General features: G+C 40.8%; 51 protein-coding genes and 1 pseudogene. 10 read left to right on the top strand and 42 right to left on the bottom strand.

Annotated elements, in window-relative coordinates; translation table 11 throughout:
* The coding region (locus tag MOZ64_RS08910) for a PTS glucitol/sorbitol transporter subunit IIC (RefSeq protein WP_320326215.1) at positions 1-331 on the bottom strand (331 nt) is incomplete at its 3' end.
* A 330-nt stretch (positions 332-661) separates the two neighbouring features.
* On the opposite strand from MOZ64_RS08910, the gene MOZ64_RS08915 reads away from it, so the two are divergent.
* Positions 662-832, top strand: coding sequence for a hypothetical protein (locus tag MOZ64_RS08915; protein WP_277633868.1), 171 nt, complete (start codon positions 662-664; stop codon positions 830-832).
* A gap of 653 nt (positions 833-1485) precedes the next feature.
* Here MOZ64_RS08915 and srlE read toward each other — a convergent pair.
* From srlE to MOZ64_RS08960, 9 genes are all read right to left on the bottom strand, one after another.
* Complete coding sequence (srlE, locus tag MOZ64_RS08920; protein WP_320326216.1) at positions 1486-2490, bottom strand: PTS glucitol/sorbitol transporter subunit IIB; 1005 nt, start codon at positions 2488-2490, stop codon at positions 1486-1488.
* A 13-nt stretch (positions 2491-2503) separates the two neighbouring features.
* The gene (gene srlA, locus MOZ64_RS08925) at positions 2504-3022 is read right to left on the bottom strand and encodes a PTS glucitol/sorbitol transporter subunit IIC (protein WP_320326217.1); all 519 of its coding nucleotides are present in this window, start codon (positions 3020-3022) and stop codon (positions 2504-2506) included.
* A gap of 721 nt (positions 3023-3743) precedes the next feature.
* Entirely contained in the window at positions 3744-5036 is a 1293-nt protein-coding gene (locus MOZ64_RS08930) for an NAD(P)H-dependent oxidoreductase (protein ID WP_320326218.1), read from the bottom strand.
* A gap of 106 nt (positions 5037-5142) precedes the next feature.
* Entirely contained in the window at positions 5143-5508 is a 366-nt protein-coding gene (locus MOZ64_RS08935; protein WP_320326219.1) for a PTS glucitol/sorbitol transporter subunit IIA, read from the bottom strand.
* Positions 5509-5566: 58 nt separating this feature from the next.
* Complete coding sequence (locus MOZ64_RS08940) at positions 5567-5998, bottom strand: transcriptional regulator GutM (RefSeq protein ID WP_320326220.1); 432 nt, start codon at positions 5996-5998, stop codon at positions 5567-5569.
* A gap of 2 nt (positions 5999-6000) precedes the next feature.
* Positions 6001-6984, bottom strand: coding sequence for a sugar-binding transcriptional regulator (locus tag MOZ64_RS08945; RefSeq protein ID WP_320326221.1), 984 nt, complete (start codon positions 6982-6984; stop codon positions 6001-6003).
* Positions 6985-7223: 239 nt separating this feature from the next.
* Positions 7224-8504: an O-acetylhomoserine aminocarboxypropyltransferase/cysteine synthase family protein gene (locus MOZ64_RS08950; protein WP_320326222.1), complete on the bottom strand. Its 1281-nt coding sequence runs from the start codon at positions 8502-8504 to the stop codon at positions 7224-7226.
* Positions 8505-8617: 113 nt separating this feature from the next.
* Positions 8618-9532: a LysR family transcriptional regulator gene (locus MOZ64_RS08955; protein ID WP_320326223.1), complete on the bottom strand. Its 915-nt coding sequence runs from the start codon at positions 9530-9532 to the stop codon at positions 8618-8620.
* A gap of 14 nt (positions 9533-9546) precedes the next feature.
* Positions 9547-10188, bottom strand: a complete 642-nt coding sequence (locus tag MOZ64_RS08960; protein ID WP_320326224.1) for a GDSL-type esterase/lipase family protein — start codon at positions 10186-10188, stop codon at positions 9547-9549.
* Between the two features lie 145 nt (positions 10189-10333).
* Between MOZ64_RS08960 and MOZ64_RS08965 the strand changes: the two genes are divergently transcribed.
* Positions 10334-11185 (top strand): DegV family protein, encoded by an 852-nt coding sequence (locus MOZ64_RS08965; protein ID WP_320326225.1) that lies wholly within the window; start codon positions 10334-10336, stop codon positions 11183-11185.
* Between the two features lie 10 nt (positions 11186-11195).
* Positions 11196-11567, top strand: a complete 372-nt coding sequence (locus MOZ64_RS08970; RefSeq protein ID WP_320326226.1) for an SHOCT domain-containing protein — start codon at positions 11196-11198, stop codon at positions 11565-11567.
* A 16-nt stretch (positions 11568-11583) separates the two neighbouring features.
* On the opposite strand, the gene epsC is transcribed toward MOZ64_RS08970, so the two are convergent.
* The 10 genes from epsC to MOZ64_RS09020 form a co-directional block, all read right to left on the bottom strand.
* Entirely contained in the window at positions 11584-12534 is a 951-nt protein-coding gene (gene epsC, locus MOZ64_RS08975) for a serine O-acetyltransferase EpsC (RefSeq protein ID WP_320326227.1), read from the bottom strand.
* Between the two features lie 60 nt (positions 12535-12594).
* Positions 12595-13767 (bottom strand): NAD(P)-dependent malic enzyme, encoded by a 1173-nt coding sequence (locus MOZ64_RS08980; RefSeq protein ID WP_320326228.1) that lies wholly within the window; start codon positions 13765-13767, stop codon positions 12595-12597.
* Positions 13768-13777: 10 nt separating this feature from the next.
* Positions 13778-15145: a class II fumarate hydratase gene (gene fumC / locus MOZ64_RS08985; RefSeq protein WP_320326229.1), complete on the bottom strand. Its 1368-nt coding sequence runs from the start codon at positions 15143-15145 to the stop codon at positions 13778-13780.
* 2 nt (positions 15146-15147) lie between these two features.
* On the bottom strand, positions 15148-16506 hold the full coding sequence (locus tag MOZ64_RS08990) for an MATE family efflux transporter (protein WP_320326230.1): 1359 nt from the start codon (positions 16504-16506) through the stop codon (positions 15148-15150).
* Between the two features lie 9 nt (positions 16507-16515).
* On the bottom strand, positions 16516-17163 hold the full coding sequence (locus MOZ64_RS08995; RefSeq protein WP_320326231.1) for an HAD hydrolase-like protein: 648 nt from the start codon (positions 17161-17163) through the stop codon (positions 16516-16518).
* A gap of 1 nt (position 17164) precedes the next feature.
* The gene (locus MOZ64_RS09000) at positions 17165-17440 is read right to left on the bottom strand and encodes an acylphosphatase (RefSeq protein WP_320326232.1); all 276 of its coding nucleotides are present in this window, start codon (positions 17438-17440) and stop codon (positions 17165-17167) included.
* Positions 17441-17548: 108 nt separating this feature from the next.
* Entirely contained in the window at positions 17549-18496 is a 948-nt protein-coding gene (locus tag MOZ64_RS09005) for an L-lactate dehydrogenase (protein WP_320326233.1), read from the bottom strand.
* Positions 18497-18498: 2 nt separating this feature from the next.
* Entirely contained in the window at positions 18499-19107 is a 609-nt protein-coding gene (locus MOZ64_RS09010; protein ID WP_320326234.1) for a cupin domain-containing protein, read from the bottom strand.
* Positions 19108-19172: 65 nt separating this feature from the next.
* A complete protein-coding gene (ndk, locus tag MOZ64_RS09015) occupies positions 19173-19577 on the bottom strand; it encodes a nucleoside-diphosphate kinase (RefSeq protein WP_320326235.1) in 405 nt (134 codons plus the stop codon).
* Between the two features lie 3 nt (positions 19578-19580).
* A complete protein-coding gene (locus MOZ64_RS09020) occupies positions 19581-20129 on the bottom strand; it encodes a glycerol-3-phosphate acyltransferase (RefSeq protein ID WP_320326236.1) in 549 nt (182 codons plus the stop codon).
* Between the two features lie 23 nt (positions 20130-20152).
* On the opposite strand from MOZ64_RS09020, the gene MOZ64_RS09025 reads away from it, so the two are divergent.
* Positions 20153-20449, top strand: coding sequence for a GIY-YIG nuclease family protein (locus MOZ64_RS09025; protein ID WP_320326237.1), 297 nt, complete (start codon positions 20153-20155; stop codon positions 20447-20449).
* Here the strand turns inward: MOZ64_RS09025 and MOZ64_RS09030 are convergent.
* Positions 20388-21056 (bottom strand): lysoplasmalogenase family protein, encoded by a 669-nt coding sequence (locus MOZ64_RS09030; RefSeq protein WP_320326238.1) that lies wholly within the window; start codon positions 21054-21056, stop codon positions 20388-20390. The two genes, MOZ64_RS09025 and MOZ64_RS09030, sit on opposite strands and share 62 nt — an antisense overlap.
* Positions 21057-21123: 67 nt before the next feature.
* Here MOZ64_RS09030 and MOZ64_RS09035 point away from each other — a divergent pair, with 67 nt between their 5' ends.
* Entirely contained in the window at positions 21124-22122 is a 999-nt protein-coding gene (locus MOZ64_RS09035) for a helix-turn-helix transcriptional regulator (RefSeq protein WP_320326239.1), read from the top strand.
* Between the two features lie 34 nt (positions 22123-22156).
* On the opposite strand, the gene MOZ64_RS09040 is transcribed toward MOZ64_RS09035, so the two are convergent.
* From MOZ64_RS09040 to malQ, 3 genes are all read right to left on the bottom strand, one after another.
* The gene (locus tag MOZ64_RS09040) at positions 22157-22573 is read right to left on the bottom strand and encodes a universal stress protein (RefSeq protein ID WP_320326240.1); all 417 of its coding nucleotides are present in this window, start codon (positions 22571-22573) and stop codon (positions 22157-22159) included.
* 62 nt (positions 22574-22635) lie between these two features.
* Positions 22636-23178, bottom strand: coding sequence for a hemerythrin domain-containing protein (locus tag MOZ64_RS09045; RefSeq protein WP_320326241.1), 543 nt, complete (start codon positions 23176-23178; stop codon positions 22636-22638).
* 66 nt (positions 23179-23244) lie between these two features.
* Positions 23245-24828: a 4-alpha-glucanotransferase gene (gene malQ, locus MOZ64_RS09050; RefSeq protein ID WP_320326242.1), complete on the bottom strand. Its 1584-nt coding sequence runs from the start codon at positions 24826-24828 to the stop codon at positions 23245-23247.
* On the opposite strand from malQ, the gene MOZ64_RS09055 reads away from it, so the two are divergent.
* The gene (locus MOZ64_RS09055) at positions 24790-27261 is read left to right on the top strand and encodes an NYN domain-containing protein (RefSeq protein ID WP_320326243.1); all 2472 of its coding nucleotides are present in this window, start codon (positions 24790-24792) and stop codon (positions 27259-27261) included. The two genes, malQ and MOZ64_RS09055, sit on opposite strands and share 39 nt — an antisense overlap.
* Here MOZ64_RS09055 and MOZ64_RS09060 read toward each other — a convergent pair.
* From MOZ64_RS09060 to MOZ64_RS09070, 3 genes are all read right to left on the bottom strand, one after another.
* A complete protein-coding gene (locus MOZ64_RS09060; RefSeq protein WP_320326244.1) occupies positions 27180-27755 on the bottom strand; it encodes a hypothetical protein in 576 nt (191 codons plus the stop codon). The two genes, MOZ64_RS09055 and MOZ64_RS09060, sit on opposite strands and share 82 nt — an antisense overlap.
* Before the next feature lie 122 nt (positions 27756-27877).
* Positions 27878-28390: a ferritin gene (locus MOZ64_RS09065; RefSeq protein WP_320326245.1), complete on the bottom strand. Its 513-nt coding sequence runs from the start codon at positions 28388-28390 to the stop codon at positions 27878-27880.
* A gap of 23 nt (positions 28391-28413) precedes the next feature.
* Positions 28414-28656 (bottom strand): glutaredoxin family protein, encoded by a 243-nt coding sequence (locus MOZ64_RS09070; RefSeq protein WP_320326246.1) that lies wholly within the window; start codon positions 28654-28656, stop codon positions 28414-28416.
* An 82-nt stretch (positions 28657-28738) separates the two neighbouring features.
* On the opposite strand from MOZ64_RS09070, the gene bsh reads away from it, so the two are divergent.
* Entirely contained in the window at positions 28739-29713 is a 975-nt protein-coding gene (bsh, locus tag MOZ64_RS09075) for a choloylglycine hydrolase (protein ID WP_320326247.1), read from the top strand.
* A gap of 2 nt (positions 29714-29715) precedes the next feature.
* Positions 29716-30429, top strand: coding sequence for a peroxide stress protein YaaA (gene yaaA, locus MOZ64_RS09080; protein WP_320326248.1), 714 nt, complete (start codon positions 29716-29718; stop codon positions 30427-30429).
* Here yaaA and MOZ64_RS09085 read toward each other — a convergent pair.
* The 5 genes from MOZ64_RS09085 to MOZ64_RS09105 all read right to left on the bottom strand — a co-directional run bounded on the left by MOZ64_RS09085 (position 30426) and on the right by MOZ64_RS09105 (position 37942).
* Positions 30426-31901 carry a nicotinate phosphoribosyltransferase gene (locus tag MOZ64_RS09085; RefSeq protein ID WP_320326249.1) on the bottom strand — a complete coding sequence of 492 codons (1476 nt, stop codon included), beginning with the start codon at positions 31899-31901 and terminating at the stop codon, positions 30426-30428. The genes yaaA and MOZ64_RS09085 overlap by 4 nt on opposite strands.
* A 58-nt stretch (positions 31902-31959) precedes the next feature.
* A complete protein-coding gene (locus MOZ64_RS09090; protein ID WP_320326250.1) occupies positions 31960-33513 on the bottom strand; it encodes an alpha-amylase family glycosyl hydrolase in 1554 nt (517 codons plus the stop codon).
* Positions 33514-33582: 69 nt separating this feature from the next.
* Positions 33583-34998, bottom strand: a complete 1416-nt coding sequence (gene pyk, locus MOZ64_RS09095) for a pyruvate kinase (RefSeq protein ID WP_320326251.1) — start codon at positions 34996-34998, stop codon at positions 33583-33585.
* Between the two features lie 105 nt (positions 34999-35103).
* Complete coding sequence (tgt, locus tag MOZ64_RS09100) at positions 35104-36297, bottom strand: tRNA guanosine(34) transglycosylase Tgt (RefSeq protein ID WP_320326252.1); 1194 nt, start codon at positions 36295-36297, stop codon at positions 35104-35106.
* Between the two features lie 64 nt (positions 36298-36361).
* Positions 36362-37942, bottom strand: a complete 1581-nt coding sequence (locus MOZ64_RS09105) for a glucose-6-phosphate isomerase (protein WP_320326253.1) — start codon at positions 37940-37942, stop codon at positions 36362-36364.
* 180 nt (positions 37943-38122) lie between these two features.
* Between MOZ64_RS09105 and MOZ64_RS09110 the strand changes: the two genes are divergently transcribed.
* Positions 38123-39640, top strand: coding sequence for an ATP-binding cassette domain-containing protein (locus tag MOZ64_RS09110; protein ID WP_273345101.1), 1518 nt, complete (start codon positions 38123-38125; stop codon positions 39638-39640).
* Here the strand turns inward: MOZ64_RS09110 and MOZ64_RS09115 are convergent.
* The 9 genes from MOZ64_RS09115 to MOZ64_RS09155 all read right to left on the bottom strand — a co-directional run bounded on the left by MOZ64_RS09115 (position 39630) and on the right by MOZ64_RS09155 (position 48317).
* The gene (locus tag MOZ64_RS09115) at positions 39630-40907 is read right to left on the bottom strand and encodes an amidohydrolase family protein (RefSeq protein ID WP_320326254.1); all 1278 of its coding nucleotides are present in this window, start codon (positions 40905-40907) and stop codon (positions 39630-39632) included. The two genes, MOZ64_RS09110 and MOZ64_RS09115, sit on opposite strands and share 11 nt — an antisense overlap.
* Positions 40904-42232 carry a uracil-xanthine permease family protein gene (locus tag MOZ64_RS09120; protein ID WP_320326255.1) on the bottom strand — a complete coding sequence of 443 codons (1329 nt, stop codon included), beginning with the start codon at positions 42230-42232 and terminating at the stop codon, positions 40904-40906. The genes MOZ64_RS09115 and MOZ64_RS09120 overlap by 4 nt, the downstream gene beginning before the upstream one ends.
* 229 nt (positions 42233-42461) lie before the next feature.
* Positions 42462-42875 (bottom strand): FoF1 ATP synthase subunit delta/epsilon, encoded by a 414-nt coding sequence (locus MOZ64_RS09125; protein ID WP_273345092.1) that lies wholly within the window; start codon positions 42873-42875, stop codon positions 42462-42464.
* 1 nt (position 42876) lies between these two features.
* Complete coding sequence (gene atpD / locus MOZ64_RS09130; protein ID WP_273345146.1) at positions 42877-44265, bottom strand: F0F1 ATP synthase subunit beta; 1389 nt, start codon at positions 44263-44265, stop codon at positions 42877-42879.
* Positions 44256-45173 carry an ATP synthase F1 subunit gamma gene (atpG, locus tag MOZ64_RS09135; RefSeq protein WP_320326256.1) on the bottom strand — a complete coding sequence of 306 codons (918 nt, stop codon included), beginning with the start codon at positions 45171-45173 and terminating at the stop codon, positions 44256-44258. The genes atpD and atpG overlap by 10 nt, the downstream gene beginning before the upstream one ends.
* Positions 45157-46923 (bottom strand): F0F1 ATP synthase subunit alpha, encoded by a 1767-nt coding sequence (gene atpA / locus MOZ64_RS09140; RefSeq protein ID WP_320326257.1) that lies wholly within the window; start codon positions 46921-46923, stop codon positions 45157-45159. Before atpA ends, atpG begins: the two co-directional genes overlap by 17 nt.
* A 5-nt stretch (positions 46924-46928) precedes the next feature.
* Positions 46929-47399, bottom strand: a complete 471-nt coding sequence (locus tag MOZ64_RS09145) for a F0F1 ATP synthase subunit B (RefSeq protein ID WP_320326258.1) — start codon at positions 47397-47399, stop codon at positions 46929-46931.
* A 1-nt stretch (position 47400) separates the two neighbouring features.
* Positions 47401-47622 carry an ATP synthase F0 subunit C gene (gene atpE / locus MOZ64_RS09150; protein WP_320326259.1) on the bottom strand — a complete coding sequence of 74 codons (222 nt, stop codon included), beginning with the start codon at positions 47620-47622 and terminating at the stop codon, positions 47401-47403.
* Positions 47623-47639: 17 nt separating this feature from the next.
* Complete coding sequence (locus tag MOZ64_RS09155; RefSeq protein WP_320326260.1) at positions 47640-48317, bottom strand: F0F1 ATP synthase subunit A; 678 nt, start codon at positions 48315-48317, stop codon at positions 47640-47642.
* Positions 48318-48592: 275 nt separating this feature from the next.
* On the opposite strand from MOZ64_RS09155, the gene msrC reads away from it, so the two are divergent.
* The gene (msrC, locus tag MOZ64_RS09160; protein ID WP_320326261.1) at positions 48593-49057 is read left to right on the top strand and encodes a free L-methionine (R)-S-oxide reductase MsrC; all 465 of its coding nucleotides are present in this window, start codon (positions 48593-48595) and stop codon (positions 49055-49057) included.
* 63 nt (positions 49058-49120) lie between these two features.
* On the opposite strand, the pseudogene MOZ64_RS09165 reads toward msrC, so the two are convergent.
* Positions 49121-49329 (bottom strand): annotated as a pseudogene (locus tag MOZ64_RS09165) (transposase); the annotation flags it as partial.

Raw genomic sequence — 49329 nt, forward strand, 5'->3', positions numbered from 1 at the left:
CTGTGATTGGGTGACAGAAGGAAACCGCCGAATCATAGAAGGCTGGTTTGTATTTTTCATCCAAGAAACGTCCAAACGAATAAGCCATTGGGTTTCCTAAGAACATATCCGCAATCAATGGGAACAAGGTATAACGTAAAATAGCAATACTTGTTAGCTTTCTAGCGAATTTTTCAACTTTTTCTTCTCCGACCAATTTGATGATCGAGTTCATAAACGTAAGCAAACAAACAACTTGTGGAATGATACCAGTGACCCAACCTGTAAAGGTTTGACCACCAGCTGTAAACAGCCCAATGAAGCCTTGGGCTACACTAGCAATCGCATTCATATTTTTTCCTCTTCTCCTTTTATGAATTGAGTAGTAGTAAAATGTTGGCCGACATTTTTTACAATTTCATTATATGTGGCGATGTTTATAAAAGTCAATAAAAAAGCACTTTTATATTTACATTTAATTATTTATTTCATATTTATATTGTCTTTAATAGATTTTTTATATCTTTTATAATTACTTTTGTAAATTTTGAGCGATTTTTTATACTTAATAATTCATACAAGTTAATAAAGAGGCTTAGTTGCGCTTTTGTGTCAAACTATTCAATTTATTTGTTGTATGGTGTTTTACATTTCTCATATAACGGTTATGGAGGAACTCATCATGAAATGGAACAATGATCACAAATCAAAGGATTCCACCTATTTTATTCAGGTCGATATTCGCAACGGCAGAAAAGTGACTATCAAGAATGTTACACGTATTGGAAAGCATTCTCAATTATGGAAGATTACCAATGATTTCCTGGACTACGCCAAACAGAAGGTCAAATAAACCATGAAAAAACGTAATATACGATCGCCCGCAATTTCGATGAAAAGATCGTAAGTCATGGAAACAAAATTCCTAGATCTATTTGTCGAAACGTCGGCTACTTTTGTCTCAATAAAATCTACTTGGCTCTCAATCTCTATCTTTCTTTGATCAAGTCTGCAACGGGCATAAGATTGTCTATGATCCAAACATGATCAATAGGGTATTGACCATCTCCCGGAAAAGCTGCGCATCCTGAGAAATATCGACGGTTTGTACAGGACCTTTGATTTCTCTCTTTAGATATACTCGGTGAGCCCTATGATCCTTATCTTAAGTATCTGTTCCAGTCCACCATCAAACACGATACATTCGTTCGCTATTTCGATTGCAAGAACTTCGATTTTGAAAAGGATAATGAATTCCATACAATATTTGGATCAACAAAAAATGAGCATTCAGCCCTTCATCACAGACTATATGCTCATCTTTTTTTAACTGTTGAAAACAAGATTATTACGAGCAGTCAAATGCTATTCATGCACATATGTATAAGCAAAAAAATCATCTTTTTCATTTACACATTTGTTCACTTTTATGCGACATAAGTGATTATACTTCACATTTTTGATTGTTTCTATAAAAAAAAGAGGTCGAAGACCTCCAAACATATCTTATAGACCTGGATACATACCAATACTGAAGATAAACGCAATGATGACAGCAACAGGACCTGTGATCAAACGCGAATACAACACAGCTGGCACACCATATTCAATGGTTTCTGGTTCCGCTTCGCCCAAAGACAATCCAACCGGAACGAAGTCACATCCAACTTGTGCATCAATCGCAAATAAAGCTGGCAATGCATATTGCAGAGGAATAGCTCGTTGTGCAAATTGTTCACCCAACAAGACACCAACGGTCTGTGCAATGACAGCACCTGGTCCTAGGATAGGTGATAAGAATGGTACACCACAAACAATCGAGATGACCAACAATCCTGGCAATGTCGAACACATTGGACTGATGGTATGCGCAATGATATTTCCCAATCCACTGGCAGAAATGATACCCAACAAAGTCGATGTGAAGGCCATGAATGGCAATACATTTCGAATGATCATGTCGATCGAATCACGACCAGCTGCAAAGAACTTGTTGACGACATGTCCTACGCCGATACCAATTCGAGTAATGATGCCTGGTTTCTTTTCGTCTTGAGCAGCGGCAATTTCGGCTTTGGCTTGGTCTTTGGTCTTTGGACCATCCTTCTTTTCTGGTTTTGTTTCGGTAACGGTTGTTTTTTCATCCGTATAAGAAAGGTTGCTTTCTTTGACATCCGATACATAGATATCTGGTGTGATATACATCGCCAATGGGCCTACGGCTCCAACCGGTTCGACATTGACGGTCATGATGCGTTTCTTTGGATAGACACCGCAACGCGCCGTACCACCACAGTTGACAACAGCGACTGCCACTTCATCATCGGGAACGGTTGTCTTAAAGCCATCCACCAATTCACAGCCTGTCATTTCAGCAATTTTTTTCGCTACAGGACTGATTTGTTGGCCCGTTACACACAATACTTTATTCTTTTTTTCATTGGGTTCGATGATCAAGGGTCCACCAAATCCAGCACTACCTTTTGTGATCTTAATATTCTTATAAGCCATGATTCGTCCCCCCCTATTTCTTAATACCTGCTAAACGGAAATAAATTTTTTCCGTTAAGATACCACGAATGAAAATAACGATCAAACCAACGATGAAATAACGAACCGCTAAATCGGAATAACTTCCAGCGACTTTCTTGACACCTTCCGCAATTCCCATGAAGACGAACAATTCACCGGCATTGGCATGTGGGAACAAACCTGTGATGGGGTGTAAAAACGAAACAGCTGAATCATAAAATGCTGGTTTATATTCTTCATCGACAAAGCGTCCAAATGAATAACACATTGGATTTCCTAAGAACATATCCGCAACCAATGGAAATAAGGTATAACGTAAAATCGCATTTCCGGTTAACTTTTTCGCAAATCTTTCTACCTTTTCATCACCGACCAATTTAATGATCGAGTTCATAAACGTAAGCAAACAAACAACTTGTGGAATGATACCAGTGACCCAACCCGTAAAGGTTTGACCACCAGCGGTAAACAGCCCAATAAAGCCCTGGGCTACACTAGCAATCGCATTCATAAATTTCTCTCCTTTTTTATTTCAAAACTTTTGGCCTTGCACTTTATGCCTGTACACGCTGACCATACAGGCGAAATCGATTGAAATCGGTTTCATGTACATATATATTGATACCATTTCACCTTTATGTAGTCAATATATTTATTTTGAAATTATGTTTAAGTTAAAAAATTCAATATTTTATTAATACATTTGTTCAGTATTATTTCATATGTTGTTTATTCGATATATATGGCATTTTTAATGTAAGCGTTATCATTTCGCAGATTCCTTTTATATCCTTGCTTTGTCTATATTTTCCATAAATAAGCTGGGTCACTGATCTATTTCTATTGATTAGATTGGACTTTTTCGAAGCATAGAATACGCTTTCACATACCATCAAAATATGAATTCTATATGTTCTTATTTTGTATACAAAATACATCCTAGGACATTTTTTCATCCTCGATATCCGCTTCTTTGCATCACACACATTCATGAATTCATTGTTGCTCGTTTTCGCCTATATCAATAAAACGAACCCCCATTTTCTGATGCAGTATGTACGGCTATATTTCATCTGATCACAAAGCTATCCTTAGAAAAGACAATCACTGCCCATATTGGTATATGGTTGTCATAAGCAACATCTCAAGAAGCTTTGGCTACTCCGATCCATGCAGCATATAAAAAGACTGTTGACTTTGTATGTTGTCAACAGTCTCAACCAATCTATGAATTATCCGAAAATTTCGTCTTGTTTTTGACGGATTTGATAGATCAATGTATTCTTATCGATTTCAACATCATCGTAAGTCAATAATTGACCTTTCTTAACGTCTTTCTTCAATACGGCGTTCTTATTGATCAATCCAAATGGAACGAATCCAGCTTCTTTTGCGTGTTCGTGTGTATCGATTGAACCATATGTAGTGTATCCACCGATACCATCCAAATGTTCTCCAGCTTTCATATCTTTCTTAGCTACTGTGATAACTTCGGATACCAATCCACCCTTTGGTACGATTACACCTTCATGATAGATAACAGCACGTCCAATTGTTAATGGAGTTTCCAAGTTACACAAGTGATAAGGACGATACAATGTCCATAATGGTCCTGGACCCATGCTATGATATTGCATTTGATAAGAGATCTCATCATTATCTGTAGATACGGTTACGAATACACCTGGGGCAATACCACGAACGTATTCAACAACACCGTGTTTATTCAAGATACCATCGTCTTCTTTCAAACGATACATATCATTCAATCCCTTAACATCACAAGCGATACCATGACCACCAATTACATCAGGAACCAATCCCGTTGCATTTGACATTGCAGTCATTTCAACCATTGTCTTAGTACCATCTTTGAATGCACATAACATTCTTGGGCTCATCTTACGACGAGTTGCTTCTTCTAATACAGTATCTGGGTTGCAAGCACGATCTAGACGGTTGTTCTTACCTTTACCAATAACTTCTACATTCAAACCAATAGCTGTTGCGAAATCATACAATTCCATAACGGCACCTGGTTCATCTCCGTTCGTACCTGTGTAAACAACACCAGCTTCTTGGGCTAATTTGTTCAAGTAAGGTCCGATAACAACGTCGGATTCAACGTTCATCATGATGATATGTTTCTTCGCTGCGATGGCATCCAAAGCAATACGAGCACCAACATCAGGAACACCAGTAACATCAACAACTACATCAATTTCAGGGGTTTTTGTAACTAATGAAGAATCATTCGTAGCTACATATTTTCCAGCTTTGATTGCTTTACTTGCTTCTTCAACATCGGTTGTTTTAACGATGTCTTCTGGTTTTACGCCACCATATTCAAATGCATGGACAGCTAAATCAATATTAATATCGGCACAAATGGCAGGACGTTCACCTTTGATCATGACCAATTCAGTGACCATTCCACGGCCCATTTGTCCGGCACCAACAACACCAACTTGGATAGGTTTTCCTTCGGCTTCTAATTGAGCCAATTTTCTGTTCATGTTATACATAACTTAACTTTTCCTCCTTTATGTATATCCACTCGACTTTTTACAATGTCATATTAATTCTAATACATTTGCTTGTCAATAGGGAATGTATACTTTTTTTCAATACTTATTCAATTGTAATTTCACCACCGACTTTTAAGTCATCCGCAGTGAATTCTGGACCTTCTAGTTCCATCATACCTGGACGATCAACTTCAGTCTTACCATTAAAAGCAACGGTGCAATGTCCTAAATCACGCAACGTATTGATGGCTTCCCATCCAACGGCCGTGACTTTGTATTTTTTTCCACAAATCGTCATGGTATCACCTGGAGCTGGATCCTCTTTTAATTCACATTTCGTATGTAAAATACTAATGTCAGCCAATTCAGGTGGTGCATCTTCATTAAACATAATAATAAAGTTACATGCTGGATTCAAAAATTCTAGGGCATCGTTCCCCCAACCGGTAATTTTAACTTGGAATTTCATTTTTTTCCTCCTTCCAAATTTTATACATAAAATGTTCGGCCAAAAACATTTTAAAACCTTAGTCCTCTTCTATCGTTTCTGGATGCTCTTCTCTTTCAAAACGCATCTCCAATGCTTCTAAAGCATTGATATAACCTCGATAGAATTTTTGTTTACGATCTGGCATTTCTCTAAATTCTAATAAATAGTCATCGATCGAACGCCCGATCATGGGCTTTCCTAATAATTCTGTAATGGGATGAAACTGTGCAAATATGGTAGAACCTGTCATTGCTTCACCACCTGTAATGATATGTTTCGAATCACAAGCGATGATGACAACATAGCTATTAAAAAACCAACCACGCTTTTGTCCCATCCCCACATTACCTAATTTGTGGACACGACTGACAGCTTTACGATAGCGGCGAATTTGTAAAAAGCCACCAATCATCTGCATGACCATCAATGCCATCGCAATCGCAAACAATAATATCAAATTTTTTGACATGTTTACTTTTCTTCCTCCATAATAGCTAATATTCGATTGACACAACTAATATCCGTAATCAGTACATTGATACGTTTTCCTCGTAAAGCACCTAAGATAGCTCTGGCTTTCTCTTCGCCAACCGCAATGGCAATTCGCGTATCAATTTGGGCTAAATTTTCTTCACTAATAGCCATGACACGGTCATTGAACTCTTTAAATGGGCCTTCATTGCCATTTTCATCAAAGAAACGAAGCATCACATCGCCTACAGCGCCCATTTCTTTATAATGTGCATACTGTTCCGGCGTTATATATCCCGAATCAACCAATGTAGAATGAGAAGCCTCCGTTGAGCCAACACCCATGATCACCGCATGCAACAGAGGAAATAAAGAAGTTACCTCCTCTACTGGTTTTTCTTTTTTCAAACCATCCATTATATCAATGTTACGGAAAATAGCGGGAGCAAAAAATTGAACAGCGCTGCCACCAAATTTTTTCGCAAAAGAATTCGCAATTTCATTCGAATGATAGTTTTGCGTCCCTAATTGTTTGATACCAACACCACCAACTACGGGCACAAACGTACAATCAACAGACTCCACCGAAATATTGACATTGGCAAGATCATACAAGGTATGTCCCATGGAGACACCAATATATTCTTGGTCCTGAAACGTTCTTGAAAAATAAGAAATTGCCTCTTCATATACTTTTTGAAGATGCTCATATCGATTGCCAATTTCCAATTCATCGACAATGACGATTTCTTTTAAATCGAAAACTGCTTCTAATTTTCGTTCTAACTCGCCATACATGACACTGTCTGGATTATCCAATTCAATGCGAACAATATTTCGTTCACGCCCCGCTTTCAACAAACGTGAAACCGTAGCACGAGAAATACCCAATTGATCACAGATCTCTACTTGAGAGAAGCCATCCTTATAATATAAGTAACAACATTTATATATCAGACGAGGATCATCTACAATTTTTTTCATGTAACCGTTTTCCTTTTACGGTTTTATATTAACACGATACTTTTTGTAGTCAATAGATTGTATATTGAACATATGTATAAATAATATTGTTAGAATTTTAACTTATACAAATGTTCAATATAGAAAAAAAGAGTGTAAGACACCTCTCACACTCAACCTCTCTAATACTTTTATTTTACCTCATTTTTTTCAACCATCCAATAAAAAAAGGCCTTGTTTTCAAACAAGACCCCATAAACTTACGCAATGGCTTTAAAAGCCGTATCCAAAGCCGCTAAGATATCATCGATATGCTCAGTACCAATGGATAAACGAATTGTATTTGGATAAATACCCTGATCTGCTGCCTCGGCTTCTGTCAATTGCGAATGGGTTGTTGAAGCGGGATGAATAACCAAAGACTTCACATCCGCAACATTTGCCAATAAGGAGAAGATTGGCAAATTGTCGATCCATTTACGAGCTGTTTGCGCATCGCCCTTGACTTCGAATGTAAAGATCGAACCACCACCATTTGGGAAATACTTCTTATATAATTCTGGTTCTTCAATCGAAGGATGATGAACCGCTTCCACTTGTGGATGATTGTTCAAATATTCAACAACCTTTAACGCATTTTCTACATGACGCTCTACACGCAACGATAACGTTTCCAAACCTTGAATGAATGCCCACGCATTGACTGGAGAAAGTGTTGCTCCCTCATCACGTAATAGGATCGCACGGATATATGTCACAAAAGCAGCTGGTTTGGTTGCTTCATAGAAACGAATACCATGATACGAAGGATTTGGTTCAGTCAACCATGGATATGCATCGGTTTGATCCCATTCATATTTACCACTTTCAATAACGACACCACCTAAAGTAGCACCATGACCACCAATGAACTTCGTTGCACTATGGACAACGATATCGGCACCATGTTCAAATGGACGAACCAAGTAAGGTGTCGCAAAAGTATTGTCCACAACCAATGGAATATGATGTTTATGAGCAACTTCAGCCCAAGCTTCGATATCTACGATATTTCCCAATGGATTTCCTAACGTTTCGATCCACAAACCTTTGGTGTTTTCATCGATGGCTGCTTCCACTTCATCCAATTTATAAGGATCGGCAAATTTGGCGGTAATGCCATACAAAGGCAATGTATGTGCCAACAAGTTATAGGTACCACCATAAATCGTTTTAGCTGCCACGATATTTTCACCCGCTTTCGCTAAGGCTTGGATCGCATAAGTAACTGCTGCAGCACCAGATGCTGTCGCAATCGCAGCACTGCCACCCTCTAAAGCGGCAATTCGTTTTTCAAATACATCTTGCGTAGAGTTTGTCAATCGACCATAGATATTTCCGGGATCAGCCAAGCCAAAACGATCGGCTGCATGTTGCGAATTTTTAAATACATACGATGAAGTCAAATAAATAGGAACTTGACGAGAATCGGTGGCTGGATCGGCTTCTTCTTGTCCGACATGTAAAGCTAATGTTTCGAAATGATATTTTTGTTCTGACATATTGTATTTCCTCCTAGAATTTGTATTCTTTGTTTGTATGGTCATACAATACGCCCACTTTGGCTATTTGTATAATTGGTAAATATAATATTTGCGATAAATGATTTTTATATCTATTTAAAGTACCCAACCAACTCTTCTACATAGGTTTTCGCAATGGGTGATAACACACTATGTCGTTTATAAATATAACCAATCGTCATGGAACTATTGGGATTATCATCATCGGCCTCATAAGGAATCACCACATAATCATCCCCATTTAATTCTTCGGATATGATCCCACTACACAACATATATCCATTCAAGCCAATCATCAGATTCAAAGCCGTCGCTCGATCATTCAATTTGATCTGACGTGCATATTCATTTTCGGATAAAATTTCTTCTGCCAGATAAAACGCACCATCTTCTCCTTGATCAAACGATAAATACGGATAATCCTGTAACTGATTCAAACGAATGCTTTTTTCCTTAGCGAGTGGATGCTCTTTATATACATAGACATATGCATCACACGTAATAATGGGTTCAAACCCCAATCCATTTTCATCCATCAAACGCTGAATGTATTTGCGATTATAATCACTCATATACAAAATGCCAATTTCACTCTTGGAATTGCCCACATCCTTGATGACTTCCATGGTTTGACATTCTTTGATCCGAAATTCATATTTTAAAGTATCAAATTGTTTCACTGTTTCCACAAATGCCTTGACGGCAAAGGAATAATGTTGACAAGAAACGGAAAACTTATGTTTCATCGAACCTTGTGGTCCATATTTTTCTTTTAACAGTTCATATTGTTGATAAATTTGTCGTGCACTCATCAAAAAATCATTGCCCTCATCGGTCAATAGCACACCGCGATTGGTTCGCTCAAAAATCGTGATTCCCAATTCCGATTCCAATTCTTTGATAGCACTGGTCAAAGTGGGTTGAGAAATGAATAATTTCTCTGCTGCTTTATTCATCGACCCCACTTCGGCCGTAACGATCATATAATAGATTTGTTGAAGTGTCATACGGTTCCCTTTCCCTATTTTCTTGTATCGAGTATGGTTTCTGCCCAAGTTTGATAAAACGATGGTTGAAAATGCATCCCATCCTGGGCATAGATGGATTCATTTGCCAATGTATCATCGGCCACATAGATCCATTTTTGTTTTTTGCACATTTTCTTTAACGCTTGATTGATGGTTGGAATTTGTTGCCAACGCGCATCGTTTTGGGTCAACGCCTGGTTAACCGGAATGATCGCACAGATATAGATCTTTGCCTGCGGTACGATCGCTTGGACCTTTTTGACTTCTTCTTGTACCTTGGCCACATATCCCCCTTCATAATTTCGTCCAAGATCATTCAATCCATATGAAATATATACCGAAGTGGGACTGATTTTTTTGATCGTTCCCAAATGGGCATCGATCTTTACGATGGAATCCCCCGTATCTGCCAATACACGACTATCTTCTAAAAAACCATAGGATTGAAAGCCCAACACGCGTGAATCGCCTAAAAAGACATAATCATGAAAGCGGGCAAAGACATTCTCATCGGTGATATTTTCTTCTTTTTCTTTGGAAAATTTTGTGGCAAGCGGTTGCGTTGGCAATTTTTCTTGTTGCTGGATATAACGAAGACCCTCTGTTTTGGTGGGATGGATGGATGAAAAGAACATCAAAAGTATCCATACCAACACCAATCCGATTCCTATATAGATTAGCCTTTTTTCCTTAAAAACCATGGACCTATTATAGCACGCGATACAAATTTTGTTGTGTCCTGATTTTCAAAATGCTACCATAAAGGATAGGAGAATACATATGAAAGTAGCATTTGTGACAGATACAGGAACAGGCATGAGCCCCGAACAATGGAAACAAGAGGGCATCTATTGCCTTCCTCTACAAATTGAATGCGATGGCATTTCCTATGATGAGTTGGAAACGATGAATTATCATCAATTTATCCAAAACCTCCATCAAAAGAAGATCATGAAAACGTCTTTGCCCAAATTAGGACATATCGAGGATTGTTTTCAAGCCATTAAAGACCAAGGATATGACACCGTTTTTTGTGTTCCCATTTGTCGTGGTCTTTCTGGTGCCATGGATGCGATGGAAATGATGGCTCGCCAAGTCGGCTTGGACTTTATCGGTATCGATTGTTATGTGACCGCGGTACTACAAGCCACTTGTATTCGCATGGCCAAACAAATGTATGATCAAGGCATCAGCATGGACATCATTGTTGCCAAATTACAAGCCATCATTGAAACAGGAGACACGATCCTGATCTTTGAAGATCTGCAACACATGCGTCGTGGCGGACGATTGACCCCAGCTGCCGCCCTACTTGGTGGCTTATTACGCATAAAACCCGTTTTGCATCTTAACATTTCCACCCAAGGAAAAGTCGATGTGATGGCCAAACCAAGAACCTTATCCAAAGCTCAAAACGAGGTGATCGAACGGTTAAAAGCACGAACGACGATCCAGGAAGATACCATCTTTTTAGCGCATGTCGATGCCCAAAAGAATGCCGAAGCCTTTGCCCAAAAGATCGAAACCGAAATCAAAGGCGTTCATGTCCATGTGATCGATCTGGTCAGTGCCGTTGGTGTCCATACTGGACTTGGCTGTTTAGCGATACAAGTATTTGATACGAAAGCTTAGAGGTGAGACCATGTATTATGAAATCGAAGGAATCGGTACGATTCCACCCATGTCTTTTGAAGAAGACCAATTGGTCACAGAACGCAAGACCTATGCTTATGACCAAATCAAAGATCTATATATCACCAATTCCACGGCTTTTAGTCCCTATGCGATTCTGAAAGTCAAATACGATGGTGGCATTGACTCCATTCCCTTTAATCGCCATCGTTTAAAAGTCGTCAAACATGCCATTAATGAATGGCGCATGCACAAAGAGCACAAAGAAACACCAACGCTGGATCCTTACCAACAAATCAAAGAACTCAAGGAACTCTTAGATATGGGTGCCATCACCCAAGAAGAATATGATCAAAAGAAAAAGGAATTGCTGCATTTATAAGCAATTCCTCTTTTTTTTAGATGACATAGAACCAAGTTTCATCTTGGGCTAGATCTTCTTTTTCAATCTTATCCTTACCCATATGTAATTCTTGGTTTTGGATCGTTACCCGTGATTCCGGTTTGATGGAGCTAGTCACAAATGCATTGGATCCAATGACAGAATCATGACCAATGACCGTTTTGCCACCCAAAACCGAAGCCCCCGAATAAATCGTAACATTATCTTCAATGGTTGGATGCCGTTTGACCCCATGCAAACGTTGACCCGCACTGGTCGATAAAGCGCCTAAGGTCACGCCTTGATAGATCTTGACGTGTTGGCCAATTTCGGTGGTCGAACCCACCACGATACCAGTCCCATGATCGATAAAGAAATACTTGCCAATCGTAGCCGCTGGATGAATATCAATACCCGTTACAGAATGGGCATATTCTGACATCATGCGAGGAATCAATGGCACATTCAATTCCCATAAAACATGGCAGATTCGATGCACCGTAGAAGCAAGGATACCTGGATAACTTAAAACAATTTCATTTTTGCTGGAAGCCGCTGGATCCCCATCAAAGGTCGCTTGAATATCCGTATCAATGAAACTACGAATCCGCGGAATTTGGGTAAAGAACTGCAACGTGATATCCTTGGCCACTTTGCGCAATTCCCCTTCATTCGCCTTTTCGTATTTTGGATCATTTTTCAATGCGATCACAATTTGTTTTTGCATATTATACATGACATCTTCAACCAAAGCAGATAAAGAATGGCGCATATTGAAGATCTTATAGACTTCATCCCGATAAAAACCAGGAAAAATGATGCGCAATAATTTATTGACAATTTCAATGACCTTCGTTTTATCCGGTTGATGAAACATGGTCATTACGTCCAATTCCCGCTTTTGATTATAGTCGTTCATGACCAGTTCAACGACTTCTTCGACTTCATTGAATTCCAATTCATCCATAAAATTCACCTCTTGTTTCTATTCTAACAAAAGACGATTCACTTGTCGTCTATAACGATTTTAGATTCGCGCAACTCCACTATCACGCGCCGCTTGAGCAACCGCTTTGGCAACCGCTGGGCCCACTTTTGGATCAAATGCTTTCGGAATGATATAATCGGCCGATAATTCTTCTTCCGGAATTAAATTGGCCAACGCTTTGGCCGCTGCCATTTTCATCTCTTCATTGATATCCGAAGCACGCACATCAAAGGCCCCACGGAATACCCCTGGAAACGCTAATACATTATTGATTTGATTTGGAAAATCACTACGACCAGTCGATACGACGGCAGCTCCCGCTGCTTTTGCCTCATCTGGGAAGATTTCTGGAGTGGGGTTGGCACACGCAAAAATGATCGCATCGGAATGCATGCTTCGCACCATATCTTGACTTAATAAGCCCGGTGCCGAAACCCCAATGAAGACATCGGCCCCTTGGATCACATCGGCTAGACTTCCCTGCTTTTTCGCTAAATTTGTGACTTGTGCCATTTCTGCTTTGATCCAATTCAAATGATCGCGGCCTTCATAAATCGCCCCATGACGATCGGTCATGATGATATCTTTAAAGCCCGCTGATAATAAAAGCTTCACAATGGAAATAGCGGCAGCCCCAGCTCCCGATGTCACCACTTTCACTTCTTCTTTTTTCTTGCCCACGACTTTTAAGGCATTGGTCAGACCCGCCAAGGTGATGATGGCTGTTCCATGTTGATCATCATGAAAAACCGGAATATCACAGACTTCTTTTAAGCGTCGTTCAATTTCAAAACAACGAGGCGCACTGATATCTTCCAAATTGATACCACCAAACGATTTGGAAATATTTTTTACCGTTTCAACAATGGTATCCACATCGTTGGAATCGACACACAAAGGAAACGCATCGACATCGGCAAATTCTTTAAATAAGACACACTTTCCTTCCATGACCGGCATGGCGGCTTCGGGGCCAATATTTCCCAATCCCAATACAGCAGATCCATCCGTAATGACCGCAGCCATGTTCCATCGACGCGTCAATGTATAACTTTTCGACAGATCCTTTTGAATTTCCAAACAAGGCTGTGCGACTCCAGGTGTATAAGCAATTGAAAGATCATTCGCATTTCTTACTTTCGCACGAGAAATGACTTCGATCTTTCCTTTCCATTGTTCATGTTGTTTTAACGATTCCTTTGCGTAATCCATAATTTCCTCCCTATATCATTTTTTCTGGTTGTACCGCTGCATCAAATTCATCTTCGGTCATATATCCCAATTTGACTACAGCTTCTTTTAATGAAATGTTTTCTTTAAAGGCCAAATTTGACGTTTGCGCGGCCTTTTCATACCCAATATATGGATTCAATGCCGTCACCAACATCAAAGAATGCTTCAAATTATAGTCCATCTTCGCCGTATTGGCCTGAATACCAACCAAACAATGATCGGTAAACGACTTCATACAATCCGCCAACAAATCCACGGATTGTAAAAAATTATAGGCAATCACCGGCATAAATACATTCAATTCAAAGTTTCCTTGACTCGCAGCCATCCCTATGGTCGTATCATTGCCCATCACTTGTACTGCCACCATCGTTACCGCTTCACATTGGGTCGGATTGACTTTCCCTGGCATGATGGAAGAGCCTGGCTCATTGGCTGGAATGGTGATTTCACCTAAGCCCAACCGAGGTCCGGAAGCCATCCAACGTACATCATTGGCAATCTTCATTAAATCGGCAGCCAATGCTTTCAATGCACCATGGCTAAAGGTAATCGCATCTTTACTACTTAAGGCATGAAATTTATTGGGCTCCGTTTCAAACGAAAGACCCGTTAATTGACTAATGATCCCAGCGGCTTCTTGACCAAATTCTTTGGGTGCATTCAATCCCGTACCAACCGCCGTTCCTCCCAAAGCCAATTGGGAAAGATAAGGCAGAGTCGATTGAATGTATGCCTTGGATTGGACGATCATCATTTTCCATCCACTAATTTCTTGTCCAAACCCAATGGGAACCGCATCTTGTAGATGGGTACGTCCGCTTTTGATCACATTGCGATTGGCTTTTTCCAATTGATCCAACACTTGGATCATATGATCCATGGCTGGAAATAACTGATGGGTAATGGCTCGAACCGCCGCAATGTGTAATGCGGTGGGAAACGTATCATTGGATGATTGTGACATATTGATCGTATCATTGGGATGCAAACGTTTTTCTTGCGCAATTTGATTGCCCCGATTCGCAATCACTTCATTCATATTCATATTGGATTGTGTCCCGCTACCGGTTTGCCAGACAACCAATGGAAATTGATCATTCCATTTGCCCGCTAAAATCTCATCACAAACGGTTTGGATCAATTGGCAAGTGTCGGCATCCAATTTTCCTAATTTTTTATTGGCAATGGCGGCTCCTTTTTTCAAGATCGCAAAAGCCTCAATGATGCCTTGTGGCATCTTTTCTTGACCAATCTTGAAATTTTGTTTGCTTCGTTGCGTCTGTGCACCCCATAATGCATCGGCAGGAACTTTCATTTCCCCCATGGAATCATGTTCTATACGATACTTCGTCATGTTTAGCCTCCTTTACGTGTATCATTATACGTTAATTCTTTCCACAATGTACAAAACATCGTGATAAAACAAGCCAAACCACCGATGACATTGGATATGGGTTCGGCGATAAAGACACCCTGCACCCCTAACCAATGAGGCAAGACAAGCGTCAAAGGAATGACGATGATGGCTTTTCGCAACAAGGAAAAAAAGATCGCATAGCCTTTTCGATTTAAGGATTTAAACATGGTCTGTCCAGTATATTGAAAGACCATGAAGATGAAGGCAAAAAAGTAAAGATGCAACGCTTGACGAGATGGCCCTTGTAATATGGGATCATTGGAAAAAATCGAGATAAAAAACAAAGGAATCTTTTCAATCAACAACCAGATCAAACTGGCATAGACCAAAGTCAAACCAAACATGACCCAAAACGCTTGTTTGACACGTGGATACGCTTTGGATCCATAATTGAACGATAAGATGGGACTGGATCCATCCGTAATGGCCCAAATAGGAATTTCCAACATTTGACGAACACTCGAAACGATGGTCATGACCGATACATACAAATCACCACCACTCAGACTGAGCATATGATTGCATGCAATCTGTACCAGTCCATTGGTCAGCTGCATGATAAATCCAGCTAAACCTAAAGAAAGGATATCTTTTGCACGATAAAAAGCCGAAGGCTTGATCCAATGCAAAGTAATTTCAATTTGGGATTGCGTCAAGAAACGAATCACGAAAATGGCCGATAAGATCTGGGAAATCACCGTTGCGATGGCCGCACCTTCCACATTCAAACCAAAGACAAAAATAAAGAGGGGATCCAAAAGAATATTCGCGATGGCCCCAATCAATACGGTCGTCATGCCTGCTTTGGGATAACCTTGGGCATTGATAAACGCATTCATGCCGGTTGAAATCATGGAAGCAATGGTTCCAATCAAATAAATACGCATATAGGGAAGACTATAGACAAGGGTTTGTTTCGAAGCGCCAAATGCGATCAAGATGGGTTGCGCCAAAACAAACAGAACCAGAGTTAGAAAAGCACCAGTATAGACCAACATCACAAAGGAAGTATCCATGATCTTTTGGGCATGGATGGAATCTTGTTTACCGCGATCGATTGCAAATAAGGGAGCCCCACCACTGGAAAAAAGATTTGTGAAAGCCATGATGATGGTAATGATAGGAAAACAAAGGCCGACCGAACCTAAGGCCAGCGTTCCTATCTTGGGAATGCGACCAATATAGATTCGATCGACGATATTGTAAAGAAGATTCAAAACTTGAGCCACTAACATGGGCATCGCCGTTTGAAAGATATTTTTCGTGATCGATCCATGCGCAAAATCAACTTGTTTCATACACATGTATTATAACAGAAATTGGGCCAATTGAGCGATGGAATCCACAACCAGATCCGCCGCTATGAATTCATCTTTCTGACCATAGCCATACCGGACCCCAATCGCATACACCCCATTGGCTTTGGCACCCAAAATATCCACTTGACGATCGCCAATCATTGCCACTTGACAAAGATCCACTTGCCATTGACACAATGCTTTTTCAATCAAATCAGCTTTCCCTTCTCGATGTGGCTTTTGTAGCTCCGCTTTCATATCGGGCGCATTCACCAAACCAAAATGATCCAAGATACCAAAATGAACAAGGATCTTTTCAACATAATACTTGGGCTTGCTCGAACAAATACCCAAGGTCTTGCCTTGTTGGCTCAATTGTTTAAGCAATGAATCCATGCCCGGATACATCGAACACGCCCATATACCTTTTTCCTCATAAAAAGTGCGATAGGCCTGGACCAAGGCTTTTGCGGTTGTCTCATCTACACCATATGTCTTTTGAAATTCCGTATTTAGAGGTGGCCCAACAAAGTGTTCCAAGGATTTCAGATCGGGTTCTTCGATGCCAATGGTCGATAAAGCATATTGGACCGATTGGGTAATGCCTAAAGCCGATTCAGAAATAGTACCATCCAGATCAAACAATAGATAATTCATGCTACCACCAAAACTTCACTTCAAAACCGGTTTCATTGGAAACAACGGGGATCGAATGCATATCCATATGATCGATCCGAATGGAACCAAACGATCCCAATTCCTTAAGAAATCGAGAAATCATCGAAGCCTCACCTTGAATCTCCATTTCGACCCGGCCATCCATATCGTTACGACACCATCCACTCAAATGCATCTTTTCGGCCAATTGTGAAGCTGTCCAACGAAAGCCGACACCTTGTACTTGTCCCGTAAACCAAATGTGTTTTCTTTCCATGCTTCTAGTATACCATGCGATCCTCTTTTTTAGAGGCCTCGCACGACAAAATATGGATAAATGATCCAATGAAAAAATCCTGGAATGTTCCAGGATCCTCTGCGTTTATCATGCATGAAAAGCTTGTTGGATGACATCTTTTAAGACAATGGAAGATTGTTGAAGTTCTTCTTGTTCTTTTTCATTCAATTCCATCGGAACCAATGTTTCGATGCCATCTTTTCCGACAATAGCTGGCATGCTTAAAGTTACATCGTTTAAGCCATATTCGCCATGCATCGCACTCGATACGGGCAATACGGATTTTTCATCTCGAATAATGGCTTCACAAATACGTTTGACACTCATCGCAATGCCATAGTAGGTTGCTTTTTTCTTCTCAATAATTTCATAGGCACTATTTTTTACATCTTGTGCAATTTTATACATGGACTGTTCATGGTGGAAATGACCACGCATCTCACAAAAATCATCCAATGGGACACCGGATACGCGAACACAGCTCCAAGCCGCAATTTCACTATCGCCATGTTCACCAATGATCATCGCATCGACATTGCGAGGATCCACGGCTAAGTGTTGTCCTAACATATATTGAAGACGGGCTGTATCCAAAACAGTACCCGATCCAAACACACGGTTTTCAGGTAAACCACTCATTTTTTGTGCTACATAGGTCAAGATATCCACTGGATTGGCAACAACCAAAAGAATACCTTGCACATCGCGTTTGGCAATTTCAGGTAAAATGGATTGGAAAATACCAACATTCTTTTTTACTAGATCCAATCGGGTCTCTCCGGGTTTTTGGCCTGCACCAGCAGAAATGATGATGATGGCTGCATCGACAATATCATCATACGTACCGGCATAGATTTGCATTGGTGACGCAAAGGGCAAACCATGACTGATATCTAAAGCTTCCCCTTCGGCTTTTTCTTGATTGGCATCGATCAAGACCATTTCGGAGAATAAACCACTTTGCATCAAGGCAAAACAAGAGGCGGAACCCACAAAACCGCAACCAATCATCGCAACCTTTCGAACATTGACCATGTTTATCCCTCCAATTCAACCAATAAAGCCATTTTAAATGGACCATTTGCTTGTACGGCATGTTTGCCATTCTTTTCAAAACGGAAATTTTCACCCGCATGCACTTCATATGGCTTTCCTTCATAAGTGATCGTGGCTTGACCATCTAACGCAAAGATCAAGGCATTGCCTGGAGCTGCATGTTCGGCCAATGCACAGCCATCATCAAAAGCCATGATCACAAATTTCATCTTATCGTTGGATAAAAGATCCATATTTACGATTTTCCCGGCTTGATAGGGAATCAAATCTTTCAATTGAAACACATCTACATTTTTTAATACTTCATTCATCTTCGTTTCCTCCTTGATCAATATTTCTGTATAAACCGAATCTGTCTCTGCTTCGACACCACTCAAAGTATTGGCAGCTACAAATAAACAATCCTTGTCTTGTAGCGCGTGGCCATTTATTTTTAATTTGCCGGTATCCACGATATACAACGCATCACATGGATATCTCTCCGCTGAGATCGATGTCTGTTTGGCTAAAGAAAAATGGGTGACATCGGCCATTTCTTGATGAGATATCGTGCATCCTGCAACCGGTATGTTTTCATCATACAGTTTCATAGGCTACCTCCTGATTCTTATTATAGAGAACCTAAAAAAAGACCTCGTTGTTTTTCCAACGAAGTCTAACCAAAAAAGCGTTTTATTTCAATTTCGGCCGTCTCGGGGCCATCCGATCCATGAATCAAATTATAAGTCGTAGAAGAAGCTAGATCCCCACGAATCGTACCAGCTTGGGCTTGTTCAAATTTCGTAGCTCCCATCAATTGACGAATCCCGGCAATCGCATTTTCCCCTTCCCAGATCATGGCCAAGACGGGACCTGAAGTCATATAAGCCACCGTTTCAGGAAAAAAAGGTTTGTCAGCAATATGGGCATAGTGTTCTCTTAAAATTGGCTCATCCAACATCATCGTCTTGGCTTGGACCAAATGATAGCCTTTGGCTTCGATACGTCCAAGGATTTCCCCCACTAAGCCACGTTGCAGCGCATCGGGTTTCAACATCACATAGGTTCTTTCTTTTGACATGTTCTACCTCTTTCTAATGTCTTTTCGAAAAGAATACAGACTCAATCCACTCACTAGGATACAAACTAGACCAGCTTCTTTGCTTTGCATCATCCAAGGAAGGATACAAAGCATCGGCATCCATATACCCCCGATCCATAATTTTTTGGATACAACGACAACAAGTCCGCCGATGATCAAGGCAATCAAACCCCACATTGGACGATACATCACCAACAAAGCACACGTACAGGCCACACCTTTCCCACCATGAAAATGGCGCCAAAACGGAAAATCATGACCGAAAATGGTCCCCAAGCCTGCATACAATATGGCCAAGGATGTCGGAAACAACCAATGACTAAGGCCCATCGCAAGAGCACATTTACCTAGATCGCCCAACAATACGATCATGCCCGGTTTGAATCCTAACGTACGCATGACATTGGCCATACCCGGGTTGTGAGAGGCTCCTAAGGTGGCTGCCGAATGGCCGGTATAATGGTAACTAACGACATCCGCCGTTAAAAAAGAGCCACAAAAATATCCAATCAAAAGACAAATCCATCTCATGAAAATAGTATATCATAGATGGTATGAATAAGAATTATGTATATATCGTTGAGTGTGCAGACACCACCTACTACACTGGATGGACCAATGATCTCGAAAAACGTATCCATGCGCACAATGTCGGCAAGGGGGCCAAATACACCAAGAGTCGTCGGCCCGTACGGCTTGTGTATTATGAGACCTTTGCGACCAAACAAGAAGCCATGGGGCGTGAATATGCGATCAAACAATTATCTCGCCAAGAAAAGGCACAGTTGATCAAAGCAGGATCGCCGCAATCAAAAACTGTGCCAAATAATAAAGAACATGATTCACAATGATATCGATGGGACGATCGTTGTTGGTGCCAAAATAGGTCCGGCTCAAGATCAGATCACTGAATACAAAACAAAGGGTTCCACCAAGTAAAAGGGTCAAGGTGGCATCTTGTTGATAGCCAACCATCAAGGTCAAACTAAACAAAGGAACCGCAAACAATACCGTACCATAGATCAAGGAGATTCCTTTAAAGATGCCATATCGCAAATGCATGGTTTTTTCCATGCCCACGATCGCATAGCTTAAGCCCATGGCCACCAACAAGATGACCAATAAAAGCATGGGATGGCCGTATTGGCGCAATAAAAAACAAATCAAAAAGAAGTGTTCGATCGCAAAGGAAATAAAACCCGCAAACGTATATGGATGATCCTGTTTTGGATAGGTCCATTTCATGCCTAACCACATATCACCAAACACACCACAAAATAAAGCGACCAAGATCAGAATGGCCATGGAAGATGGATGTTGAAAAGCTAACCAACATGCCCAACCAAAAAAACCAATCGAAGTGGCCACCTTAAAAAAGAGTGCAGATACTCTTTGATGGTTGATGCGGGCACGCAAGAACAACACCAACATGATCATGCCCCAAAGAATCCAAATCATAAACATTCCCCTCTTCTTGTTCCACTATAACACATTTACGCTATACTGTTAGTGATGGAGGTTTTTTATGGCAAATATTCGGAAGGGTGAACATCAAAAATTAAAGATGTTGTATTTGATGAAGATCTTTAATGAAGAAACAGACGATGCGCATCCATTGACCATGAATCAGATCATTGAGAAATTGGCTGCTTATGGCGTCAATGCCAATCGCAAAACATTGTATCAGGATTTTCAAGAGCTCCAAGATTTTGGCTTGGACATTACGATGAATCGAACCGGTAAACAATGGACCTATAATGTTGGCAGTCGGTTATTTGAGCTGGCCGAATTAAAATTATTAGTGGATTCCGTACAATCGGCCAAATTTATCACCGACAAAAAATCAAAAGAATTGATTGGTAAGTTGGAATCCTTGGCAAGCCATGCCGAAGCGAAACAATTGAATCGACAAGTCATCATTGCCGGTCGCGTCAAGACGATGAATGAGAAGATTTATTATAATGTGGACCGCATCCATGAGGCCATCAATGCCGATAAACAAATCGAGTTCTATTACTACCAATGGACGATCCATAAAGAAATGAAAAAAAAGAAAGAAACAAAATATCATGTGAGCCCTTGGGCTTTGATGTGGGATGATGAAAACTATTATCTCGTTGGTTTTGATGCCCAAGATCAAAAGATCAAGCACTATCGGGTCGATAAGATGAAATATATCGAGATCATTCCTCATGATCGACAAGGCAAAGAACCATTCAAAAAATTTCGTTTGCCCAATTACACCAAAAGCTTATTTGGGATGTTTGGTGGCAAAGAATGCCATGTGACCCTGCGTGCTAAAAATGATATGGTTGGTGTCTTGATCGATCGTTTTGGCAAAGACATTGCGATTGAAATCGTCGATCCAGACCATATTCAAACCACCGTTTATGTCGCTGTTAGTCAACAATTTTTAGGTTGGATCATTGCCCTAGGCAATCAAGTCAAGATCATCGGCCCGGATGATGTGGTCCAACAAATGAAAGCATTGGTACAAAGCGTATCCAATCAATACCAAGACTAAAGAATCCCTAAAGGCATACCTTTAGGGATCTTTCTTAATGATTTTTTTCGGGAATGATCATGACAACGGTATCCGCATATTTGACACAATACGTCGTTACCGAACCAATTGTACTAAACCAGCCATCCTTTGTAGATTTGGTCATGATGATCGCATCAAATTTACCTTTTTTGGCATATTTGACAATTTCTTCACCCGGATTGCCATAAGCTGTTTCAAAATCCACCTTGTAGCCTAGATCCACCAATTCATCATCGGAACTATGTTTCATGACGGACATCATATATTCTTGCGCAGATGTATACTTGGCTTTGAGCTCCATTTCCCCAACCGAATCCGTTACCATGAACATAGTAATTTCCACATCTTCGGGTTTGTAGTTTGCCTTTAACCAATCAATTGTTTGTAGACTACGCCGTGTACCATCAATAGGTAATAATACTTTTTTCATATACCGTCAGTCTCCTTCTCTTTCATTGATATTATACACTCTCCATAAAAAAACACAAAGTATCACAGATACTTTGCGGATAAGCTTTCTAAACTTTTCAAATAAGATTCCACCGGTTCTTTTGCTTCTTTTTCTTTGCACAAACGATCCACTTTTTCTTTGGACTCTTCCGGTAAATGCATCAAAGCAATTTGGTACAAAACTTGATCTTCCTTTTCGGTATGTTCCTTCAACAAGGTGGTATAGTAGTCAATTTCCAAACAAGCTGTAGAAACGGCTTCTTCCGTTGGTTCTTCTTTGCATTGTTCCAAAGCATCGGCCAAACGGGCAATATGCTCTCTACCTTCTTGATGTTCAGGCAACATGACCCCTTGAATGATATCGGTCGTCATCCATACCGTTTCCATAAGTTCCGGAAATAAAATATCTTCCTCTTTCATATGATGATGTTTATCGGCATACTTTCGAGCAAAATCAACCGTAGCTTCAAAATCTTCAATTGGTACATCTTCTCCTGCTTGTAACTGTTTGACCATGGCACGCATGACCTCTAACATTTTTCGTATTTGAATGTGTTCATTCATCATTAAATCAATGGCATACATCGTACTTTCCTCCAACGCGTACATGGTATCATGGTCCTTATAAAATAAACGTTGGAAAACCAACGCTTATTTTAATCGCCCATAAATATCAGCCAGATCACGAATACTATATGCCAATTCATCCGATAAGAAATGGGGAACCAAACGCCACTGCCAATTGCCCTGTGAAGTACCTGGCGTATTGATCCTTGCTTCCTTGCCTTTGACCAAGTAATCCGATAAAGATACAATGGCTAGATTGGCCACCGAACGATACGCTTCCCGAATGAAATCCCATACAAATTGACCTGGATTGTTGGCATCCGTATGAATGTATTTCGAAGCAAAGATACGATCACTTTCATTCAAGGTTTCAAACCATTCCAACGTGGTTGGATTATCATGCGTACCCGTATAAACGACACTATTCTTCTTATGATTATGGGTCAAATAGTAACTATCATGATTCCATCCCGTAAACGCAAATTGTAAAACGTTCATGCCCGGGAAGCCACTCTCTTTTAATAATTTTTCTTTTTCCGGGGTATTGGTGCCCAAGTCTTCGGCAATGATCTGTATATCCGGACAAACCCGTTTCAACACTTGAAAGAAATCCAATCCTGGCCCTTTTTTCGCAATACCGTTTTCAGCGGTTTGATCCTCATAAGGAATCGCACAATATTCACTAAACCCATGAAAATGATCGATTCGCACCACATCAAACCAATTTTGGGCATGTTGCATCCGTTGCATCCACCAATCGTAATGGGTCTTCTTTAAAGCCGACCAATCATAGACTGGATTGCCCCATCGTTGACCCGTAGGGCTAAAAGCATCCGGCAGTGTTCCAGCCACATATTTAGGTAGGTAGTCTTCATCCATCCAGAAAATTTCGGGATGTGCCCACACATCACTGGAATCCATTGCACAATAGAAAGGCATATCCCCAATGATCTGAATGCCTTGGGAATGAGCATAAGCCAATACTTTTTTCCATTGTTTCGCAAATTCATATTGTTGGAAATAATAAAAATTCATTACTTTTTTATTTTCCGTTTCTATTTGTTTCAAATAACTTGGCTTGCGCATGCGTGCCTCTAAAGGCCAATCATTCCAACTTTTGCCTTCCTGCTGTTTTTTGATGACCATATATAAAGCATAGTCTTTTAACCAATACGATGCTTCTTTTTTAAATGTCTCATAGTCATCATCGGCATGAAACCGCACAAAAGCTTGTTTGATCAAGTCTTGGCGATAATTATATAATGCGCCATAATTGATATGTTCCACATCATGACCAAAATCATAGCTATTGCATTCTTCTTCGGTCAATAAACCATCTTGGATCAGATCTTCTAAAGAAATGAAATAGGGATTGCCCGCAAAAGCAGAAACCGGTTGATAGGGCGAATCGCCAAATCCGGTCGGATGCATAGGCAAGATCTGCCAATAAGTTTGTCCGGCTTTTTTTAAAAAGTCGATAAATTCATACGCTTCCTTAGAGAAGCAACCAATCCCATATCGAGATGGCAAAGAAAAAATAGGGTATAAAATACCTGCACTGCGTTTCATGATCATTCCTCTTTTACTTTCGATTTCTATTTTAGCACAAAAGTATGATAGTCTTGTGGTATGGATAAGAAAAAAGTAACCGTAGGGATCTTGGCCCATGTGGATGCTGGCAAGACCACATTAATTGAATCGATGTTGTATCAAAGCCATCAAATTCGTACCTTGGGACGCGTCGATCACCAAGATGCCTTTTTGGATTTTGATGACCAAGAACGCCAACGTGGCATTACGATTTTTTCCAAAGAAGCACACTTCGAATGGCTTGATACCGATATCTATGTCATCGATACACCTGGACACATTGATTTTTCGGCCGAAATGGAACGAAGTCTCCAAGTCTTGGATCTGGCCATTTTGTTGATCAATGGACAAGATGGCATCCAAAGCCATACCAAGACCATTTGGAACTGTTTGGAACACTATCAAATTCCGACGATCGTATTTGTCAATAAAATGGATATTTGTTTTCGCAGCAAAGAGGAATTATTGAATGATCTACCCAATACCTGTATTGATTTTGGTTCGACCGATTATCTGGAAAAAGTCGCCTTAGCAAATGAAGATTGTTTGAATGCCTATATCGAAACCCATACGATTTCCCCCGCTTTGATCCAACAAGCCATCTATCGACGGGAATGTTTTCCTTGTTTCTTTGGCTCAGCCCTGAAACAAGAAGGCATCCAACCCCTCATGGATGCGATCGTACAATACAGTTTGGATAAAGAATACCCTTCTGCCTTTGGTGCTTTGGTCTATAAAATCTCGATAGATGAAAAAGGCCAACGACTCACTCATGTAAAGATCACAGGGGGTACGTGTAAAGTTAAACAAAAGATCAATGAAGAAGAAAAGATCGATCAAATCCGCCTGTACAATGGCCAAGGCTATGAATCGGTCCAAGAAGTATCGGCTGGTACGATTTGTGTATGGACAGGCCCATCGCATTTGGAAGTTGGCCAAGGCATCGGTTGGCAAACCGATTGTCGCGTCCCTACTTTAGAAGCATACATGCATTATGAATTGGTCTTACCAAGTGGTGTGGATCCACTCTCTTTAAAAGACGTTTGCGCCCAATTGTCACAAGAAGACCCACAACTGCATATGGTCTATGATGAAAAACGCAAAAAGATCACTTTACGCTTGATGGGACCCATGCAAATGGAAGTTCTTTCCAAACGCATTTATGAAAAGACCCAAATTGAAGTCGGTTTTAGCCATGGCGACGTCCTCTTTAAAGAAACCATTCAAGCGCCTGTCATTGGGAAAGGTCATTTTGAACCTTTGCGTCATTATGCCGAAGTCCATCTTCAATTGGAACCTCTTGCGCGCCATAGCGGTATGATCTATGAAAGTGAAGTATCCACCAATGCGCTTCCTCAAAATTGGCAGCATTTGATTTTGACCCATTTAAAAGAAAAAGAACATCCGGGCATATTAACCGGAAGTCCCCTAACGGATATGAAAATCACTTTGATAGCGGGCAAAGGCAGTATCAAACATACGATGGGTGGCGATTTTCGCCAAGCAACCTATCGAGCCATTCGCCAAGGTTTGATGCAAGCCAAAAACATCTTATTGGAACCTTATTATGACTTTACGATCCAAGTGCCACAAAGCAGTTTATCCCGCGTCTTATATGATCTCGATCAACGACATGCCAAAGTCGAAGTCCAAGACCACACCATAACCGGAAAAGGACCGGTTCGCACGTTAGCCAATTACCAAAATGAATTAACGGCGATATCCAAAGGCTTGGGTACATTTTCTTGTCGTTTGGCTGGCTATGACATTTGTGAAGATGCTGATACGATCATTGCTCAAAAAGCCTATGATCCCGAAAAAGATCGACGTCATCCAACCGGTTCGATCTTTTGTACCCATGGAGCTGGTTTCTATGTCCCTTGGAATGAAGTTGATGACTATATGCACATTCAACCCAAAAGTGAAAATAGCCAGTCGTATCGCAGTGTCAAATATACCATTTCCGATGAAGAAGCCAAACGGGTATTTGAAAGGACAAATGGAAAGAATACAAATAAAGATAAACACAAGGTAAAGAAGAAAAAGAAAATCGATCTAGAAAAAGTCGAAATCCAACCACAAACCATCAAACCCGAGTGTTTGGTAGTCGATGGCTACAATCAGATCTTTGGATGGGAAAGTCTCAAAGGCCTCCCCTTTGATTCTGCTAGAGATCGACTCATTGATCTTTTAAGTAATTATCAAGGCTATCGCAATTGTTTCTTGATCATCGTTTTTGATGCCTATCGTGTAAAAGATAGTACCCATCGTTCCTATAAAAAAGGCGATTTGGAAGTCATCTTCACCAAATACGATGAAACGGCCGATAGCTATATTGAAAAACATGTATCGGCATGGAAAAAACAATATCGTTTGATCGTGGCTTCCAGTGATGGCTTGATCCAAAACACCATTTTAGCCCATGGCTGTCAAAGAATGTCGGCCAGAGAACTCGAAAAACGAGCCCTATCCACCAATGCCGAAGCATTCAAGACGTTCCATACACTTTGAATGTCCGGGGTCTGGATCTTCCATGCCCCGTTTTTCTTTACCAATGTCATGGTGGCTTTTTTGGTGACCACTTTTGACGTAGATAGATTGGCCTGTATATCTTTGCGACATTGTTTGCCAATGGTCGGAATATTTTCCTTTAAGGACGACGAATTCATCAAATACGGCAAAAGATCCACATACAATTGATTTTTCAAAGCATCCACATCCAGTTTGCGATAACGAATCGTAACTTGGACCTTGGCCTTGGTTTGTTGCTTATTCAGCGTAATCGATTGGATCGAATGCGATTGAACCATTTGGGATAAAGTGTCCCGCATCGTATGATCCACTTCATTCATGACTTGTTTTTGTACTTCCTTATCATCAATGAGCTGGACCTTATCGTTAAACGATGTCTGCATATCAGTCATGGCCAGAGCTTGGATCCATTCTCCCTTTTCGATATCGGTCCAATACGTATCTACCGTTTTTTCCACTTTGTGTTTTTCCAAGATAGCACAACTACTTAAACTAAAGACCAAAAGAGATAGAAAGCATAATTTTAAAAGCGTTTTCATTTGTCTTTATTGTAACAAAAAAGAGCTGTGACAAACACAACTCTTTTTGAAATTCATTAAGCGTTTACTGTTGGTGCTACATAGGTACGAGCAGCCAATTCTTGATCCAAGGCATACAATCCTTTTGGATCGGATCCAAACAAATGATATTTCTTTAAGATATCTTCGGCATTCTTTTCTTCTTCCAATTGCTCTTTCACAAACCAATCATAAAATTGCATGGTTCGATAGTCTTTGACATCGTCTGCCGCTGCATAGATGGTATTGATCAATGAAGTCACATATTGTTCATGTTCCAAACCAAATTTCAATGGATCTTCAATAGAAGCGTACGTCTTATCGGGTTGGTCGATGGCTAAAAATTGAATCGGTTCGCCATTATCGATCAAATATTGACGCATCATCATCGCGTGATCGCGTTCTTCTTGGGCTTGGACATCATACCAATTCGCAAAACCATCTAAGCCTTGATCATAAAAATAATTCGCAAAATCCAAATACAAATACGCCGAATAAAATTCCTTATTGACTTGCGTATTGATCAATTCTTTCACTTTTTTATCCAACATATAAATTCCTCCATTCACCTGTATTATAGTGCTTTTTTATGGCATTTCAACCATGACACGATCTCATCACTTTCATACATTGGCTGACCATTGATAAACAAACAAGGCACCTGTTCCTTGCCACCCACACGAATCAGTGTTTGTCGGTCCTCTTCGTTTTTATGGATGTCATGATACGTGATATCCTTACGTCCTTGCGCTTCAATCTCGCGCATCACTTTTCGACAATAGGGACAGGTTTCAAACATATAAAGATCTAACTTCATTTTGTGTCCTCCTTTCCTTCAATTTTATGCCCTTTTTTTAGAAAGTCGAGTAAAATGAAAGATAGAAGGGAGTCTTATATTTATGTGTACAGTTATTACTTACGCAACCAAAGATCATTATTTTGGTCGCAACTTAGATCTTGAACTATCTTATAATGAAAGTGTCACGATCACACCTCGCAACTATGTATTTACGTATCGTCATGTGAAGGAACAAAAGGCTAACTATGCTTTGATTGGCATGGCAACCGTTGTCAATCAGTATCCTTTGTATTATGATGCCACCAACGAAAAAGGCTTAAGCATGGCCGGTCTCAACTTTCCCAAAAATGCCGACTACAAACCGGTCCAAGAAGGTAAAGTCAACATTGCCTCTTTTGAATTGGTGCCTTGGCTACTGACCCAATGTGAAACCGTGGAAGATGTCAAAGCCAAAATGAAGGATGTCAACATCACCAATACGGCCTTTAGTGAACAATTGCCACCTTCCCCTTTACATTGGATGGTCTCCGATCGAAACCACAGCATCGTCATTGAAGCCGTCCATGAAGGAATCCACATCTACGATGATCCAGTCGGTGTCATGACCAATAATCCACCATTTGATAAACAATTATTTAACTTAAATAATTATCGCTACCTATCCAATCGAACGCTTCCTGAAACCTTTGCGCCTGGACTTGAATTGGATGAATATTCCCGTGGCATGGGCGGTATGGGCTTGCCTGGTGATTTATCCAGTGCTTCCCGCTTTGTGAAAGTGGCTTGGACCAAGCTCAATTCCGTTTCAGGTGCGAGTGAATCCGAAAGTATTTCGCAATTTTTCCATATCTTAGGTTCCGTTGATCAACAACGTGGTTGTTGCGAAGTGGCACCCGATCAATACGAAATTACGATCTATTCCAGTTGTGTCAATGTGGATAAAGGCATTTACTACTACACGACCTATGAGAATTCACAAATCACAGCCGTTGATATGTACCATGAAAACTTAGATGGCGATACGATCATCACCTATCCATTGATCAAAGGCCAACAAATTCATTTCTGTAACTGATCATGCAGATATTGATCTCACCCGCCAAACAAATGAAGCCTTGCGACGATTTTGTTTCGATGACACAGCCTCTCTTTCAAAAAGAAGCCCATCAACTCATGGATCGATTGGCTACCTATTCCTTAACGGAATTAAAGAACTTGTATGCGTGTTCAGATGCCATTGCTCAAAAAGCGTATGAAAGCATTCATCAATACGATCAGGCCCCTATTTATCCGGCATTGTTTTATTTTCATGGAATCCAATATACCTATATGGCACCTGATGTCTTTACCAATCAAGAAATGCAGTATGTCCAAGCGCATGTACGAATCGGTTCTGGACTCTATGGGATCTTACGCCCTTTGGATGGAATCAAAGCCTATCGCTTGGAACTGAATCAAAAACCAGGCATCAATTTGTACGACTTTTGGGCGGATAAACTCGTCCATACGTTTCGTGAGGAACCCATCTTAAATTTGGCCAGTGCTGAATATGCCAAAGCCATTGCCAAATATCGGCCCATGATCGATGTGCGTTTTTATGAAACCGTTGGAAACCAGTACAAAGAAAAAGGGGTCCATGTCAAGATGGCCCGTGGACGCATGGTTCGATATATGGCTGAACATCAAGTCGAAACGATCGAACAGCTATATGCGTTTGATGATCTGGGCTTTATCTATGATCCGAAACAAAGTACGCATCAAACATTGGTCTACAGAAAAGGAGGAAGCTAATCTTCCTCCTTATTGTTGTTTTGGGATTTATACAATAGATCCATTTTCATTTCATAATAACTAGGACTCATATCCAAATAATGTTCATGCGGATTATCAAAACGCAATTCGGAATCCCAGATCTCATTATGGATCTGATCCCATACATATTTTTGAATGTCTTTTAAAGGAACAGGAGCACTGATTCGCTTTCCTTCTTTGATTACTTGATGCTGCAATTCTTTAACGGAATAGTTTTCATAATGCATGTTCTTCCAAGGCTTTTTCGAATCCACATACCGATAGCGTTTGGATGTATCAATGGGTCGTTCATCGTATTTTGTCAACAAATCCGCAACGGCTTTGCCTTCCTCATCAAACACGCGATAGACTTTTTTACGACCTGGATTGGTGATCTTTTCTACCGTCTCACTGATCTTGATCTTTGGAATGCGTTGCCCATCTTTTTCGGCTTCCGCCATTTTATAGACAGCGCCAAATACCGGATCGCTCTTCGAGGTGATCAAGCGCTCCCCCACACCATAACTATCGATGCAGCCCCCTTGATCCATGATGGAATTGATCGTATATTCATCCAAACTATTGGAAGCCACAATAATGGCATCTTCCAAACCAGCTGCATCTAGTTTTTGACGCACTTTGCGAGATAAATAAGCCAAGTCTCCTGAATCCAAACGAACGCCTTTTAAACGTTTTCCCATGGGTTCCAATACTTCTTTGGCTACCCGAATCGCATTTGGAACACCCGAATTCAATACATCATACGTATCGATCAAAAGAATGGAATCATCGGGATACAATTCGGCAAACTTTTTAAATGCCGTATATTCATCTTCTTGATACATGACCCAACTGTGCGCCATCGTACCACTGACAGGAATATCAAACATTTGACCAGCCAACACGGTGGCCGTTCCGACACATCCACCAATATAAGCAGCTCGTGCACCATATACGGCTGCATCCATATTATGAGCGCGACGTGCGCCAAAATCAGAAACAGCTCGCCCTCTGGCAGCACGAACAATGCGACTGGCCTTGGTCGCAATCAAGGATTGATGATTGATTTCGGCTAAAATGGCCGTTTCGACCAATTGGGCATCGATCAATGGGGCACGCACCGTAATGATGGGTTCATTCGGATACATGATCGTTCCTTCTGGAAACGCAAATAAATCCCCTTTGAAATGATAGGTCTTTAAATACTCTAAGAAATCTTCACTAAAGAGGTGTAAAGAGCGTAAATAATCAATGTCTTCTTGATCAAAGTGCATTTGTTCGATGTATTCGATCACTTGTTCCAATCCCGCAAAGATCGCATAGCCACCATTATCGGGATTTTTTCGATAGAAGACATCAAAAGTTACATAATCATTGCGATCTTTTTCTGACAAATACCCATTGGCCATTGTCAATTCATAAAGATCCATCACCATACTAATGTTCCGTTTGTCATAAATCGTTTTGTTCATCGTACTATCCTCGTTCATTGCCCATTATTATACGCCTTATTTACACGGGTTTCCATGTTCAACGAAAACTCTTTACCCAATTCAACAAAGAATCGGGATACACATTTTCCAATACGGACTGTTTCATTTGTTCCGTGACCGGTCCATTTTTGGCCATCTTTTGAAGAATACAAGCTTGTAGTTCTGCTACGCTCATTTGTTCATACGGTACATGCCGCACTTCTTTTGGCAAGGAAATTTCCTTTTGTTTGGGCATATCCATTTGGTAATCAATGGGTTCAAACGTTTCTTGATGATCGGGCAACCAAATTTCTCCGCCACAAGCCGGCAAATCAATCGATACATGGCCGTCTTTGACTTCGATCACTTGTCCGGATAATACCCCGGTATAGATTCCATTTTCAATGGCCAAATCAAAATGAGCCGGTGCTTCATCGTTATTGACCATCACCAAAACATTTCCTCGATAAAAGGCATATTGGCGATTGGTCAACAAGACTTCTTGATACGCGCCATACGATAGGGCAGGCGTGGTTTGTCGTACATGGCCCAATGTCGCAATGACTTGGGTCAATGCGATGTCTTTCCTTTCTTTTAGATTCAAACAAGGGCGTAAATTCCAATCCGAGCCCTTCGTTTTCTTGCCTTCAATGGCCCATTCACTGCCATAATAAATCGATGGAACACCGGGCAATGTATACAACAAAATATGGACCGGAATCAAATGCGCCGGATTGGTCAATTTGGAAGCAATCCGTGATACATCATGATTATCCACAAAATTATACAAGCGAATACCCAATGGATCATTGTGTCCCATTTCGTATAACCGTTTGACGGTATGCGCAATTTCAAAATAATTATGTTCATTGTGTCCAGAATACAAGGCTTTATGCAACGCATAATTGGTCACAGCATGTAAATGTTCTGGATTGGACCAACGATTGTATTCACCATGAATGACTTCCCCCATCAAATAAAAATCCGGTTTGACGGTATTGGCTTTTTGACGCAAAGCTTTCATAAAATCAAAATCCAACACATCGGCAGTATCCAAACGAATGCCATCCACATCAAAGGTATCAACCCAATATTGAATGATGGAACAAATATAGTCGATCACCTCGGGATTTCTTTGATTCAATTTGACCAATAAATCATAGCCACCCCAGTTTTCATAGCAAAAGCCATCATGATAGGAATTGTCCTCCTGAAAATTGATGTGGCAGAACCAATCTTTATATACAGAATTTTCTCTCTTTTTCTTGACATCTTGAAACGCAAAAAAATCACGTCCCACATGATTAAATACGCCATCAAAGATCACATGGACCTTTTTTTCATGACAATATTTCACAAAATCAACAAGATCTTCATTCGTTCCCAAACGACTATCCAAAAGTTTGTAGTCCGTCGTTTCATAGCCATGTCCAACCGATTGAAATAAAGGTCCTATATACAATGCGTTACAGCCAATCGCAACCAGATGATCGACCCATGGAATCAATTGTTTGATCCGGGCCACCGGCGTTGTGTATTCATTCTTTTTAGGAGCTTTCACTAATCCCAATGGATATATGTGATAGAAAACCGCTTCATCAAACCATGCCATATGCATTCCCCCTCTAAATAGATTTATTATAACACAAAAAAAAGAGGTCTTATCGACCTCAAAAAACAATTAATCCACATCCATGACACGGATCATGTTGGTTTTACCGGATTCTCCCAATGGAACACCCGCACAAAGTACGACTGAATCACCCGATTCAACCAAGCCGGCTTTTTTCGCTGCATGGATGGCTGAACTAAACAACATTTCGGTCTTATCTTGTTGCGGAATTGTCAATGGCGATACACCAAACAACAAGTTCATCTGGCAAGCTACCGTCTCTGAGATCGTACAAGCAATCACTTGACGATCGGGATGATAGCTGGCAATGCGACGTCCTGTATAACCGGAAATCGTGACACAAAGGATGGCTTTGGCATTGATGTCTTTGGCTAAGGTAACCGCCGCATGGGAAACGGCACGTGTCTGCGATACTTTTGAGCTTTGTGCACGCAACTTACCAATTTCATTATAATCCACATCTTCTTCGACACGTTTGGCAATACGAGCCATCGTACGACAAGCTAATACAGGATATTTACCATTGGCGGTTTCTCCCGACAACATGATGGCAGTGGTTCCTTGATAAATAGCATTAGCTACGTCATTGGCTTCGGCACGAGTTGGACGTGGATTATGGATCATCGAATCCAACATCTGGGTAGCCGTTACAACGATCTTGCCACGTTTGATACATTTTTCAATGATCTGTTTCTGGATGATTGGTACATCTTCCAATGGAACTTCGACACCTAAGTCACCACGCGCAACCATGATACCATCAGCCACATCCAAGATCTCATCAACATTCTTTACCCCTTGCATACTTTCAATCTTGGCAATGATCTTCATATGTCCACCATGTTCATCAAAGATCTTTTTGATATCCAAGATATCTTGTGCCGTACGCGTAAAGGAGGCAGCACAATATTCAAATCCCATTTCACATCCAAAAATCAAATCTTCACGATCTTTTTCAGAAATAAATGGCATCGATAAATCAATATTGGGGATATTCACACCTTTTTTATTGGAAATGACACCACCATTCATGACTTCACAAACAATATCGGGGCCGTTGATTTCCAATACATTTAAGGCAACCAGACCATCATCGATCAAAATGGTTCCCCCTGGAATGACATCCTGTGTCATTTCTTTATAAGAAACAGAAACACGTTCTTCATTTCCCATGACTTCATCAGTCGTTAAAGTGAAGCGTTGCCCTTCCTTTAATTCAATGCTTCCATTTTCAAAATCACGTAAACGAATTTCTGGCCCTTTTGTATCTAATAACGTCGCAACTGGTAAATCCAATTCATGACGTAAACGAATGACCTTTTCAAACTTCGCTTTGTGCTCTTCATGTGATCCATGTGAAAAGTTAAAACGAGCAACATTCATCCCTGCCTTCATTAACTCAGTGATGGTTTGATCATCTTCACTAGCAGGTCCTAAAGTACAAATAATTTTTGTCTTTCTCATCTTTTTACCTCTCGATTCCTTTAATTCACTAGTATCATACACGATTTTTTTCAAAAATAAAGTAGTAAACGGTTTCAACTTGCGATTTGATTCAAACCTTACATTTTATTGTAAATAATCTTTTAAAAACGCATTTTTGTACCATTCAAAATGGCCATCCAATATGGCTTCGCGTATTTCCTGGGTCAAACGAATGATAAAACGTAAATTATGCATTGTTGCCAATCGAAAATATTCATAACGAATCGCCTTATCTTCAGATTTCTGCATTTCGCGCAATTCCCCTTGTGTATAGCCGGCTTGACAAGTTGGGCAATCGCATCCTTTTTCCAATAAATCATGGGGATGCTGTAAATTCAAATGATAAAATCCATGATGCGTATAGATCCGGCCATGACGAGCTTCGCGAGCGGGTGCCACACAATCAAACGTATCCGCACCTTGTTCGCAACCAATCAAGATATCATCGGGATGAGATAGGCCCAATAGATGTCTTGGTTTGTATTCAGGTAATTCTTCATTGCACCAACGAAGAATATGACCAAGATCGGATTTTTGGAAAGCACCACCCAGACCATAGCCATCAAAATCCATGGCTCCTAATTTTTTCGAGGTGGAACGTCGTAGATCTTCCCAACGTCCGCCTTGAATACAACCATATAGAGCTTGATAATAGCCAAGATCCATACAATGTTTTTGATGTTCATCCAAACTACGCTTGGCCCAGCGTTCGGTCCGATGCATGGCTTCAACATTATACGCATACGAATCGGCTAAGGAAGTGAGTTCATCAAAGGCCATATGAATATCCGCACCGATCCGACATTGGATCTGCATAGATTCTTCCGGACCAATGAAATCCATGTCACCAGTCAAATAATCTTCAAATTCGACCCCGGCTTCGCTGACTTTAGCCAATCGTTGTTCCATGGGCGTATTTTCCAATGGCTTATGGGTATCCATATTGACCACTTTGCCCGATCCCGATCCTAATGACATAACTTGAAAACCACCCGAATCCGTTAGCGTTGGCCCAAACCAGCCGGACCATTTGGCTAAACCGCCACCTTGGGCAATTTCTGGGGAGATATTGCGTAAATGATAGCCATTGCTTAACATGGCCTGACCACCAATGCGATGAAGATCTTCCATGGGCAAAAAAGGAACTTGACCGCGTGTGCCTACACACATGAAAGCGGGAGTTTGAATATCTCCATGAGCCGTATGAATGATACCAGCTCGACCTAAGTGATTGGGTATTTTTTGACGAATTTCAAAAGCAAAATCATTTTGATGCATGCCACATCCTCCTAAAACAAGAACTATTATACATAAAAAAAGAGGGCCATGCCCTCTCAAATGATTAGATTTCTAATAAATCGCTATAAACAGCTAACGCTCCATCGGTATCATGGGCCAATACACGTTTCGCAAGTACTTTACCCAATTGCACACCTTCTTGATCGAAACTGTTGATGTTCCAAACAAAGCCTTGGAACATGACTTTATTTTCGAAGTGAGCCAATAATGCACCCAATGATTCTGGATTCAATTGTTGACCAATGATGATGCTGGATGGACGACCACCATCGAAATTCTTATTTGGATTTTCATCGTCTTTACCACACGCAAAAGCAACAATTTGAGCTGCCACATTCGCATCCAATTTCTTTTGTGAAGTAGAACCTTCAATTACAACATCATTACCAATTTGACTGTCTTTGAAACCAATGAATTGAAGCGGCACGATGGTCTTGCCTTGATGCAGCAATTGATAGAAAGAATGTTGACCATTGGTTCCAGGTTCGCCAAAGATGATAGGTCCAGTGACATAATCGACTTTCTTCCCAAAACGATTGACGGATTTACCATTGGATTCCATATCCAATTGTTGCAGATGAGCTGGGAAGCGAGACAAAGCTTGAGAGTAAGGCAATACGGCCGTTGTCGCATAGCCAAGGAAGTTTCGTTCATAGACACCAATCAAAGCATCCAACAACGCAGGGTTTTTCAAAATGTCTTTTTCTTTTGCGGTTTCATCCGCTGCATGGGCACCAGCCATCAAACGAGCAAATACTTCGGGTCCAAATGCCAACGATAATACGCAGCATCCAACGGCAGAACTGGAAGAATAACGACCACCAATATAGTCATCCATATAGAAAGAATCTAAGAATTTATCATTGTTGGCCAATGGAGATGTTTCACTTGTACAAGCTAACATATGTTTGGAAGGATCCACACCGGCTTTTTTCAATGCATCTTCCACAAAGGCTGCATTTGTCAATGTTTCCAATGTTGTTCCCGATTTCGATACAACGATGAATAAGGCATGTTCCACATCAATATTATTTAATACTGCCGATGCATCATCAGGATCGACATTGGAGATGAAAGCGGCCTGCATCTTTAACGTGTGATTGGTCTTTGCCCAGTTTTCCAAAGCTAGATATAAAGCACGAGGTCCTAGATCACTACCACCAATTCCGATTTGAACAACCGTTGTGAATTTTTCACCCTTGCCATTGACGATCTTACCAGCATGAACATCATTCGCAAATTTGGCGATACGATCTTGTTGAGCTTGATAGAATTCACGTTTATTGACTCCATCCACAACAACATCTTTACCTAATTGTCCACGACACAATTGATGAAGAACCAAACGTTTTTCACCCGTATTGATGATGGCACCATTGTACAATTCTTCATATTTTTCCGTTAATTCTGCTTCATCGGATACTTTTTGTAGAACAGCTAAGATATCATCATCCACTGCTTTTGCCGCAAAGTTATATGCCATCTTTTCAGCCATTGGTACGCTATAATTTTTGACACGCTTAGCACCCGACTCTCCTGACATCACTTTACGAACATCCACTGCTTGTACATTTTTTAATGCTTGATACGAATCCAACGCATCAAAATTTGTCCAATTTACCATGAAATTTAAACCTCCTTGTGTATCACACAAATATCACTATTATGATAGACTATTTAAGCATTTTTTCCAAGGTTGACATCATCGAAAGAATGTTGTTTTATGGAAATATTAGAAGGTGGGTGGAAGAATGATTCTAAATTCTATTTTTTAAAAAATAAATAATAAAAGGAGGAATCATTCATGTTACAAATTCAAAATTGTACGCTACTTCACACCAAAGATGGCCATCAGCTGATGGATTCTTTTTCTATGACTGCCAATCCTGGCGACAAGATCGTTTTGATTGGGGAGGAAGGCAATGGCAAATCTACCTTTCTGAAATGGATCTATGATCCACAAAACATTCAATCGTATATTGAATATCATGGCCAATGCATCCATACCAACGAACGATTGGCCTATTTACCGCAACAATTACCCCCACACGATCAAAATTTGACCATCTATGCTTATTTTTGCGAAAGCGATGCCTTTTGGGATCTTCAAACCAAAATGGGAAAATATGCCAAGACGCTGGGTTTGCCTGCCGATCTTCCCTTTCGGGATCAAAGCATGGCTACCCTTTCTGGTGGAGAAAAAGTCAAAGTACAACTTTTACGCCTGTTGTTGGAAGAACCAACCTGTATCCTTTTGGATGAGCCTTCCAATGATCTGGATATCGATACGCTCGAATGGTTAGAATCCTGGATCCGTAGCTATCCAGGCATCTTGCTTTTCATCAGTCATGATGAAACGTTAATAGAAAATACCGCCAATCGGATCCTTCATTTTGAACAATTAAAAAAGAAAACCCAACCGAAAATCACTTTGTTTAAAGGAAATTATGCGACCTATCTTCAAATGCGTCAACGGGCTTTTGATCGCCAAAAACAACAAGCCCAAGAACAACGAAAAGAGAAAAAACAACGCGATGCTCGTTTTCAACGCATCCAACAAAAAGTGGAATATGCACAAAATACCATTAGCCGACAAGATGCCCATGGTGGACAATTATTGAAAAAGAAGATGCATGCCGTCAAATCATTGGAACATCGATTTGAAAAAGTCGATGCGAATATGTTGGAAATACCGGAACAAGAAGAAGCCATTCGCTGGATGTGGATGGATCCTACCCCCATTCCAACCAATAAACAAATCATTCATCTGCATCTGGATCGTTTAGAAACCAATCGTATATTGGCCAATGACCTTGATCTATCGATCGTGGGACCAGAAAAAGTTTGTATCATTGGTAAAAATGGAGCGGGTAAATCCACTTTATTAAAACGAATCTATGCACAATTGACGATAAGAGACGATCTAGTTGTTGCGTACATGCCTCAAAACTATGCGGACCAAATGGCTTTTGAACAAACTCCTGTTGCCTTTTTAAGAACCTATAGTTCTAATCTAACCATGATTCGTAATGGGTTGGCGGCTTTAAAATTCACCCGAGAAGAAATGGAACATGCCTTAAATGACCTATCCCAAGGACAACTTGCCAAGTGTTTTCTATTGGCAATGGGACTAAAACAAGCCAATGTATTGATCTTGGATGAGCCTACACGGAATTTGTCACCGTTATCCAATCCTTTGATTCGTTCCATGTTCCAACAATTTCCGGGAACGATCATCAGTGTATCCCATGATCGTAAGTATATTTCAGAAGTCTGTGATACCGTTTATGTTTTGGACGAGCATGGCCTCACTAAAAAATGACAGATTGACCAAAAGGACATGGGATCTTTTTTCCTTCCACATAGCGCTCTAAAATATTGGAAGCCTTGCCATCATAGATAAATTGTTCCAATTTTTCAAAAGGTTCTCGTTGCAAGAAGCCAGGCATTTCTTCGGTTTCAATGACCAAGGCATCAAAGGCATATCCAGCCTCAAAGCTACCTACCTTCCCAAAGAAGGAGCCACTTTGTTTCGTTGCCAAAAAGAGGGCTTGTGGCAAAGTGATGGCTTTGACTTCCGGATGCTGCATATGATAAATCTTGGACAATTCAATGGATAGGGCAATATGGCGATTCATATCGGGTGTGTGACTGCCCGCAATATCACTGGCAATGCAACATCGAAGACCTAGGTCTAGATTTTCCTTGAGGGGCATGATACCACTGGATAGATCGGCATTGGATTGAGCACAATGACACATCATCACGTCTCGTTCTTTCAATATCGCTTTCTCCGGTTCGGATAGATGAATACAATGGGCCATGATAGTCTTGCCTTTGGGCATCAAGCCAAAGGCTTCATAGACCTCCGTATACGTAGGAATGTTGGGATGCAGTTCTTTGACCCAGGCAATTTCACTTTTGTTTTCGGATAAATGCGATTGCACCGGTAAATCATACTTTTTGACCAATTCGCCCAATCCCCTCATTAAAGCCTCGGTGGTAGAAGGGACAAAGCGTGGCGTAATGATATAGTTTACATTCTGTAAGGTTGTTACTTTTTGGATCAATTCCTCGGTATCTTGTAAAGATTGGCTTGTATCTTCACACAAATAGTCGGGACTATTCCGGTCCATGTTGACTTTCCCGATCCAGGCTTTTAAACCCGATCGTTCGCAAAGTTCCATCAAACGCCAAGTGGCTTCTTTGTGCAAGGTCGCAAAGGCAGAAAACCGCAAGGTTCCATTTTCCCATAGGCGATGTAAAAACAATCGATAGGATCGATCCGCAAAGTCCATATCCTTATATTTTGCTTCCATGGGGAAGGTATAGGTTTCCAACCAAGGCAACAGTTCTTTATCAAAGCCAATCCCGCGATTAATATATTGGGGTGCATGAATATGCAGATCATTGAAGGCTGGAATGATCAATGCATCGGTATGATCGATGACAGTTTCGGTTTGATACTTTGGTGGTAAGGCTTTATAAAAGGTTTTGACTTTTCCATCTTCCACAACCAGATATTCGTTTTTTCGAATCACCATTTGATCCAAGGAAGGTGTATAGATAAAATTTCCTTTGATGATCATTCCGCATTCACTTCTTTCTGTTTTAGGGCAGGAGCCTCTTCAGGCAAGATCAAATTCAATAACACGGCACTTAATCCCCCAACAGCGGTTCCACTGCTTAAGAAATATTGGACAACGGTTGGAAAACTTGCCATGGCATCGGCTGAAATGACCATGCTTGAAACGTTAAATACAATCGATAAGCCAATGACCAAGATGCGTTTTTGGCTCATTTCTTCTTTCATGACGATCTTCAATCCATTCGCAATCAAGATCTGACAAATGACCAAGAAAACACCACTGATGACACAGCCAGGAACCGAAGCAATGACTGCCATCAATTTCGGACACAACCCCATCAAAGAAAGCAAGATACCACATGTAATGACAACCGATCGACTGCCAATTTTCGTGATGGAGATCACACCGGCATTCGATGAATAACCAGTCAATGGCGTACCACCAAAACAAGCACCTAATAAACAGCCAATGCCCTCACCAATCACGGCACGATTGAGGCGTTCATCCGTTAATTCTTCTCCGGTCACATCACTGACGGTAAACCAGACACCCGTTGTTTCGATCAATACGATAAAATAGATAAAGATCATCAGAATACAAGAGGATGCATCAAACTGCGGTAGACCATAATGAAAGATCGATGGAATTTGGAACCAAGCCGCTTGACCGACCGCATCAAAATGTAATGTACCCATGAATCCAGAAACCACACAGCCAATGACCAAAGCGAAAATCACCGAAAACAAACTGATGTATTTATGTTTGTATTGTGTCTTGTATCCATATACATTCAGGATCAATAAGACGATCATCGCACTGAGTCCGGGAATCAAGTTATTCAATAGTCCTCCGGAATTACTGATCACACCACTGGCAGCCGTAGAAGTTAAAGAAATTCCTACGATCATGATCACCAAACCACCAATATAAGCTGGTACACATCGATGAATGATCTTTGCGAATACTTTCGTAACACCTAATAGACATAAGAGGATGGCTCCGGGAATCAAACTACCGACCAATACATCCATTCCTTGGGTAGAGCCAATGGCTGCCAATGCACTCAATGCAACAAAGCTCGATCCTTGAACGACAGGTAATTGGATGCCCAATCCGGTTTGGATGATAGTGGCCAAACCACAAGTAAAGAAGCACATTTGGATCAGATAACTCGCATCACTACCCGATAAGCCAATCATCCCGGCTAATAAGATGGGAAATACATAGAGATCCATCGATAAAATGTGTTGAAATCCTAAGAATATGGCTCTTCCTGGTGAGACATGTTCATTGATACCGACAATTAAGTCTGCCTTTTGCTTCATTTTTCTTACCTCCCTGCATACGCAAAAAGGTGCCTCTTGTTTAAGAAGCACCTTTGCTGGCTATTTTATTCATGAATAAAAAACAAAAAGAAAGAAACGAAATTCCATTTTGTTGAGAAGGAAAATGGAAAAGCTTCTTTCTTCTATCTATTTTATATCACATTCAATGAAAACAATCAATCTATTATTGTAAAAAATTTACATGAGTGTAAATTTTTTACATATAAAACTAATGAATCTGTTTATCCTTAAATTGTAGACGTGCTAAGGCTCGGGCCATGGCCGCTTGAGACATGCGATATTCACGTTGCGATTGTTTTTGACGCATTTTTTCTTTGGCTCGTTCTAAAGCTTCTTTCGCTCTTCGCTCATCCAATTCCGACTGCGTCTCACATGTATCGACAAGGACTTCGGCTTGATTGTCACTAAAGATCATGGTGCCAAAGCCACTGACGACCTTGATTTCAGAGCCATCTTCTTTACGAATCTTTAATTCTCCTGGCGTAATGGCATAAATCGTTTTCGCATGATGCGCTAAAAATTGTTTGGATCCCTGCGGCGTATGAATGGTTAGTACTTGAGCTTTTCCTTGAAAGAAAACATGATCACTGGCCATGATCTTTAAGTCAAATAAAGCAGGCATATCATTCCACTTCTTTCGCTTTTTCGATCACTTCATCAATGCCACCGACATTGAAGAAGGCACTTTCAGGATATTGATCCATTTCACCATCCAAGATAGCACGGAAGCCTTTGATGGTTTCTTTTAATGGTACATATTTACCTGGAATGGAAGTAAATTGTTCCGCCACATGGAATGGCTGAGCCATGAAGTTACGTAAACGACGAGCACGCGCAACGATCGTCTTATCTTCATCACTTAATTCTTCCATACCTAAGATGGCGATGATGTCTTGTAACTCTTTATACTTCTGAAGATACTGCAAGACTTCCTGTGCGGTATCATAATGTTCCTTCCCCACAATATCTGCTTGTAAGATACGAGAGCTGGATTCCAATGGATCGACGGCTGGATAAATACCTTGTTCAACGACTTTCCGTGACAAGACGGTTGTCGCATCCAAATGTTCAAAAGTAGTGGCTGGAGCTGGGTCGGTCAAATCATCAGCCGGAACATAGACAGCTTGTACCGAAGTAACCGAACCATTCTTGGTCGATGCGATTCTTTCTTGAAGCTGGCCCATTTCATTGGCTAGTGTTGGTTGATAGCCAACGGCCGATGGCATACGTCCCAACAACGAAGAGACTTCCGATCCGGCTTGCACAAAACGGAAGATATTATCAATAAACAACAACACATCTTTGTGTTCCACATCACGGAAATATTCGGCCATGGTCAATCCCGTTTCGGCTACACGCATACGAGCACCTGGGGATTCGTTCATTTGACCAAAAACCAAAGCGGTATTATCGATGACACCCGATTCACTCATTTCGGTCCAAAGGTCATTTCCTTCACGGCTTCGTTCACCAACACCGGTAAAGATTGAATAGCCTCCATGTTCACTGGCAATATTGCGAATCAATTCCTGAATCAATACGGTTTTACCAACACCGGCACCACCGAACAAACCAACCTTGCCTCCCTTGGCATAGGGTGCAATTAAGTCAATGACTTTGATACCCGTTTCCAAAACTTCAGTGACAGGGGATTGATCTTCAAACTTTGGTGGTTTTCGATGAATTTCCCAATAGGTATCGGTATCAATGGCTTCTTTTCCATCGATGGTATCGCCTAATACATTAAATAAACGGCCAAGGTTTTGTTTTCCGACTGGCACTTCAATACCCATGTCTTGGGATAAAACAGGCATATCTTTTTGAAGTCCTTCACTGGGTGACAACATGATGCATCGAACCGTGTCGGTTCCCACATGTTGCATGACTTCCATGATGCATTTCTTGCCATGGTTATCCACCTGCAAGGCCGTATGGATCAAGGGCAATGGTGTCGATGGAAAATGAACATCGACAACAGGCCCCATAACTTGTGTGATTTTTCCTATTTGCATGTGGCACGTCTCCTTTTCTTTTCTAATTGTTGTTTGCGCGCCTTTGCCCCTGCCGCTACTTCGGTAATTTCCTGGGTGATTTGCGCTTGTCTTTGACGATTGTACTGCAACGACAACTGGGCCAACAAATCTTCCCCATTCTTATTGGCTGAATCCATGGCTTGCATACGGGCAAAGTGTTCGGCGGCATACGATTCCACCAAACAACTATAGATATATCCGGCTAAATAATCGGGAATGACTGTATTCAATACAACTTTAGGATTGGGTTCCAATTGGTAGTGCATCGTCGTATCACCACCAACTTCTACATCGCGATTCAAGCGATACAATGGCAACAATTGATCGATATCAGGTACAAATTGCGTGGCATTTTCCATTCGTGTATAGACGATATACAATTCATCGATTTTTTGATTTTCAAATAATTCCAACATCTTACTGGCAATGGAACGTGCTGTGGGCAACGTTGGATTTTGCGCGGTATATAAGAAACTTTCTTCGATTGGAATATGACGACGTATAAAATATTGACGTCCTACTTCACCGACCATATAAAGTTTATACGACTTAAAGCCTTTCAACATTTGCTCGGTCATCTTTAAGACGTTGTGGTTATAGGCACCCGCTAAACCTTTATCGCCCGTTACACAAAGAATGGCACGACGTTGATTGTCTTGATCGATGTATTCACGTTCATCCAAATAGGGATGATGAAAGTTTTCGGGCAGACTTCGTAAAATGGTCAAGATGACTTTTTGCAGAGAATGGAAATAAGGTTCTGTATTGGCCAAGTTTTGTTTGGCTTTATTCATCTTTGTTGATGAAATCATATACATCGCCTTCGTGATCTTCATGGTCGATTGGATACCGGTCATGCGGTCTTTTAATTCACGAATGGCTGACATGTTCCGATCCTCGATAGTCTTTGGCTGCCTGGATGATGCGATCTTTTAGATTGTCATCCAATGTACCCGTTGTATGAATTTCACGAGCCAAATCCGCATGTTCACGATCCAACCATGCCAACATGTTTGTTTCTACTTCTTTTATTTGATCAACAGGTACATCACTGAGTAGATTGGCATCCGCAATCACCAATGCCATGATTTGATCGGCTTGATCCATGGGATGATTCAATGGTTGTTTTAAGAGTTCCATCAATACTTGACCATGCGCAAGTTGACGTTTGGTCGTTTCATCCAGATCGGAAGCAAATTGCGTAAATTCTTTCATTTCGCGATATTGGGCCAAATCGATACGCAAAGAGCCGGAGGCTTTTTTCATGGCTTTGGTCTGTGCAGCTCCACCTACACGAGAAACCGACAAACCAACGTTGACGGCTGGTCGTTGTCCTTCAAAGAACAAATCACTTTCCAAGAAGATCTGACCATCGGTAATAGAAATCACATTGGTAGGAATATAGGCACTGACATCTCCGTCTTGCGTTTCAATGATTGGTAATGCGGTAATGGATCCGCCACCTTTTTCATCCGATAATCGACTGGAGCGTTCCAACAAACGAGAATGCAGATAGAATACATCGCCGGGATACGCTTCACGACCAGGGCTTCGACCTAATAATAAGGAAATCGTACGATAAGCGACCGCATGTTTGGATAAATCATCATAAACAATCAATACATCTTTGCCTTGGTGCATAAAATATTCCGCTAAGGAAGTGGCTGCATAAGGGGCGATATATTGTAAACTTGGCGCATCAGCAGCGGTCGAAGTGACAACAATGGTATAGTCCATCGCATCATTCTTTTTCAAGGTATTGACCAAGTTCGCTACTGTCGATGCTTTTTGCGCAATCGATACATAGATACAAATACAATCTTTCCCTTTTTGGTTCAAGATCGTATCCAACGCAATCGATGTCTTACCTGTTTGTCGATCGCCAATGATCAATTCACGTTGTCCACGACCAATAGGGAACATGGAATCAATCGAAAGGATCCCGGTTTCCAATGGTGTCGTGACGGGTTTACGATCAATGATGCTTGGGGCTGGTTCTTCCACGGGACGCATTTCCACCGACTCAATTTGGCCAAGGCCATCAATAGGATTTCCCAATGCATCAACGACTCGACCTAAAAAGTCAGGGCCGACGGGCATACCAGCTTGTAACTTTGTTCGTGAAACTTTCGTTCCTTGCCCAATCAAACCATCCGTATCAAACAAGATGACTCCGATGCCATCATCGTTAATGTCTTGGACCATTCCTTTGGTTCCATCTTCGAAGACAACTACTTCACCATACATGGCATGTTCGATCCCGGAAATGGTTGCAATCCCATCACCAATCGTTTCTACATAACCAACTTCATTTTGCGTGGCTTGTGTTTGAAATTGTTCAATGGCTTCTTTTAAAATTGACATCAAGCTGCCATCTTTTTTCATGCGTAAGGCCTTGTCCCGAGCTGCTTTGATTTGATCTGTTAACTGTTCTTGACGAGAACGCGTTGACCAATCGTATTCATCGTTACCAGCGTGAAGGATGAATCCACCACGCACGCTCGGATCTAATTCTATCTTTAGCGTAACATTCGTACAATCATACTTTTCTTTGAGAAAGGTTTTGATCTTATCGGCCTGGGCAGAGGTTGGACGTGTCACACATCGCAGTGTAGCGGTTAAATTTTCTTGTTTCATATCCATTATCCTTTATCCATTTCTTTAATAAAATCATCATATAACGAGGCATCGCTTTTTTCGCCCACTACTTTTTGTGCGGCTTGATCAATCAAGGCAGCCATTTCATTTTGTGCTTTGGTCTTTTCTTGATTCATCGCTTCTTGGGTCTTTAAGCGTGCTTGAGCAATCATTTCTTCTGACTTTGCATTGGCATCCGCAATGATTTGTTCATATTGTAAAGAAGCTTGCGTTTTCGCTTTGGCTAGCTCTTCCTTACATTCTTCGTGGATATTTGCCAATTTTTCATCGGCTTGGGCCTTTAATGCGTGTGCCGCTTCTTTATCTTTAGCAGCATCCGCAAAGGATGAGTCAATTTCGTCATTTCGTTTGGCAATGATTTCACGAACGGGTTTAAACAAAAATTTCTTCATCAATGCATACAATACAAGTAAGTTAATGATTGTCCAAATGAGATTGGAATCAATACGTAACATACTACTTCACCATGAAGATGATCAAGATACCCAATACGAAACCGTAGATGGCTGTTGCCTCGGCCAATGCAGATCCTAACAATAAGTTACGCATAATTTTACCATCTGCTTCAGGTTGTTGAGCAACGGCTTTTACGGCACTCGATGTCGCGATACCAATTCCCAATCCACCGCCAATAACGGCCAAAGCTGCCATACCTACTCCAATTGCTGTTAAACTCATTTTCTTTTCCTCCTATTTTATTCTGTTGCTTCCGCAATAAACAATGATGTCAAAAAGACAAATACATAGGCTTGTATAAAGCCATCGAAAAAATCAAAATATAAACTAAAAATACTTGGGATAAATACCGGAACGACCATCTTGATCAATTCCATGATGACAAAGGCACCTAACACATTTCCAAATAATCGCATACAAAGGGAGAGAGGTCGAGTAACCAACTCTAAAATATTGATAGGTGTAACAATTGCCATGGGTTGGGCAAAACTTTTGATCCAACCTTTTGTGCCTTTGGCACGAATGCCACTCACTTCAATCAGTACAATGCTCATTAAAGCCAACGCAATCGTAACATTTAAATCCTTGGTCGGTGGCTTCAATCCAAATATACCAATTATATTGGCTAAGCCTATATATAATAGGACCGTAGAGATATAACTGCTATATTCTTTGGCATTGGGACCTAACATGGATTGTGTAAAGGAATCCAACCATGTAACGATAAGCTCGGCAACGACTTGTCTTTTACTTGGATCATGAACACGAAGCCCATGAGTGAGCCAAATAGCGATTGCGACTAATATAGCCATAACGATCCAACTCACAACGACCGATTCCGCAATCGCAAAGGGGCCAATTGTGAATACCGTATTGACTTGTAGCTGCTTCACTAATTCTGTGGTAAATTCTTCCATTGTTTTAGAATCAGCACCTCCTCTTCGAAAAAACAGAATAAGGCTAGTGATCCACGTTAACTCGTGAACCGACTAGCCTCATCGCGGGTTAATGTTCCTCTTGTTTTTTCTGATAATCTGCATTGTACGCTCATTAAAAAGGAGAGTCAATCGTTTTTTAGGCCTGATAACGGTTACATTGCAAGAATAAAACAGATGCTTAGAGTCTTTATCAAAATATAGTGAGAAATAGCTTCCTAGATGCGATTTGTAAGAAAATATGATAACATTTCTTTATGAATTCACTATTAATTGAACAAATCAAAATGATCATCGATGATTCGTTACCGCCTATTTCTAATATTTCTAATATATTAGCTCTATTGTTCTATGAATTAGACGATGTCAATTGGGTTGGTTTGTATGCTTGTGATGATCAAAAAAAAGAATGTACGTTAGGGCCCTTCCAAGGAAGAGTGGCTTGTACACGGATTGCTTATCGATCAGGTGTCGTTGGTACTTGTGCCGATACCAGACAAACCATGCTGATCAATAATGTACATGAATTTGCAGGACATATTGCTTGTGATGCTGCCAGTCAATCGGAATTGGTCGTTCCTCTGATTCATGCGGATCGACTGCTTGCCGTATTGGATATCGATTCCCCTACGTTGAATCATTTCAATACGGACATCAAAGAAACGATGGAAGCTATAGCTCCTCTTTTGGCCCGTTTGATTGCCAAACAATACAATCTATAGATGGATGAGCCTTTACCTATTATATAGGTGCTCATCCTTTTTTATGAACGATGAATTGTCAAATTAAGTGCAACACGATGTATGTGAGTCTGTTTCGTTCATAACTTCATTTGGTGTCTTATAGCCAGGCACTTTCGTGGCCGACTATTCATCAGTTCAAGATTATGCTTTAGCTCATCTTCATCGACAAGTGATAGGTCCATTCCTTTCGGATAGAATTCTCTTAACAGTCCATTGGTGTTTTCATTTGTTCCTTTTTGCCAGGCACAGTA

It is taken from the genome of Absicoccus intestinalis, assembly GCF_033971885.1.
Classification (GTDB): Bacteria; Bacillota_I; Bacilli_A; order Erysipelotrichales; family Erysipelotrichaceae; genus Absicoccus; species Absicoccus intestinalis.

What these genes read in the sequence shown, in the direction of transcription:
- MOZ64_RS08915 (WP_277633868.1), top strand. Translation starts at nt 662, where the DNA reads ATGAAATGGAACAATGATCACAAATCAAAGGATTCCACCTATTTTATT.
- srlE (WP_320326216.1), bottom strand. Translation starts at nt 2,490, where the DNA reads ATGGCTTATAAGAATATTAAGATCACAAAAGGTAGTGCTGGATTTGGT.
- srlA (WP_320326217.1), bottom strand. Translation starts at nt 3,022, where the DNA reads ATGAATGCGATTGCTAGTGTAGCCCAGGGCTTTATTGGGCTGTTTACC.
- MOZ64_RS08930 (WP_320326218.1), bottom strand. Translation starts at nt 5,036, where the DNA reads ATGTATAACATGAACAGAAAATTGGCTCAATTAGAAGCCGAAGGAAAA.
- MOZ64_RS08935 (WP_320326219.1), bottom strand. Translation starts at nt 5,508, where the DNA reads ATGAAATTCCAAGTTAAAATTACCGGTTGGGGGAACGATGCCCTAGAA.
- MOZ64_RS08940 (WP_320326220.1), bottom strand. Translation starts at nt 5,998, where the DNA reads ATGTCAAAAAATTTGATATTATTGTTTGCGATTGCGATGGCATTGATG.
- MOZ64_RS08945 (WP_320326221.1), bottom strand. Translation starts at nt 6,984, where the DNA reads ATGAAAAAAATTGTAGATGATCCTCGTCTGATATATAAATGTTGTTAC.
- MOZ64_RS08950 (WP_320326222.1), bottom strand. Translation starts at nt 8,504, where the DNA reads ATGTCAGAACAAAAATATCATTTCGAAACATTAGCTTTACATGTCGGA.
- MOZ64_RS08955 (WP_320326223.1), bottom strand. Translation starts at nt 9,532, where the DNA reads ATGACACTTCAACAAATCTATTATATGATCGTTACGGCCGAAGTGGGG.
- MOZ64_RS08960 (WP_320326224.1), bottom strand. Translation starts at nt 10,188, where the DNA reads ATGTTCTTTTCATCCATCCATCCCACCAAAACAGAGGGTCTTCGTTAT.
- MOZ64_RS08965 (WP_320326225.1), top strand. Translation starts at nt 10,334, where the DNA reads ATGAAAGTAGCATTTGTGACAGATACAGGAACAGGCATGAGCCCCGAA.
- MOZ64_RS08970 (WP_320326226.1), top strand. Translation starts at nt 11,196, where the DNA reads ATGTATTATGAAATCGAAGGAATCGGTACGATTCCACCCATGTCTTTT.
- epsC (WP_320326227.1), bottom strand. Translation starts at nt 12,534, where the DNA reads ATGGATGAATTGGAATTCAATGAAGTCGAAGAAGTCGTTGAACTGGTC.
- MOZ64_RS08980 (WP_320326228.1), bottom strand. Translation starts at nt 13,767, where the DNA reads ATGGATTACGCAAAGGAATCGTTAAAACAACATGAACAATGGAAAGGA.
- fumC (WP_320326229.1), bottom strand. Translation starts at nt 15,145, where the DNA reads ATGACGAAGTATCGTATAGAACATGATTCCATGGGGGAAATGAAAGTT.
- MOZ64_RS08990 (WP_320326230.1), bottom strand. Translation starts at nt 16,506, where the DNA reads ATGAAACAAGTTGATTTTGCGCATGGATCGATCACGAAAAATATCTTT.
- MOZ64_RS08995 (WP_320326231.1), bottom strand. Translation starts at nt 17,163, where the DNA reads ATGAATTATCTATTGTTTGATCTGGATGGTACTATTTCTGAATCGGCT.
- MOZ64_RS09000 (WP_320326232.1), bottom strand. Translation starts at nt 17,440, where the DNA reads ATGGAAAGAAAACACATTTGGTTTACGGGACAAGTACAAGGTGTCGGC.
- MOZ64_RS09005 (WP_320326233.1), bottom strand. Translation starts at nt 18,496, where the DNA reads ATGGTCAATGTTCGAAAGGTTGCGATGATTGGTTGCGGTTTTGTGGGT.
- MOZ64_RS09010 (WP_320326234.1), bottom strand. Translation starts at nt 19,107, where the DNA reads ATGAAACTGTATGATGAAAACATACCGGTTGCAGGATGCACGATATCT.
- ndk (WP_320326235.1), bottom strand. Translation starts at nt 19,577, where the DNA reads ATGTCAAAAGAAAGAACCTATGTGATGTTGAAACCCGATGCGCTGCAA.
- MOZ64_RS09020 (WP_320326236.1), bottom strand. Translation starts at nt 20,129, where the DNA reads ATGAGATGGATTTGTCTTTTGATTGGATATTTTTGTGGCTCTTTTTTA.
- MOZ64_RS09025 (WP_320326237.1), top strand. Translation starts at nt 20,153, where the DNA reads ATGAATAAGAATTATGTATATATCGTTGAGTGTGCAGACACCACCTAC.
- MOZ64_RS09030 (WP_320326238.1), bottom strand. Translation starts at nt 21,056, where the DNA reads ATGATTTGGATTCTTTGGGGCATGATCATGTTGGTGTTGTTCTTGCGT.
- MOZ64_RS09035 (WP_320326239.1), top strand. Translation starts at nt 21,124, where the DNA reads ATGGCAAATATTCGGAAGGGTGAACATCAAAAATTAAAGATGTTGTAT.
- MOZ64_RS09040 (WP_320326240.1), bottom strand. Translation starts at nt 22,573, where the DNA reads ATGAAAAAAGTATTATTACCTATTGATGGTACACGGCGTAGTCTACAA.
- MOZ64_RS09045 (WP_320326241.1), bottom strand. Translation starts at nt 23,178, where the DNA reads ATGTATGCCATTGATTTAATGATGAATGAACACATTCAAATACGAAAA.
- MOZ64_RS09055 (WP_320326243.1), top strand. Translation starts at nt 24,790, where the DNA reads ATGGATAAGAAAAAAGTAACCGTAGGGATCTTGGCCCATGTGGATGCT.
- malQ (WP_320326242.1), bottom strand. Translation starts at nt 24,828, where the DNA reads ATGGGCCAAGATCCCTACGGTTACTTTTTTCTTATCCATACCACAAGA.
- MOZ64_RS09065 (WP_320326245.1), bottom strand. Translation starts at nt 28,390, where the DNA reads ATGTTGGATAAAAAAGTGAAAGAATTGATCAATACGCAAGTCAATAAG.
- MOZ64_RS09070 (WP_320326246.1), bottom strand. Translation starts at nt 28,656, where the DNA reads ATGAAGTTAGATCTTTATATGTTTGAAACCTGTCCCTATTGTCGAAAA.
- bsh (WP_320326247.1), top strand. Translation starts at nt 28,739, where the DNA reads ATGTGTACAGTTATTACTTACGCAACCAAAGATCATTATTTTGGTCGC.
- yaaA (WP_320326248.1), top strand. Translation starts at nt 29,716, where the DNA reads ATGCAGATATTGATCTCACCCGCCAAACAAATGAAGCCTTGCGACGAT.
- MOZ64_RS09085 (WP_320326249.1), bottom strand. Translation starts at nt 31,901, where the DNA reads ATGAACAAAACGATTTATGACAAACGGAACATTAGTATGGTGATGGAT.
- MOZ64_RS09090 (WP_320326250.1), bottom strand. Translation starts at nt 33,513, where the DNA reads ATGGCATGGTTTGATGAAGCGGTTTTCTATCACATATATCCATTGGGA.
- pyk (WP_320326251.1), bottom strand. Translation starts at nt 34,998, where the DNA reads ATGAGAAAGACAAAAATTATTTGTACTTTAGGACCTGCTAGTGAAGAT.
- tgt (WP_320326252.1), bottom strand. Translation starts at nt 36,297, where the DNA reads ATGCATCAAAATGATTTTGCTTTTGAAATTCGTCAAAAAATACCCAAT.
- MOZ64_RS09105 (WP_320326253.1), bottom strand. Translation starts at nt 37,942, where the DNA reads ATGGTAAATTGGACAAATTTTGATGCGTTGGATTCGTATCAAGCATTA.
- MOZ64_RS09110 (WP_273345101.1), top strand. Translation starts at nt 38,123, where the DNA reads ATGTTACAAATTCAAAATTGTACGCTACTTCACACCAAAGATGGCCAT.
- MOZ64_RS09115 (WP_320326254.1), bottom strand. Translation starts at nt 40,907, where the DNA reads ATGATCATCAAAGGAAATTTTATCTATACACCTTCCTTGGATCAAATG.
- MOZ64_RS09120 (WP_320326255.1), bottom strand. Translation starts at nt 42,232, where the DNA reads ATGAAGCAAAAGGCAGACTTAATTGTCGGTATCAATGAACATGTCTCA.
- MOZ64_RS09125 (WP_273345092.1), bottom strand. Translation starts at nt 42,875, where the DNA reads ATGCCTGCTTTATTTGACTTAAAGATCATGGCCAGTGATCATGTTTTC.
- atpD (WP_273345146.1), bottom strand. Translation starts at nt 44,265, where the DNA reads ATGCAAATAGGAAAAATCACACAAGTTATGGGGCCTGTTGTCGATGTT.
- atpG (WP_320326256.1), bottom strand. Translation starts at nt 45,173, where the DNA reads ATGTCAGCCATTCGTGAATTAAAAGACCGCATGACCGGTATCCAATCG.
- atpA (WP_320326257.1), bottom strand. Translation starts at nt 46,923, where the DNA reads ATGAAACAAGAAAATTTAACCGCTACACTGCGATGTGTGACACGTCCA.
- MOZ64_RS09145 (WP_320326258.1), bottom strand. Translation starts at nt 47,399, where the DNA reads ATGTTACGTATTGATTCCAATCTCATTTGGACAATCATTAACTTACTT.
- atpE (WP_320326259.1), bottom strand. Translation starts at nt 47,622, where the DNA reads ATGAGTTTAACAGCAATTGGAGTAGGTATGGCAGCTTTGGCCGTTATT.
- MOZ64_RS09155 (WP_320326260.1), bottom strand. Translation starts at nt 48,317, where the DNA reads ATGGAAGAATTTACCACAGAATTAGTGAAGCAGCTACAAGTCAATACG.
- msrC (WP_320326261.1), top strand. Translation starts at nt 48,593, where the DNA reads ATGAATTCACTATTAATTGAACAAATCAAAATGATCATCGATGATTCG.